The organism is Streptococcus hongkongensis (genome assembly GCF_053206145.1).
The window spans coordinates 57,672-115,342 of sequence record NZ_JBRUGD010000007.1; the positions used below are offsets into that span (position 1 = coordinate 57,672).

The 57,671-nt window shown below is 37.0% G+C and carries 55 protein-coding genes and 1 pseudogene (1 of these 56 only partly in view); 14 read left to right on the forward strand and 42 right to left on the reverse strand.

The window, feature by feature from the left end:
- The first annotated feature begins 81 nt into the window (after nucleotides 1-81).
- The 3 genes from ACVRZD_RS05575 to gshAB all read left to right on the forward strand — a co-directional run bounded on the left by ACVRZD_RS05575 (nucleotide 82) and on the right by gshAB (nucleotide 4,608).
- Nucleotides 82-939 carry a hypothetical protein gene (locus tag ACVRZD_RS05575; protein ID WP_447450347.1) on the forward strand — a complete coding sequence of 286 codons (858 nt, stop codon included), beginning with the start codon at nucleotides 82-84 and terminating at the stop codon, nucleotides 937-939.
- Nucleotides 940-951: 12 nt separating this feature from the next.
- Nucleotides 952-2,229 (forward strand): toxic anion resistance protein, encoded by a 1,278-nt coding sequence (locus tag ACVRZD_RS05580; RefSeq protein WP_037626360.1) that lies wholly within the window; start codon nucleotides 952-954, stop codon nucleotides 2,227-2,229.
- Between the two features lie 120 nt (nucleotides 2,230-2,349).
- The gene (gshAB, locus tag ACVRZD_RS05585) at nucleotides 2,350-4,608 is read left to right on the forward strand and encodes a bifunctional glutamate--cysteine ligase GshA/glutathione synthetase GshB (protein ID WP_447450348.1); all 2,259 of its coding nucleotides are present in this window, start codon (nucleotides 2,350-2,352) and stop codon (nucleotides 4,606-4,608) included.
- 84 nt (nucleotides 4,609-4,692) lie between these two features.
- Here gshAB and ACVRZD_RS05590 read toward each other — a convergent pair whose 3' ends face one another.
- On the reverse strand, nucleotides 4,693-6,123 hold the full coding sequence (locus ACVRZD_RS05590) for an LPXTG cell wall anchor domain-containing protein (protein WP_037626358.1): 1,431 nt from the start codon (nucleotides 6,121-6,123) through the stop codon (nucleotides 4,693-4,695).
- A 381-nt stretch (nucleotides 6,124-6,504) separates the two neighbouring features.
- On the opposite strand from ACVRZD_RS05590, the gene ACVRZD_RS05595 reads away from it, so the two are divergent.
- Genes ACVRZD_RS05595 through ACVRZD_RS05610 form a run of 4 tightly spaced genes read left to right on the forward strand, consistent with a single transcriptional unit; the run spans nucleotide 6,505 to nucleotide 10,539 of the window.
- Entirely contained in the window at nucleotides 6,505-8,016 is a 1,512-nt protein-coding gene (locus ACVRZD_RS05595; protein ID WP_037626355.1) for an AcpB/EbpR/MafR family transcriptional regulator, read from the forward strand.
- A 27-nt stretch (nucleotides 8,017-8,043) separates the two neighbouring features.
- Complete coding sequence (gene hslO / locus ACVRZD_RS05600; RefSeq protein WP_037626354.1) at nucleotides 8,044-8,916, forward strand: Hsp33 family molecular chaperone HslO; 873 nt, start codon at nucleotides 8,044-8,046, stop codon at nucleotides 8,914-8,916.
- Nucleotides 8,903-9,880: a tRNA dihydrouridine synthase DusB gene (gene dusB / locus ACVRZD_RS05605; protein ID WP_037626352.1), complete on the forward strand. Its 978-nt coding sequence runs from the start codon at nucleotides 8,903-8,905 to the stop codon at nucleotides 9,878-9,880. The genes hslO and dusB overlap by 14 nt, the downstream gene beginning before the upstream one ends.
- A gap of 17 nt (nucleotides 9,881-9,897) precedes the next feature.
- Nucleotides 9,898-10,539 (forward strand): deoxynucleoside kinase, encoded by a 642-nt coding sequence (locus ACVRZD_RS05610; RefSeq protein WP_037626350.1) that lies wholly within the window; start codon nucleotides 9,898-9,900, stop codon nucleotides 10,537-10,539.
- Nucleotides 10,540-10,635: 96 nt separating this feature from the next.
- Here ACVRZD_RS05610 and ACVRZD_RS05615 read toward each other — a convergent pair whose 3' ends face one another.
- The 8 genes from ACVRZD_RS05615 to ACVRZD_RS05650 all read right to left on the reverse strand — a co-directional run bounded on the left by ACVRZD_RS05615 (nucleotide 10,636) and on the right by ACVRZD_RS05650 (nucleotide 16,541).
- Nucleotides 10,636-11,439: an ABC transporter ATP-binding protein gene (locus ACVRZD_RS05615; protein WP_037626348.1), complete on the reverse strand. Its 804-nt coding sequence runs from the start codon at nucleotides 11,437-11,439 to the stop codon at nucleotides 10,636-10,638.
- An 8-nt stretch (nucleotides 11,440-11,447) separates the two neighbouring features.
- Nucleotides 11,448-12,332, reverse strand: coding sequence for an ABC transporter permease (locus tag ACVRZD_RS05620; RefSeq protein WP_037626347.1), 885 nt, complete (start codon nucleotides 12,330-12,332; stop codon nucleotides 11,448-11,450).
- 31 nt (nucleotides 12,333-12,363) lie between these two features.
- Nucleotides 12,364-13,353, reverse strand: a complete 990-nt coding sequence (locus ACVRZD_RS05625; protein ID WP_080730853.1) for an ABC transporter substrate-binding protein — start codon at nucleotides 13,351-13,353, stop codon at nucleotides 12,364-12,366.
- Nucleotides 13,354-13,364: 11 nt separating this feature from the next.
- Entirely contained in the window at nucleotides 13,365-14,336 is a 972-nt protein-coding gene (locus ACVRZD_RS05630; protein ID WP_037626344.1) for an ABC transporter substrate-binding protein, read from the reverse strand.
- Between the two features lie 469 nt (nucleotides 14,337-14,805).
- On the reverse strand, nucleotides 14,806-15,204 hold the full coding sequence (locus tag ACVRZD_RS05635; protein WP_037626342.1) for a single-stranded DNA-binding protein: 399 nt from the start codon (nucleotides 15,202-15,204) through the stop codon (nucleotides 14,806-14,808).
- A gap of 96 nt (nucleotides 15,205-15,300) precedes the next feature.
- On the reverse strand, nucleotides 15,301-15,927 hold the full coding sequence (ytpR, locus tag ACVRZD_RS05640; RefSeq protein WP_037626340.1) for a YtpR family tRNA-binding protein: 627 nt from the start codon (nucleotides 15,925-15,927) through the stop codon (nucleotides 15,301-15,303).
- A gap of 15 nt (nucleotides 15,928-15,942) precedes the next feature.
- Nucleotides 15,943-16,260 (reverse strand): thioredoxin family protein, encoded by a 318-nt coding sequence (locus ACVRZD_RS05645; protein WP_037626339.1) that lies wholly within the window; start codon nucleotides 16,258-16,260, stop codon nucleotides 15,943-15,945.
- On the reverse strand, nucleotides 16,257-16,541 hold the full coding sequence (locus ACVRZD_RS05650) for a DUF4651 domain-containing protein (protein ID WP_037626337.1): 285 nt from the start codon (nucleotides 16,539-16,541) through the stop codon (nucleotides 16,257-16,259). The genes ACVRZD_RS05645 and ACVRZD_RS05650 overlap by 4 nt, the downstream gene beginning before the upstream one ends.
- Before the next feature lie 363 nt (nucleotides 16,542-16,904).
- Between ACVRZD_RS05650 and pepA the strand changes: the two genes are divergently transcribed.
- A complete protein-coding gene (pepA, locus tag ACVRZD_RS05655) occupies nucleotides 16,905-17,972 on the forward strand; it encodes a glutamyl aminopeptidase (protein WP_037626394.1) in 1,068 nt (355 codons plus the stop codon).
- A gap of 10 nt (nucleotides 17,973-17,982) precedes the next feature.
- Nucleotides 17,983-18,753: a pyrroline-5-carboxylate reductase gene (gene proC / locus ACVRZD_RS05660; protein ID WP_037626335.1), complete on the forward strand. Its 771-nt coding sequence runs from the start codon at nucleotides 17,983-17,985 to the stop codon at nucleotides 18,751-18,753.
- Between the two features lie 17 nt (nucleotides 18,754-18,770).
- Here proC and ACVRZD_RS05665 read toward each other — a convergent pair whose 3' ends face one another.
- From ACVRZD_RS05665 to pbp1b, 16 genes are all read right to left on the reverse strand, one after another.
- Complete coding sequence (locus ACVRZD_RS05665; RefSeq protein ID WP_447450349.1) at nucleotides 18,771-19,415, reverse strand: CPBP family intramembrane glutamic endopeptidase; 645 nt, start codon at nucleotides 19,413-19,415, stop codon at nucleotides 18,771-18,773.
- A gap of 12 nt (nucleotides 19,416-19,427) precedes the next feature.
- Complete coding sequence (locus ACVRZD_RS05670) at nucleotides 19,428-19,880, reverse strand: hypothetical protein (RefSeq protein WP_037626334.1); 453 nt, start codon at nucleotides 19,878-19,880, stop codon at nucleotides 19,428-19,430.
- Between the two features lies 1 nt (nucleotide 19,881).
- The gene (locus ACVRZD_RS05675) at nucleotides 19,882-20,085 is read right to left on the reverse strand and encodes a helix-turn-helix transcriptional regulator (protein WP_037626333.1); all 204 of its coding nucleotides are present in this window, start codon (nucleotides 20,083-20,085) and stop codon (nucleotides 19,882-19,884) included.
- A gap of 143 nt (nucleotides 20,086-20,228) precedes the next feature.
- Nucleotides 20,229-21,422 (reverse strand): acetate kinase, encoded by a 1,194-nt coding sequence (locus tag ACVRZD_RS05680; RefSeq protein WP_447450350.1) that lies wholly within the window; start codon nucleotides 21,420-21,422, stop codon nucleotides 20,229-20,231.
- A 55-nt stretch (nucleotides 21,423-21,477) separates the two neighbouring features.
- Complete coding sequence (locus ACVRZD_RS05685; protein WP_447450351.1) at nucleotides 21,478-22,434, reverse strand: class I SAM-dependent methyltransferase; 957 nt, start codon at nucleotides 22,432-22,434, stop codon at nucleotides 21,478-21,480.
- 232 nt (nucleotides 22,435-22,666) lie between these two features.
- On the reverse strand, nucleotides 22,667-23,017 hold the full coding sequence (comGG, locus tag ACVRZD_RS05690) for a competence type IV pilus minor pilin ComGG (protein ID WP_080730852.1): 351 nt from the start codon (nucleotides 23,015-23,017) through the stop codon (nucleotides 22,667-22,669).
- Nucleotides 23,001-23,453, reverse strand: coding sequence for a competence type IV pilus minor pilin ComGF (comGF, locus tag ACVRZD_RS05695; protein WP_052128136.1), 453 nt, complete (start codon nucleotides 23,451-23,453; stop codon nucleotides 23,001-23,003). The genes comGG and comGF overlap by 17 nt, the downstream gene beginning before the upstream one ends.
- A complete protein-coding gene (gene comGE, locus ACVRZD_RS05700; RefSeq protein WP_037626330.1) occupies nucleotides 23,410-23,709 on the reverse strand; it encodes a competence type IV pilus minor pilin ComGE in 300 nt (99 codons plus the stop codon). The genes comGF and comGE overlap by 44 nt, the downstream gene beginning before the upstream one ends.
- Complete coding sequence (comGD, locus tag ACVRZD_RS05705) at nucleotides 23,681-24,103, reverse strand: competence type IV pilus minor pilin ComGD (protein ID WP_230588955.1); 423 nt, start codon at nucleotides 24,101-24,103, stop codon at nucleotides 23,681-23,683. Before comGD ends, comGE begins: the two co-directional genes overlap by 29 nt.
- A complete protein-coding gene (comGC, locus tag ACVRZD_RS05710) occupies nucleotides 24,078-24,404 on the reverse strand; it encodes a competence type IV pilus major pilin ComGC (protein WP_037626326.1) in 327 nt (108 codons plus the stop codon). The genes comGD and comGC overlap by 26 nt, the downstream gene beginning before the upstream one ends.
- On the reverse strand, nucleotides 24,401-25,456 hold the full coding sequence (gene comGB, locus ACVRZD_RS05715; RefSeq protein ID WP_447450352.1) for a competence type IV pilus assembly protein ComGB: 1,056 nt from the start codon (nucleotides 25,454-25,456) through the stop codon (nucleotides 24,401-24,403). Before comGB ends, comGC begins: the two co-directional genes overlap by 4 nt.
- Entirely contained in the window at nucleotides 25,368-26,309 is a 942-nt protein-coding gene (comGA, locus tag ACVRZD_RS05720) for a competence type IV pilus ATPase ComGA (RefSeq protein WP_037626323.1), read from the reverse strand. Before comGA ends, comGB begins: the two co-directional genes overlap by 89 nt.
- Nucleotides 26,310-26,363: 54 nt before the next feature.
- Nucleotides 26,364-26,738, reverse strand: coding sequence for a DUF1033 family protein (locus ACVRZD_RS05725; RefSeq protein ID WP_037626322.1), 375 nt, complete (start codon nucleotides 26,736-26,738; stop codon nucleotides 26,364-26,366).
- A 101-nt stretch (nucleotides 26,739-26,839) separates the two neighbouring features.
- Nucleotides 26,840-30,472 carry a DNA-directed RNA polymerase subunit beta' gene (gene rpoC, locus ACVRZD_RS05730; protein ID WP_447450356.1) on the reverse strand — a complete coding sequence of 1,211 codons (3,633 nt, stop codon included), beginning with the start codon at nucleotides 30,470-30,472 and terminating at the stop codon, nucleotides 26,840-26,842.
- Nucleotides 30,473-30,561: 89 nt separating this feature from the next.
- Nucleotides 30,562-34,125, reverse strand: coding sequence for a DNA-directed RNA polymerase subunit beta (gene rpoB, locus ACVRZD_RS05735; RefSeq protein ID WP_037626320.1), 3,564 nt, complete (start codon nucleotides 34,123-34,125; stop codon nucleotides 30,562-30,564).
- A gap of 263 nt (nucleotides 34,126-34,388) precedes the next feature.
- Nucleotides 34,389-36,698, reverse strand: a complete 2,310-nt coding sequence (gene pbp1b / locus ACVRZD_RS05740) for a penicillin-binding protein PBP1B (protein WP_447450353.1) — start codon at nucleotides 36,696-36,698, stop codon at nucleotides 34,389-34,391.
- 93 nt (nucleotides 36,699-36,791) lie between these two features.
- Here pbp1b and tyrS point away from each other — a divergent pair, with 93 nt between their 5' ends.
- Both tyrS and ACVRZD_RS05750 read left to right on the forward strand, forming a co-directional pair.
- A complete protein-coding gene (gene tyrS, locus ACVRZD_RS05745; protein WP_447450354.1) occupies nucleotides 36,792-38,048 on the forward strand; it encodes a tyrosine--tRNA ligase in 1,257 nt (418 codons plus the stop codon).
- Between the two features lie 315 nt (nucleotides 38,049-38,363).
- Entirely contained in the window at nucleotides 38,364-39,422 is a 1,059-nt protein-coding gene (locus tag ACVRZD_RS05750; protein ID WP_037626318.1) for a DNA/RNA non-specific endonuclease, read from the forward strand.
- 75 nt (nucleotides 39,423-39,497) lie between these two features.
- On the opposite strand, the gene ACVRZD_RS05755 is transcribed toward ACVRZD_RS05750, so the two are convergent.
- From ACVRZD_RS05755 to ispE, 4 genes are all read right to left on the reverse strand, one after another.
- Nucleotides 39,498-40,313, reverse strand: a complete 816-nt coding sequence (locus ACVRZD_RS05755) for an iron chelate uptake ABC transporter family permease subunit (RefSeq protein WP_037626316.1) — start codon at nucleotides 40,311-40,313, stop codon at nucleotides 39,498-39,500.
- Nucleotides 40,314-40,316: 3 nt separating this feature from the next.
- A complete protein-coding gene (locus tag ACVRZD_RS05760; protein ID WP_037626314.1) occupies nucleotides 40,317-41,015 on the reverse strand; it encodes a metal ABC transporter ATP-binding protein in 699 nt (232 codons plus the stop codon).
- A 3-nt stretch (nucleotides 41,016-41,018) separates the two neighbouring features.
- On the reverse strand, nucleotides 41,019-41,462 hold the full coding sequence (locus tag ACVRZD_RS05765) for a zinc-dependent MarR family transcriptional regulator (RefSeq protein ID WP_037626312.1): 444 nt from the start codon (nucleotides 41,460-41,462) through the stop codon (nucleotides 41,019-41,021).
- 66 nt (nucleotides 41,463-41,528) lie between these two features.
- A complete protein-coding gene (ispE, locus tag ACVRZD_RS05770; RefSeq protein ID WP_037626310.1) occupies nucleotides 41,529-42,383 on the reverse strand; it encodes a 4-(cytidine 5'-diphospho)-2-C-methyl-D-erythritol kinase in 855 nt (284 codons plus the stop codon).
- A gap of 227 nt (nucleotides 42,384-42,610) precedes the next feature.
- Between ispE and ACVRZD_RS05775 the strand changes: the two genes are divergently transcribed.
- The gene (locus tag ACVRZD_RS05775) at nucleotides 42,611-43,591 is read left to right on the forward strand and encodes a polyprenyl synthetase family protein (protein WP_447450355.1); all 981 of its coding nucleotides are present in this window, start codon (nucleotides 42,611-42,613) and stop codon (nucleotides 43,589-43,591) included.
- A gap of 27 nt (nucleotides 43,592-43,618) precedes the next feature.
- On the opposite strand, the gene cydC is transcribed toward ACVRZD_RS05775, so the two are convergent.
- The 8 genes and pseudogenes from cydC to ACVRZD_RS05815 form a co-directional block, all read right to left on the reverse strand.
- Nucleotides 43,619-45,364 (reverse strand): thiol reductant ABC exporter subunit CydC, encoded by a 1,746-nt coding sequence (gene cydC, locus ACVRZD_RS05780; RefSeq protein WP_037626308.1) that lies wholly within the window; start codon nucleotides 45,362-45,364, stop codon nucleotides 43,619-43,621.
- Nucleotides 45,357-47,075, reverse strand: coding sequence for a thiol reductant ABC exporter subunit CydD (gene cydD, locus ACVRZD_RS05785; protein ID WP_037626307.1), 1,719 nt, complete (start codon nucleotides 47,073-47,075; stop codon nucleotides 45,357-45,359). The genes cydC and cydD overlap by 8 nt, the downstream gene beginning before the upstream one ends.
- Nucleotides 47,068-48,093 carry a cytochrome d ubiquinol oxidase subunit II gene (gene cydB / locus ACVRZD_RS05790; protein ID WP_037626306.1) on the reverse strand — a complete coding sequence of 342 codons (1,026 nt, stop codon included), beginning with the start codon at nucleotides 48,091-48,093 and terminating at the stop codon, nucleotides 47,068-47,070. The genes cydD and cydB overlap by 8 nt, the downstream gene beginning before the upstream one ends.
- On the reverse strand, nucleotides 48,093-49,520 hold the full coding sequence (locus ACVRZD_RS05795; protein WP_037626305.1) for a cytochrome ubiquinol oxidase subunit I: 1,428 nt from the start codon (nucleotides 49,518-49,520) through the stop codon (nucleotides 48,093-48,095). The genes cydB and ACVRZD_RS05795 overlap by 1 nt, the downstream gene beginning before the upstream one ends.
- 80 nt (nucleotides 49,521-49,600) lie before the next feature.
- Entirely contained in the window at nucleotides 49,601-50,815 is a 1,215-nt protein-coding gene (locus ACVRZD_RS05800) for an NAD(P)/FAD-dependent oxidoreductase (protein WP_037626304.1), read from the reverse strand.
- Between the two features lie 13 nt (nucleotides 50,816-50,828).
- The gene (locus ACVRZD_RS05805) at nucleotides 50,829-51,728 is read right to left on the reverse strand and encodes a prenyltransferase (RefSeq protein WP_037626303.1); all 900 of its coding nucleotides are present in this window, start codon (nucleotides 51,726-51,728) and stop codon (nucleotides 50,829-50,831) included.
- A 212-nt stretch (nucleotides 51,729-51,940) separates the two neighbouring features.
- Nucleotides 51,941-52,240: pseudogene (locus ACVRZD_RS05810) on the reverse strand (nucleotidyltransferase family protein); the annotation flags it as partial.
- A 24-nt stretch (nucleotides 52,241-52,264) separates the two neighbouring features.
- A complete protein-coding gene (locus tag ACVRZD_RS05815; protein WP_037626302.1) occupies nucleotides 52,265-53,524 on the reverse strand; it encodes a S41 family peptidase in 1,260 nt (419 codons plus the stop codon).
- Nucleotides 53,525-53,716: 192 nt separating this feature from the next.
- On the opposite strand from ACVRZD_RS05815, the gene ACVRZD_RS05820 reads away from it, so the two are divergent.
- Together ACVRZD_RS05820 and ACVRZD_RS05825 are read left to right on the forward strand one after the other, a co-directional pair.
- On the forward strand, nucleotides 53,717-54,226 hold the full coding sequence (locus ACVRZD_RS05820; RefSeq protein WP_080730855.1) for an RNA polymerase sigma factor: 510 nt from the start codon (nucleotides 53,717-53,719) through the stop codon (nucleotides 54,224-54,226).
- A complete protein-coding gene (locus ACVRZD_RS05825) occupies nucleotides 54,204-55,151 on the forward strand; it encodes a sigma factor regulator N-terminal domain-containing protein (protein WP_037626300.1) in 948 nt (315 codons plus the stop codon). The genes ACVRZD_RS05820 and ACVRZD_RS05825 overlap by 23 nt, the downstream gene beginning before the upstream one ends.
- A gap of 51 nt (nucleotides 55,152-55,202) precedes the next feature.
- Here the strand turns inward: ACVRZD_RS05825 and ACVRZD_RS05830 are convergent, their stop codons facing one another.
- The 5 genes from ACVRZD_RS05830 to ACVRZD_RS05850 all read right to left on the reverse strand — a co-directional run.
- Entirely contained in the window at nucleotides 55,203-55,658 is a 456-nt protein-coding gene (locus ACVRZD_RS05830) for an ASCH domain-containing protein (RefSeq protein WP_037626297.1), read from the reverse strand.
- Nucleotides 55,659-55,667: 9 nt separating this feature from the next.
- A complete protein-coding gene (locus tag ACVRZD_RS05835) occupies nucleotides 55,668-56,444 on the reverse strand; it encodes a class I SAM-dependent methyltransferase (RefSeq protein WP_037626294.1) in 777 nt (258 codons plus the stop codon).
- A 163-nt stretch (nucleotides 56,445-56,607) separates the two neighbouring features.
- The gene (locus tag ACVRZD_RS05840) at nucleotides 56,608-56,847 is read right to left on the reverse strand and encodes a hypothetical protein (protein ID WP_155274953.1); all 240 of its coding nucleotides are present in this window, start codon (nucleotides 56,845-56,847) and stop codon (nucleotides 56,608-56,610) included.
- Nucleotides 56,848-56,871: 24 nt separating this feature from the next.
- Entirely contained in the window at nucleotides 56,872-56,982 is a 111-nt protein-coding gene (locus tag ACVRZD_RS05845) for a helix-turn-helix transcriptional regulator (protein ID WP_155274952.1), read from the reverse strand.
- Between the two features lie 108 nt (nucleotides 56,983-57,090).
- On the reverse strand, nucleotides 57,091-57,671 hold the 3' portion of the coding sequence (locus ACVRZD_RS05850; protein ID WP_037626292.1) for a class I SAM-dependent methyltransferase. Its footprint extends 142 nt past the window's final position; the window shows 581 of its 723 coding nt (coding positions 143-723); its start codon lies beyond the right edge, outside the window; its stop codon occupies nucleotides 57,091-57,093.

The following is a 57,671-nucleotide window of genomic DNA, read 5'->3' on the forward strand; positions in this document are numbered from 1 at the left end:
GAAAATCACCTTTTAAGGTAAAATATGGTTAATGACATGAATTTTAAGAAAAACATACGTATGAACAAAGGTAAGCCACTTATGACAAAAAAATTTGATAATGTAATACAATATATCCCTAAATTCCCTAGATGGGTTTGGTTGATTTCTTATATTTTATTGGTTGGTATGCTAAGTGAAATAATTCCAGCCATTCCCCTTTTTGTCACCGCTATTGGACTAGGGATCAGCTTTAGACATATTACTAAGACGCAAAAACGCATAGAGGGGCAGCGGTTGGCAAAACGCATACAGGACCTCAAAAATACCATTCATTTAGCTGATAAACAAACACTCCTCTTAAATGATTACTTAGCTATTAATGACTATAGTCATTACAAACTGACAGCTAATCAACTTCTAGCACGTATCGACTATATTAAAGAGGAATCATTGCAGTTAAAACCTCAAATTACTAAAGAAGTGTATCATCGGATAAATCAAAAAGCTGATGCTGTTAAAGTTGATATCGTTTTACAGTTGGAAAAATTAGAGCAAATTAGTGGTCCTAGTCCGGAAAATCCTGATCTGCATTTACGAATCCTTCAACAAGCTCCTGAATTACAAGAACTCTATCAATCTATTCAAACGGATCATCAAACGATTCTTAAGAAAATCAAATGTGCTAGTAATGTTGCCGAACTTGAAGCTATTCACGATAGTAACATGCGTAAATTCTATGATATTTTAGATGGTTATCTAAAAATTAAAGCATCACCAAAAGATTACTATAAAGCTGAACAACGTTTAGAGAACGCGTTAGAGGCCATCAAAACGTTTGATTTAGACTTAGATGAAACCTTAAGACAACTTAATGAGAGCGATCTAAGTGATTTTGATATTAGCCTACGTATGATGCAAACCAACAAACACACCGAAGAAAAAGAAACAATAGCATAGAGGGGAAGAGATATGCCAGAATTTAATTTTGATATTGATCAGATTGCAAATAATGTAATAACTAAAAATGATAAAACAACCGATATTATTAGCCAAGAAGCTAATGATGTGAGCAAGCCTATTTCTTTCTTTGAAAAACTAAGTCCTGAGCAGCAAACAAGCATTCAAAGTAAGGTTCCAGCTATAGTCGACAGTTTTATGTCAGATCAAAATGCACTCTTAGACTTTGGACAGGCTGCCGTTGAGAGCGTCAATAACACTGTCAATCATATTCTTTCAGAACAAAAGAAAATTGAAATTCCACAAGTCGACGACCTCTTAAAAAATACCAACCGTGAACTGAATGGTTTTATTGCTAAATATAAAGACATTGGTCCAGCTGAGCTCGACAAGAAACCCAATTTACTTCAAAAGTTGTTTAAACAGAGCAAGGACACCTTACAAGAATTCTATTTTGATGCTCAAAATATTGAGCAAAAAATGGATGGCATGGCTGCAGCAGTGGTCAAACAAGAGGACACATTAGCTAGAAATATTGTTTCTGCCGAGCTATTGATTGAAGATAATACAACATCAATTGAAAATTTAGTAGGTGTCATTGCCTTTGTCGAAGCTAGCCAAAACGAAGCGACTAAACGCGCTAGCAGTATCCAAACAGAACTTGCAAAACTAAATGCCCAAACACCAGAATATCAACATGCTAGTGATCTTTTAGCACGAACAACGGAGGTCATCAATACCCTTGAACAACAACATACAGAGTACCTCAGTCGTTTGTATGTTGCATGGGCAACTACTCCTCAAATGAGAAATTTGGTAAAAGTGTCTTCTGACATGCGTCAAAAGCTTGGCATGCTACGTCGCAACACTATCCCTACGATGAAGTTGTCAATTGCTCAACTAGGCATTTTACAACAATCACTCAAATCAGGAGTGACTGCGGATGCCATTGTCAACGCCAACAATGCAGCCCTTCAAATGTTAGCTGAAACCAGTAAAGAAGTGATTCCTGCATTAGAACGTTCTGCTCAAAATCCAACTATGTCCATCAAATCTGTCACAAGCTTGGCAGAAAGCCTAGTTACTCAGAATAATGGCATTATTGCTGCTATTGAACACGGTCGTCAAAAACGTACTCAATTAGAACATGCTATTATCAAGTCAGCAGAAACGATTAATGACTCGGTAAAATTACGTGACGAAAAAATTGTGCAAGCCCTCCTTAACCAAGGGCGGCATACACAAGAAGAGATTGATCAGCCAACAGATTCAGATAATAAACAGCCTTAAAACAGTCTCAGAAAGGGCTTGCCTCGGCAGGCCACTTTTTGTGACAACCGTATCAATTTTTTGAAATTCAGTCTTGAAACAGGTAAACTGGAATAAAAGACTATGAAGGAGACCAAGTATTTGGTACTAAATCACTTATTACAAACTGCGCCACAACAGTCCAATGTAATGGAAGCCACTTTTGGCTTAGAGCGTGAAGGGTTACGTATCCAAGAAACTGGGGAAATTGCAAAAACCAATCATCCCAAAGTCCTTGGTTCAAGAAACTTTCACCCCTATATACAAACTGACTTTAGTGAATCACAGCTAGAATTGATTACCCCGATTTCGCAAACAACTAAACAAGCACTGAGGCGACTCCTTGCTATTACTGATGTTGCTCAATCTTCGATGAATTCACATGAATATATTTGGCCCTTATCAATGCCACCATATATTACTGAAGATGATATCCAAATTGCAAAACTGGATAACCAAGAGGAAGTCCAATATCGCCAGCAATTGGCAAAAAATTATGGCAAAAAACTACAATCAATTTCTGGGATTCACTATAACTTTGAGCTAGGACATGACTTAACCAAACTTTTGTTTCAAATAAGCGACAGTGACAATTTAACTAACTTTAAAAATCAGCTCTATATGAAAATTGCAAGACAATTTTTACGTTACCAATGGTTCGTCACTTACCTTTTCGGAGCTAGTCCACTTGCCGAAAAAGACTTTTATAAACAATCACCACAAGATACCGTCCGAGCTCTTCGCGCTAGCCACCAGTTCGGCTATAGTAACGATGACTCTGTTACCATTTCTTTTTCTTCTATTGAGAACTACATTCAAGATATGGAAGCAGCCATTAATTCTGGTGCCCTCTCACTTGAAAAAGAATTCTACTCGTCTGTACGATTACGCGGCAGCAAACAGTCTCGTGATTACCTGGAAAAGGGCATCACCTATATTGAGTTTCGCAGCTTTGATATCAACCCCTTCCACAAACTTGGTATCACACAAGAAACTCTGGATAGCTTTCACCTCTTCATTCTCAGCCTCATCTGGATGGATGATATGACTGATTTTGATGGAGAAATTGCTAGCGCACGTCAACTCAACGAAGATGTTGCCCTTGCTTCAGCCCTTGAGCCCTTACCCAAAGAAGCTGACGCACAAGCAATTCTAAAAGCTATGACGGAACTCATCCAACACTTCCAATTAGACAATTACTACGCGGACTTAGTAGAACAGATGACTCAGGCTGTAGCTGATCCTGCACAAACCATTGGAGGCCGATTAGCCAATTACAGTCAAGAGGGGTCTTTACAAGCTTTTGGATTAAAACAAGCCAAAGGCTTTGCCGATGAATTAAAAGAAGCCCCCTACGCCTTAAAAGGCTATGAAAGCATGGAATTATCAACACAAATGCTCATGTTTGATGTTATCCAAAAAGGAATTCATCTTGAAATTTTGGACGAGAATGACCAATTTTTAAAACTATGGCATGAGAATCATGTTGAGTATGTTAAAAATGGTAATATGACATCTAAAGATAATTATATCGTTCCTTTAGCTATGGCTAATAAGACAGTAACCAAGAAAATTCTTGACAAGGCAGGTTACCCAACACCTAAAGGTAGCGAATTTGCGACAAAAGATGACGCCATTCGTTATTATCAATTTATTTCTGATAAAGCAATTGTCGTCAAGCCAAAATCAACTAATTTTGGACTAGGCATCTCCATCTTCCAAAAGCCAGCTAGCCTAACAGATTATAAAAAAGCCTTAGATATTGCCTTTTCTGAAGATACTGACGTTCTGGTGGAAGAATTCATTTCCGGCACAGAATACCGCTTTTTCATTCTAGATGGTAAATGCGAGGCTGTTCTTCTTCGCCTGCCCGCCAATGTGGTTGGAGATGGCAAACACACGATTAAAGAATTAATTGCTATCAAAAATCAAAATCCACTTCGAGGCAAAGATCATCGGTCACCCTTAGAAAAAATCCAATTGGGAGATATTGAAAAATTGATGCTAGCTCAAGAAGGCTTAGCTGAGGACAGCATCCTAGAAGCCGGCCAAAAAATTGAGCTTCGACGCAACTCAAATATTTCAACCGGTGGAGACTCTGTCGATTTAACGAATCAGATGGATACATCCTATAAAAAGTTAGCTGCTCAAATGGCAGAAGCAATTGGTGCTTGGGTCTGTGGTGTCGATTTAATTATTCCAGATATCAGCAAAAAGGCGAGCCTAGAAGAACCAAACTGTTCTTGTATTGAATTAAATTTCAATCCATCAATGTACATGCACACCTATTGCCATGAAGGACCTGGTCAAATGATTACTCCCAAAATCTTAGCAAAGCTCTTCCCAGAAATAGCTGATTGATACTAAAAAAGTGTTGCACAAATCATGTGCAACACTTTTTCTATTAAGTAAGACTGAATGTCTCGGGGGAAATCATCACCCTACTTAATCTTCTTTACGTTTATGAGCGAAAGTCAAGCCAGTGACTCCTGCAATAATGGCCATTGCAGCAGCTGTAAAGAATGGATTTGTCATCTCATCGCCAGTAGATGGCAAGTTATTCTTAGCTTCTTGTTTAGGAGCTTCAGTTCTTATTTGTTCTTTTTTAGCAACATCAGATTGTGCTACTTTTGGTGCTTGCGGTGCTTTTGGTGCTTCTTGCGCTGACGGTACATTTGTCATGTTGTTGTTAGCTTGAGGAGCTTGTGGTACCTCTTTTTCAGCACGTTTAGCTTCCAGTTCGCCAATAGTTCTTTCTAATTCAGATTGTTTAGCCTTGCTTGCCTCTAACTCTTTTTCAACTGTTGATAATTGATTTTGAAGGTTAGTAAGATCTGATTTTTGTTTTTCTAATTGTGCTGTTAAGTCAGCAATCTTAGCATCTTTTTCAGCCTGATTATTATTTACTTCTGGTTTAGATTGTTCCTTACCTTTATTTTCAGCATCCTGCAATTGCTTTTGAAGTACTTGGCGTTCTAATTCAGCTTGGTTGAGGGCTTCTAGAAGTGCATTATTTTTTGTTTGTAGGTCTTGGACAGTTGCTTGTAATTTTTCATTTAAAGCTTTCAAGCTTTCTAAATTCGATTGATCAGCTTTAGCAGTGTTGATTTCACGCATTAGTTTATCAATTATTTGGTTTGCTTCTAGTTTTGAGCTCTCTAATTGTGCTTTTAGTTGGTTTGCTTTGGCTTCTGCTGCTTTTAACTGTTCAAGTAATGCCGAATCTATTTGTGGGACATCTTCCTTCTCATTTGGTTGTGACTCAGCTAACTTCAATGCTTCCTTAAGTTTCATCAACTCTTCTTGTTGAGCAATTATTTTGTTTAATTCAGCAGTTATTTTTTCTTGTAAAGCAGCTTTCTCAGCCTCTAGAGCTTGTTTTTCAGCCTCTAAAGCCTGATTAGCTTCTTTTTCTTTTCTCAAAGCCTCAGCAAGGCGTTTATCGGCTTCTTCTGTAACAACTTTCGTTAGAGACGTTAATTTACTACGGCTATCTTGAGGGATTGCTAATTTAAATTTATCTTCGTAACTTTTTAGAAGATTAAATCTAGGGTTATTGTAGTAAATACTCTTTTCATTTGTGCCTTCTTTAAGTGCCGCTAAGGTTTCTGGTTTTATCCCTGAAAGAATTTCAGCTAGTTCTTTATTAAGTTGCTCAGCTGTCATTCTTGGATGATTTTTATCATGGATTGAATAGACTAATGATTTAGCATACAGGGCATTAAGCTTCGCTAAGTCATCTTTATGAGGCGCTGTCTCTAAAGCAGATACACTTGTTACTGTTCCTGCTAGGGTTGAGAAGGTTGTTCCAGCTAGTACTGCTGTTGTAATTGCCTTTCTAAGCGTGTGTTTACGGGCTTTCATTGGTTTAGCCATTTGTTTCTTTCTCCTTTTAAACTTCGTAGAGTTTCCTTTTGTAACAAAGATTCTCTGTCTAATTGCCAGGATACTTTGTCACTCTTATAAATAAATTATATATGAGTTTAAGGTGAGAATAAAGCTCATTTTTTTAATGTGTTTTAAAATTTTTGAAACCTGTGATAAAAGCTATAAAAATATAGGTTTTTTTCCACTTTAAAATTTTCGATATTTTCAAACTATTAGAAATTTTATATAGGCTGCAGATATTATTAACTTTTTATTATAAATATATTGACATATTTCTCATTTTAGTATATCTTGTACAAGCAAGCTTTTATGGAATCGTTTTACCACTTATCCATAAGGGGGTTGTACTAATTTCAATAAGGAGCTATTATGCCATTTCATAAGGATATCTTTACCAATCAGCAAGTGCGTGAATTGAAATTGATCACCCTCTTGCAAGAACATAACTCTCTATTAGACTACAGAAAGGTTTGTCATTATTTAAATTGCTCCTTTCTGACACTCCAAACTGAGATTTCAACTCTTAAAACATTTCCCGAAATTGAAGATATGGCTTACCAACCTTCTCATTTAGCTATCACTTATAAGGAACAGTACGGAACTCAGAAATTATACCAAACTTTTTTAAACGATTCCCCCTCTTTGAAGTTATTAAATTTACTCTTTTTTGCTCAACAAGAAACCCTAGAAGAACTAGCTGATAAATTATTTATTAGCCTCTCAACTTTAAAACGATTATTAAAAAAAACAAATAGCTATCTGTCTACCCGTTATCACTTTTCAGTAGATGTCAAAAAACTCATTTTTGTTGGAGACGAAAAAGCCATCCGACTTTTCTTCCTCAAATATTTCTCAGAAATTGATAGTATGGATGATTGGCCTTTTGACCCTTACATCCCAAAAAATATTCTTGAGGATCTTGTTTCTTTTGTAGCAGACACGCTAAACTGGACCTTGGATTTTACACACTACCGACATTTATTGATTTATTCAGCGGTCAATTTATTGCGCTCCCTTAAGGGGAACTATCAATCTGCTCAGCTTTCTAATCTCAGCCAATACTTAGACGAGCAGCTTTCTGAAACAGAACAAGGAAAAGCCTTGCGTCAGCGATTCTTCAAGACTTTCCAAAACCCCTTAACTAGGCAAATGATTGCTGAACTTTTTTCAACCTTCCTATCCGAGGAATTGCTAAGCTCTCCAAGTCAAGTTTCTAATCTCGAGAACCATTTTTCTCACTTTAAAACTTGGCGTCAGACTTTGTTGCACTTAGAAGAAGAAGTTGGATTTCCTATCACTAATAAAGATGAGATCATAATGCACTGTCATAATGCACTAAAATTAGGTAACGAGGATGCCTATCTTAATTTCTTAGTTTATGACTATCGTAAAAATTTTATCAACCACTTCAACCAAGATTATCCACATTTTTTAGCTGAAGTTCAAAAACAAGTTAGCCTTATGATTAGTGACTGTTCCCAAGAAGTTAGTGACTATACAATTAATCATTTAACCTACTTATTTTTAATGACCTGGGATAATTTATTTCTATATTTAAGTCAACATATTGAGAAACAAAAGCTATTAGTTGTCGAGCGTGGTAAAGGTAATGTCGGCCTATTTCTACAGGCCTATTTAGGACAATTTTTTGATATTACTATTTTTAGAGATTACAAGCTAACCAACTTAAAGGAAAAATATGCTTGTGATTTAATCATCACAGATACCCTCTTAAATGATATTGATGGGGTGACGATTCTCTATTTCAACAAATTAACTCCTTCAGATGTTTTAGCTCGCCTAAATGACCATTTACGAAAACAGTTAAAACATCAATTCCAAGAAAAATATGAAAGAAGACAGCTAAGTCAACTGCCATAAGATTTTCTTTATGCTATAATATTAGCTATGGATAAACTTATTAAATCAATAGCAAAATCTGGCTCTTTTAGAGCCTTTGTTCTTGATAGTACACAAACTGTCAGAACTGCTCAAGAAAAACATCAAACCTTATCATCATCAACTGTTGCTTTGGGGCGTACATTAATCGCTAACCAAATCTTAGCTGCCAATCAAAAAGGAGACAGCAAAATCACAGTGAAAGTGATTGGAGATTCTTCTTTTGGACACATTATCACAGTTGCTGATACGAAGGGACACGTTAAAGGATACATTCAAAACCGAGGCGTTGACATCAAAAAGACTTCCACCGGTGAAGTCCTTGTTGGTCCTTTTATGGGAAATGGTCATTTTGTATCAATCATTGATTACGGAACTGGCAACCCCTATACATCAACCACTCCCTTAATTTCTGGTGAAATCGGTGAAGACTTTGCTTATTACTTAACTGAGTCTGAACAAACACCATCAGCTGTTGGACTAAATGTGCTCTTAGATGACAATGACAAAGTCAAAGTAGCTGGCGGCTTTATGTTACAAGTTTTGCCTGGAGCTTCTGAGGAAGAAATCTCCCGTTTCGAGAAACGGTTGCAACAAATGCCTGCAATTTCATCTCTCTTAGCATCTGATGACCATATTGAAGCTCTTCTATCAGCCATTTATGGAGAGGATGATTTCAAACTCCTTTCTGAAGAACCGCTCAGTTTCACTTGTGATTGTTCAAAAGAGCGTTTCGAGTCTGCACTAATGACCTTGCCTACCAGTGATTTAAAAGCCATGATTGACGAAAATCATGGTGCCGAGATTGTCTGCCAATTTTGTCAGACAATCTATCGATTTGATGAAAGAGATTTGGAAGGAATCATCAATGACAAAGCTTAACTCTTCCTTTATGATTGGGTCTGTTGAAATCCCTCATCGAACGGTACTTGCCCCTATGGCTGGAGTGACCAATTCTGCCTTTCGTACCATCGCCAAAGAATTTGGTGCTGGATTAGTAGTAATGGAAATGATTTCTGAGAAGGGTCTCCTCTATAACAACGAAAAAACACTTCACATGCTCCATATAGATGAAAATGAGCACCCGATGTCCATTCAACTCTTCGGAGGGGACGCAGAAGGGCTCAAACGAGCTGCCGATTTTATCCAAACGCATACTAAAGCAGATATCGTTGATATTAATATGGGGTGTCCTGTTAATAAAGTCGTTAAAAATGAGGCTGGCGCCAAATGGCTCCGCGACCCAGAAAAAATCTACCAGATTATCAAAGAAGTCACTTCTGTACTTGACATGCCTTTGACCGTCAAAATGCGCACAGGCTGGAACGACAGCTCGCTAGCCGTTGAGAATGCATTAGCAGCTGAATCTGCAGGTGTGGCTGCATTAGCCATGCACGGTCGGACCCGAAAGCAAATGTATACGGGCACTTGTGATCATGAAACCTTAGCACACGTTTCAAAAGCCATCACGACAATTCCATTTATTGGCAACGGAGATGTTCGCAATGTCCAAGATGCCAAATTTATGATCGAAGAAATTGGTGTTGATGCGGTGATGATTGGGCGCGCAGCAATGAGCAACCCTTATTTATTCACTCAAATCAATCATTTTTTTGAAACTGGTCAAGAATTACCAGATCTTCCATTTGCCAAAAAGCTAGACATTGCAGAAGATCACTTAACACGGTTAATTTCACTCAAAGGTGAAATGATTGCTGTTCGTGAATTTAGAGGCTTAGCACCACATTACCTTCGTGGAACTGCCGGAGCTGCTAAGATTCGCGGTGCTGTTTCACGTGCTGAAACAATGGCACAAGTACAAGACATTTTTGCAACTGTCCGTTAAGATAAAAAAGGAGTATCATGTTGATTGTATTAGCTGGAACTATTGGTGCAGGAAAAAGTTCTCTTGCAGCTGCACTTGGTGAACATCTTGGAACTGAAGTCTTTTATGAGGCTGTTGATAACAACCCAGTTCTTGATTTATATTATGAAGACCCTAAAAAATATGCTTTCTTGCTTCAAATTTTCTTTTTGAATAAACGGTTTAAATCGATTAAAGAAGCTTATCAAGCAGATAACAACATACTTGACAGATCCATCTTTGAAGATGAACTGTTTTTAACACTGAATTATAAAAATGGTAACGTCACTGAGACTGAGCTAGATATCTATAAAGAATTACTTGGCAATATGCTTGAAGAGCTTGAAGGTATGCCTAAAAAACGTCCCGACCTTTTAGTCTATATTGATGTTTCATTTGAAAAAATGTTAGAACGTATTGAAAAGCGGGGACGAAGTTTTGAACAAGTGGATGACAATCCTGGACTTGAAGATTATTACCAACAGGTACATGGTGAATATCCCGACTGGTATGATAATTACGACATCTCTCCAAAAATGAAAATTAATGGTGATGTCCTTGATTTCGTCCAAAACGAAGACGATCTCAAGCGTGTTTTAGCAATGGTTGATGAAAAATTAAAAGAACTCGATTTACTTTAATCTACAACAAAAAAATGACTGAGAGGACAATCTCAGTCATTTTTTGTTAATACGGATGCTATCTTTCCTGTCACTAAAACGTCTTATTCTTTCTCTTTAACTTAAGATAAGGGCATCATCACTCAAGTCTTGACCACTTTTTGATTGGAACAAGTCCAATAATTGAGGAACTGTTAAGTTGCGTTTTTCTTCTCCCGACACATCGACTACTATTTTGCCTTGATGGAGCATAACTAGACGATTTCCATAGGTAATAGCGTTTTCCATATTGTGTGTAATCATTAATGCTGTTAATTGATGTGTCTGGACAATTTTATCTGTCAAGTTCATAACCATATCACTGGTTTTAGGATCAAGGGCAGCTGTATGTTCATCTAAAAGTAATAGTTTTGGTTTTTCTAATGATGCCATGAGAAGTGTCAAGGCTTGTCTTTGTCCACCTGAAAGGAATTGTGTGTCTACTTTCATTCGATTCTCTAAAGACAAATCTAATTCTTTTAAAGCTACTTTGAAAATCTGACGTTCACTTTCTTTGACTCCCCAAGTTAAGCCACGTTTTTTTCCTCGTCGGTAAGCTATAGCCATATTCTCTTCTATGCTTAAGCGTGATGCTGTACCCATCTTGGGATCTTGGAAAACTCTACTGATAACTTTTGCGCGACGGGAAGCTGGTTGGTTCTTGATTGATTGACCTTCTAATAGTATATCTCCTTGATCAAGACTAAGTGTTCCTGCCAAGCTATTCATTAACGTTGATTTACCTGCTCCATTTCCCCCAATAATAGAAATAAAGTCTCCTTGCTCAACTTTCAAAGATAGACCTCGCAAGACATGGTTTTCATTAACGGTGCCTGCTTCAAAAACTTTGTGAATCGAATCGATTGTTAATAATGCTGTCATGTGAACTCCTAACTTAATTTGGGTTGACGAATACGTAATTTCTTCTGAACTTCTGGAACATAAAGAACACTTGCTAATAGAATAGCTGAGAAGAGTTTAACCAAGTCTGCATCCATACCAGGAATAGATAAGATGGCCAGGATAATCAGACGGTAGATAATTGAACCTAGCACAATTGACGTTAGGCGCCAGCCTATACTCAAATTCCGAATCACTACTTCTGCAATAATTATTGAGGCTAGCCCTATAACAATGGTACCTACCCCAGAATTGAGATCTGCGTAGCCATTGTTCTGACAAAGAAGAGCCCCACAAAGAGCAATTAAACCGTTTGAAATCATGTAACCTAAAATCTTCATGTTATCGGTTTTGATGCCGTTGGATTCACTCATTGGAATGTTATCTCCGGTTGATCGAAGAGCCAATCCTAATTGAGTTTTCATCAGCAAAGTCAAAACAGCAATGACTAATAAGACAAAGATCCCACCAAGAATCATAACTGAGGCTATTTTAGTAAAGCCTATATCGTAAACTTGACTGACTAAGGTCTTTTGTCCTAATAGAGCTACATTAGCACGACCTAGCACTTTCAGATTAATTGAGTAAAGACCTGTTAATGTGATGATCCCTGTCAAAAGAGCTGGAATTTTTAGCTTGGTATGAATTAATCCGGAAATAAGACCGGCTAAGAAGCCGGCAACCAACGCCAAGAGGGTGGAAAATAGAGGGCTAAGTCCAGAAACAATTCCTGTAGCACAAACCGCTGCACCTAAGGGAAAAGACCCCTCTGCTGTTAAATCCGCAATGTCTAAAATTCTAAATGTGATGTATACGCCGATTGCCATCACCGACCATAAGAGCCCTTGTGACAGGCTTGATAATACTAATGCCATGTTTCCTCCTTAAGTAGATAGCACTACTTGTTTACTTTTTAACTGATAAGTGACCGAGATCCAAGCCTAATTTCTTAGCTTGCTCCTTATTGATATGCAAGTCAAGTGTCTTTGGAGACTCAACTGGAATATTAGCCACCTTTTTACCTTCGATAATTTTAATAGCTTGCTTTGCGACTTGCTTACCCAACTGACGATAGTTTGTCCCATAGGTCAGTAAACCACCCACATCGACCATATCTGTTGAGCCACCAATAACTGGAACCTTGTGTTCTACTGATAGTTGTCCAATCATAGACATAGTTGAAGCAACCGTATTATCTGTCGGAACAAAAAGCGCATCGACTTGTGTCATCAGACTATTCGTCGCATCTTGCACATCATTTGTTGAAGAAATAGCTTTCTTAACAACCTGATATCCAGCTTTCTTTAGCTCTTTCTCAGCCTCTATTACCTGAACTTCTGAATTACGTTCACTACTTGTATAAAGTATGCCGACTTTTTTTGCCTTGGGAAGGGCTTGACCTAACAAATCAACTTGCTTATCAATTGGTGCTTGGTCACTTGCTCCGGTCAACAGGCCTCCGGGTTTTTTGATTGAAGAAACCAATTTAGCAGATACAGGATCAGTTACAGCTGTAAAGACAACCGGTGTGTTAGTAGAGGCTGTTGCCATTGCTTGCGCTGCTGGTGTTGCAATAGCTAAGACCAAATCATTTTTTTTGACCAACTGTTCTGATATGGTCTGTAAATTAGATTGGTCCCCTTGCGCATTCTGATAATCAAAGGTTACATTCTTACCCTCTGTGTAGCCCTTCTTTTTCAACTCCTCCTTAAAACCTTCTCGAGCTTGGTCTAAAGAAACATGTTCCATGTACTGAAGAATACCGATTTTAATTTCTTTTTGTGACATTCTCATATTGTCTGTTGATGATTTCCGACAAGCAACCAAGAAAATACTTGCTAGAGCGATGATGAGTAATTTGTTTAATTTTGTAATCCTTTGATAGTTAACTTCCATGTCAGTGTCCTCTATTTGTTTTCTACTAATTGTTTTTCAAGTTCATAAGGATTGATACCCAGTGATTTAGCCATATCCTTATTGATAGCTAATTCAGGTTTTTCAGGTTTAGCAACGGCAATTGTTGAAGCTTTTTTTCCTTTCAGAATGGCTACTGCTTTTTCTCCGGCTTGACGGCCAATTGCTTCATAATCAACGCCTGAAGTAAAGAGTACAGCGTCAAGGTATGCTTTGTCACTGCCGATTGCTGGAATTTTATTTTCTTTTAAAATTTGACCAATTGTCATGGCTGTTGAAGCTACTGTATTATCTGTCGGTAGGTAAACAGCATCTACTTGGCCAACTAAACTGGTCATGACTTGTTGAACATCATTACTTGTCGTAACTGTCTTTTCAATTGCCGTAATACCTTTTTTCTTCAATGCTTTTTTAGCCTCTTTGGCTTGCATCTGTGAATTGACTTCACTGGAATTATAAAAGATACCCACTTTTTTAGCAGTAGGAACAGCCTTGAGCAATAAGTTAATTTGTTGAGGTACATTACCTGCATCAATTGAGCCAGTCATATTTTTACCAGGTTTAGCCATTGCGTCAACTAAGCCTGCTCCGACAGGGTCCGTTACAGCAGTAAATACGGCTGGCGTATCTGGATCACTTGTCAACAAGGCCTGTGCTGCTGGTGTTGCAATAGCAAAATTCACATCATTCTTACCTGTCAATTGGTCAACCATGGTTTGGAGGTTAGCTTGCTCACCTTGGGCATTCTTACTGGTAATTTGTAAATTCTTGCCTTCTTTGTAACCACCATCTTTTAATGCTTCTAGGAAGCCTTTTTTTGAAGCATCTAAGGCAGGATGCTTAGCATACTGAATAATCCCGACTTTTACTTGACTCTTGTTTTCTGTCGCTTCTTTACGACAAGCTGATAAGGTAATCAATAGGCTTAATAAACCGACTGTAAAAAATACTTGTTTAAATTTCATATAACTCCTCTTTCATTTGTGTACAAAAATAAGACCATTTAGATTAATCTAAATGGTCTTACACAAATACAAGAGTGCTAAAAAATACACTGCTCTATGGTGGTGCCCACTTAGATATGATTTATCTATGTGGACATACAACTCAAATAGCCCTAGCCTCATAGATACAAACTAACGTTTCACGTGTTTGTATCCATGTTTCCCATGACTACAAACACTATCTAAAGAAGCTAAAGTAATAACGCTTATTGATGTTATGAGTTGTGCTAATGCTTACCATAGGGCACCTCCTGTTTTCTTTCGTTTAATTTTTCTAAATTATAATTCATTTTTTTAGGACTGTCAACACCTAAAATTGAAAATTGTCATTTTTAGGTGAAATATTCTGACAATTAAATCGCTGCCTAAGCCCATCATGACAAGGCTAAACAGACTTATAAGACAGGATCAAAAATCATATTAAAATTTTTTAGAAAGGCAGGTCATCTTCCTCATCAAGCACTAGGTCTGCCAGGTCATTTGTCATATTGTTTTCACGCATGGCACGTTGCGCTCTGCTTTCCAATAATTGAAAACTATGACAAAGAACCTCTGTCATATAATGAGATTTGCCATCTTTCTCATAGCGCCTTGTCCGTAATTCACCTTCAAGTGAAATAAGACTACCTTTACTACCATATGAAGCTAAGGATTCAGCTAGTTTTCCCCATAAGACTAAATTGACAAAGTCCACTTGTCTTTCACCTTGGGCATTTTTATAGCGACGATTAACAGCAACTGAAACACGACAAACTGACTTATCCTTTGGAGTCTTAATTAGTTGTGGATCAGCAACTAAACGACCAATCATGATTACTCTATTGTACATTTTTGTACCTCCTTAATTAATAATTCGTAAACTATTTTTTATATTGTATTTTTAGTTAAACAAAAAGACTCTAGTATTATCTAGAGTCTGCACTTATTATGCTTGCCAATGTTTTTCAGTATCAAATGCCTCACCTACTACTGCACTGTCAGCTAATTCGATTATGCCTCGTTTTTGAGGAGCATTTGGTAGTGCTAATTCACGAGGAGAACACATCATGCCATAACTATCTTGTCCTCGCAGTTTGCCAGGGAAAATAAGGCTGCCGCTCGGCATCATTGCGCCTGGTAAGGCAACGATTGTTTTCAAATCAAGTGCTGCATTAGGCGCCCCCGCTACGATTTGTACTGTTTTATCTGCTCCGATAGCCACTTGGCAAATGTTGAGGTGATCACTGTCAGGATGTGCAACCATTTCTGTGATTTGTCCTACTACAAATACTGGAAAAGCTGTTCCAGTTAATTTTTCTTCAAAGCCTTCTTTTGCTAATTCTTGGTTTAATAAATCTAGGTCTTCTTGGCTAGGAAAGACTTGACCATTTCCTTCAATAGTTAGCAATTGTGATACATCAAAGATATTCCATGCAAGTGTTTTTCCAGTTTCATCAGCTGTAATTCTGGCAATATGGCCCCTACGTTCTACTGAACGTTTGATATCTTTGGTATCTTCTAAGATGACCATTAAGACATCGCCAACTTGTTCTTTATTATAAGCAAATATCATTTTTCTTCCTTTTCCTTACTTGTTACTTGTGATAAACTGATTAATTTCAGCTTTTGTTTTTCTTAATTTGTTAACCAGACGCGCTTTTTCTTTTCCATTTTCAATGATTAGAAAACTTGGAATACCAAAAATATTCCACTGTTGGGCAAGATCCATAAAGTCATCACGATCTAAGCGAACAAAGGTTAAATCCTGGTGTTCTGCTTCAATTTCTGACATGACTGGGTAGATAAATTGGCAATCAGGACACCAATCAGCTGTGAAGAAAAGTACTAATTTTTCTTCCTTTTCAATCCATTCAGCGATTTCTTCATAGGTTTTAGGGATAATCATTTTTCTTCCTCCTGAAAGACAATTCCTCCACGACTATAGGTGAATTGGTAAGCCCTGCCATCAGACATAACCAGTCCACCATTTATAGCCCCAAAGCTTGAGGAATAATCATTGATATAGAGAGCATCAATTTCGCCTAAATCAGAAAAATACTGGCGAATCTCATTTGTGATTTTTTGTCTTCTGTTTTCTTGGTATTTTTCTTTGAGTACTAAGGCTGTCACTGCAACTGCTGATAGACCCACTAATCCAATAATACCTTTTGGTTTTCTATTAATCATATCCTATATTTTATCATAAAATACAAGAATTGGGATAGGTCTAAGTCCAGAATGATAAATGAAAAATTTCTTTATATTAGTTTTTTATTAAAGCATTGACATTTAATTGCTATTTAGGTAAATTGGACATAAAAAGGAGTTCTAATGTGCCAATCATGTAGTCAACTTATTTTCAGTCCCAAAGAAACTAGTATCACTATTATCTGTGCAGCAGCCTTTCTTATTTTCTCTCTCATACTTCTGATTTATTTTATATCATTGAACTCCACCGTTAATCCATATTTATAGGGCGTTTCTTCATTAAAAATGGTAAAATAGAGAGTGATAATAAGGAACCCCTTAATCAAAAAAGGAAGTGTAATGATGACAGAATTATTTTCAAAAATAAAAGAAGTAACCGAACTTGATGGCATTGCCGGCTATGAGCATAGTGTCCGTGATTTTTTGCGTCAAAAAATCACACCTTTAGTTGATCGTGTCGAAACAGATGGTCTGGGTGGCATTTTCGGTATCAAAGAAAGTAAAGCAAGCGATGCACCTCGTATTTTAGTGGCTGCTCACATGGATGAAGTCGGCTTTATGGTTAGCCAAATTAATGCTAACGGGACATTCAATGTTGTTGAAGTTGGTGGATGGAATCCCTTAGTTGTCAGTTCACAGCGCTTCACCCTCTATACTCGCCAAGGACAAGCCATCCCAGTTATTTCTGGATCTATTCCTCCTCACTTTTTACGTGGTGGAAATGGCTCTGCAGGTCTCCCATCTATCAGTGATATCACTTTCGACGGTGGATTTGCTAACAAGGAAGAGGCTGAAAGCTTTGGAATCACGCCAGGTGATATCATCGTACCTCAGTCTGAAACCATTCTAACGGCAAACAAAAAGAATGTCATTTCAAAAGCATGGGATAACCGTTATGGTGTCTTGATGGTCTCTGAATTACTAGAAAGTCTTAAAGGGCAAGAATTAGGAAACACTCTAATTGCAGGTGCCAATGTTCAAGAAGAAGTTGGTTTACGTGGTGCTCACGTTTCTACTACCAAATTCGACCCTGAACTTTTCTTTGCCGTTGACTGTTCTCCTGCTGGAGATATCTCAGGTAACCAAGGAGCAATCGGAGAGGGAACTCTAGTTCGTTTCTATGACCCAGGTCATATCATGCTCAAAAATATGCGTGATTTCCTTTTAACAACAGCTGAAGAAGCTGGTGTTAAATACCAATACTACTGTGCCAAAGGCGGCACTGATGCTGGTGCTGCCCACCTTAAAAATGGTGGTGTCCCATCAACAACAATTGGTGTTTGTGCCCGTTATATCCACTCACATCAAACGCTTTATGCTATGGATGACTTCCTAGAAGCACAAGCGTATTTACAAGCAATTGTTAAAAAACTTGACCGCTCAACTGTTGATTTAATCAAGAAATACTAGAAGGTAGCCTATGAAAATTGGATTTATCGGGGTTGGAAAAATGGCTAGCGCTATTATCCAAGGCTTGAAAAAGACCGAGCATGAAATCATTATTTCTGGTTCTTCCTTAGACCGCTCAAAAGAATTAGCCAAAAAGCTTAATCTAAATTATGCCGACTCACATCAAGATTTAATTGATCAAGTTGATTTAGTCATCTTAGGCATTAAACCTCAGATGTTTGAATCAGTTCTGAAGCCATTGAATTTTAAGCAAGCCGTTTTATCAATGGCTGCTGGGTTAAATTTAAAACGAATTGGTCAACTTGTTGGTTCTGATTTACCTGTGATTCGGATTATGCCCAATATGAATGCACAAATTTTGCAATCGACAACTGCTCTAACAACTAACAATTTGGTCTCTGAGGAGTTAATGAAAACTGCTAAAGAGATCACAGATAGCTTTGGTTCTACTTTTGTCATTGATGAAAAGGATTTTGATACCTTTACAGCATTAGCCGGCTCAAGTCCTGCTTTCATTTATCTCTTCATCGAAGCCATGGCAAAAGCCGGGGTCAAACATGGCTTGTCCAAAGATAAAGCATTAGCAATCGTGGCTGAAACTGTTCAGGCTAGTGCCCAACAGTTACTAGTCGGCACTGATAGCCCTAATGACTTAATTGACAAGATTTGTAGCCCCGGCGGAACAACAATTGCTGGTTTAATGGAACTTGAAGAAAAAGGACTGACTCCAACTGTTAGCTCTGCAATTGACAAAACAATCGACAAAGCAAAAACCTTGTAATAAAATTACAAGGTTTTTTATCTTATATGAGGGAGTAAAAGCATGAGTAATACAGCTAATCCATTGTTGATAAAGTGGATGATCATGCAGTAGCTTAAATTTTTTGTTTTATGATAGACGAAGCCTAAAACGAGTCCCATGCCGGCATAGATAACCCAACTGCCGATGTCCGATGGCATGTGTAGACCTCCAAACAAAAGGCTACTAATAACTAAACCGAGATAAGATTTTGCACCAAATACTTTGCCAAAAATAATCCCACGAAACACAGTTTCTTCAATAATAGGTGCTACTATGGCAGCTAGTATAAAAAGTAACATAGGGTGAAAGCCAGCTTGCTCCAAAGCCATTTGATTTGCAGTATTGGCATTGGCACCATGTTCTAAAAAGAGGATAATTCCCCCAATGAATTTGATAATAGTAAGTGCAGCAAAACCAAGACCAATCCAGAGAATTGCAGAATCACTCGTTAAAGAGGCCTTGTCGGCTAGAAGTTTTTTCTTTTTAGCAAACCAATAAGTCAAGGCTGTAATAACCAATAATAGCATTGAAATCAAGATTACTTGCCAAAAAGGTTGTTCTTTTTTTACTAAGAGTATCGGTAATTGCTCAACAACTACAATGCCAAAAGCAATTAAAAACCATTTAAATTTTGAAAGCATATATTTGTTCTCCTACATCATTTTGCTTAATAGTAATTTTGTTCCCAGGAAACTAATTAATATAACATACAAATCAATACTTAAAAAGATAATCATTGACCACTCAATTGACCAAAATACAAATAAAAATAATCCTATTATAACGATAACGATTTGTAAACTCAGGGCAAAAGAGCTCGCAACTAAAAGAATTTGCTGATTTCTTTCATCATATGCACTCAGATAAGCTTCTTTTAATTTCTTTTCATTACTTAACAAATAGTAATTTCTACCAATCAGAATAAACAAGGCTAATGCTACACCAATTAAAAATCCTTTACCAAATGAAGGAAGATGCAGTTTCCAATTGATAATTAATGTCAGTGATGCAATAAAAAATAAAAATACTGACCATATTTGTATTGATTTTTTATATTCTTCAAAGCTTTTTTTACCTGTTAAGCTCTTCATTAGTAATTTAATCATTTTACACATCCTCACCTTCATAGTCAAAAATATCTTCAATCTTGACATCAAAATATCTAGCAAGTTTAAAAGCTAATTCCAAAGAAGCATTATACCGACCTTTTTCTAGTGAAATAATTGTTTGCCGAGTTACGCCAACATTTTCAGCCAATTCTGATTGACTTATCTTCCCTTGCTTTCGGAGTTCTTGAAGTTTATTTTTCATATTTTCTCCTTTTTTGTCAACTTAACTTTACATTTTAAGTATAGTTCACTTTACATTTTTTGTCAAGAAAAAATAGTACCTCAATTGTTAGAATTGTTTCTAACCATTGAGGTACTATTCATTTATATTAATTATTGCTAATTTTATTTTTGGCGTAGGCGTTCAACATCGCGTGCAATACACAACTCTTCATCTGTTGAAATAACAAGAACTTTAACTTTTGATTCAGGCGTAGAAATTTCTCCGCGGTAACCAAAGACATTTTTCTCAGGATCAAGTTCCATTCCGAACCAAGATAATCCAGAAATAACATCCTCACGTACCAATGGTCCATTTTCACCCATACCTGCTGTAAAGACCAATACGTCTGCACCATTTAATACAGCAAAATACTGACCAATGTATTTCTTAATGCGGTCAACAAACATATTGTAAGCTAAAACTGCATTTGGATCATTTGCTTGAACACCATCTTCAATGTCGCGCATATCACTTGAGATACCAGATACACCGCTTAAACCAGATTTTTTATTTAGCATATTGACTGCGTCAGCTGCATCTTTCAATTCTGGATCACGTTCAATAAGATAAGGAATAATCGCTGGATCAATGTCGCCAGAACGTGTCCCCATCATAGGACCAGCAAGTGGTGTGAAGCCCATTGAAGTATCAATAGATTCTCCGTGATAGTTAGCTGTTATAGAAACACCATTTCCAATATGAGCTGTAATAATTTTTAGCTCTTCAACAGGACGATTGACCATTTTTGCCGCTTCACGCGCAACATACTTATGACTTGTTCCATGTGCCCCATATTTACGTACTTTATGCTCAGTATAGTATTTTTGAGGAATTGGATATAAGTAAGTGTGTGGTTGCATAGTCATATGATAAGCATTATCAAAGACACAAACACTTGTAATATCTGGTAAAATTTCGCGGAAAGCACGAATACCAGCTGCTGCACCTGGATTATGTAATGGTGCTAATGCTGATAATTCTTCAACTTGTTCAACTACTTTTTCATCAACTAATACTGAATCTGTGAAATATTCACCACCAGCCACAATACGGTGACCAACTCCTGTGATTTCATCATAAGATGCAATAATCCCTAAATGAATTAAGTCATTCAATAGAATTTTAACCGCTGTTGAATGATCTGGGATATCTGTAATATCTTCTTGTTTTTGACCATTAAACTTAACAGTTGAAATTGAATTTTCTAATCCAATACGTTCAATAATTCCTTGCGCAAGAACTGTTTCTTCAGGCATTTGATATAGTTGCCATTTAAGACTTGAACTACCAGCATTAATTGCAATTGTTTTTGACATTTTTTACCTCACTTGTAATCGTTTTCTGTAATGCTCTACTATTATATCAAAAATTCTATGAAATAACATTAGCAAGTTTCCATTTTTTGAACTTACTCATAAAATCTTGAATTGTTTCTGTGGATTGAATATTAGTAATCGGATAAACAAAAGTTTCTACTAATTGCTTCTTGGTTTTTCCAATAACAAATAGTGATTTGGCATTGTTGGGATTACCAAACATTGTATCTGGTAAGGTAATAACTGCCATAACTTGAGCATAATTTTTCAACCACTCTTTTAAGAGATCACTCTGTGGACTGTTTAAAATATTTGTTGGAGCTAGAAAAATAGCATAACCACCATATTTTAAGTATTTTAAAGATTGTTCCATCAGCAAATGATGGGCATAGGTATGCTCGTCTTTACTGGCAACCTTATAGCGACTTGCGATATCATCATTTGGATAATACCCAACAGGCAAATCACTAATAATAATATCACTCTCTTTGAGAATATGCGGTCTAACAGCATCCTCTTGTAAAAACTTGGCAGAAGATCCCATTATTTCTGAGATACTAGCAGACAAGTCTATCAATAAATCATCAAGCTCGACACCGAGGTAATCAATTTTTTTACTACTATTATTCAAAACTGTCTGTGCTAAATTACCCGTTCCACTACCTATCTCTAACAAGTCTAGTGCTTGCTTATCTACCAACGTCTCCATAATATAGAGCATGATAAAACCAAGACTATCTGGGGTGAACTGATGGTTGGCTTGTAATTTTTCAGTTTGCGAAGCTTTGATAAAGACAAACTGAAAAGCACGACGCCATTCTTCCTTTGATAAATGCAATTCCTTTAAGGCTTTAATGTTCTTTTCAACCTGAGGACTTGCACCTTCTGCACCTAAATAAAAAGAATTTTGTTCAATCATTGCATCGTAGATATGTGTCTTTAAGTCAGTTTCAATCAACTGACTATTTTCCAAAATAAGCTCAAAGGCTTTTTCAATCTTTTCAAAATCCATAAATCTATCATAACAAATTTAAGCTTAATTGAAAAGAATGACCACTTTATTCAAATCTATTTTCATTAATTCGCCATTTATTTTCAATTATTTTTCATCTTATGTCGTAACGATTGCAATTTTCCTGTTATCTACTCCTCTAAGTAAGTATCCGTCTAGTCTAATCCTTCTTCTTATTTGGGTATTTGAGTTTTCTTTTATTTTTTGACTTTTTCCTTTGTAAATTTTGATTTTAGTCTACTTTTTTCAAATTAGCATTAGTAATGTTGGATTCATCTGTATCAAAGTTAAATTGGTAATGATACCCCCCTTCAACCGTTACATCCATATGTATGTGACCCTCCTCTTCAACATAGCGAATTCGACCTGTACTAAACTTCAATTGTCCCGACTTTTTTTCGAGTTTGGTTAATCTAACCATTTCTGCCATTACATAAGCTTTGGCAACAGCAATATGAGCTTGATGTTCTGCATAAAACTGTTTTGTTTGATTAATATAAATTTGTACAATCATCATAAAAATTGAAGCCATTAAAAGTGAATACAAGAGTACACCTGCTTTAACTTTACTTTGCAAATACATAAACAAAATCCCTTTCCATGCCATTTTCCCATAGAAAATGAATTGTTAATTCCTTGTCTTGACAGAACATTTCGGCCTTTCTAACATGAAAAAGCATGGGATTGTAGCCTTTACCATTAGCCGCAGATTTTCTAAAATCGTGTTTTTCAGTAACTCTAAAGGATACTTTTTTCTGATCCTTCTGAATCATTAATTTATTTCCACTAATATCTACAAATTGTGCCCTCTCTAATTCAGCTCTAAACTGATGTGCAAATAAAAGCCAACTATCTTGATTGTTTTGTCTTAAAAAATTAATATTAGCAAACGTTGACTTGGTCAATCCTTGATAAACTAATAATGAACCTGAAACCACTAAGAGTGCAATCATCGCTTCTAACAAGGTGAAGGCTTTAATCATTAACTTTGCTAATCCGCAATACTTCTTTTTGACCATTGGTGATTACTACTTCCTTTTCTGTAGAATGAACAAAAATATCTGTACCATTAATAGCCAATTTATTTTTTCTTGATTGAATAGCCATTATTGCACTATTTAAAACTTCTTCTTCAGCTTTATACTGTTGATGTAGTTGTTGATATTGCCTTATTGAGCCCAAAATGACGATAACAATATAAACTAATATCCCTAATGCAACAAGACTTTCAAAAAGGATATAGGCTTTAATCTTTTGATTTTTTATAGGTACCACTTCCTAGATTTAAAGTATAGGTAATTATTTCATCAGAACTGATAAAATTTATTTTTGCCAATGAATGATTACCTCCATATTGATTTAATTTCACCTTGTTCACAAATCCTAGTTTAATTGTTTTGGGTAACTCCATTTGTTCACTTTGATATGTGATTGATCGCTCTGCAAATTCCATTTCACCAGCCGAACGCTTTAAAATTGTGATTTTTTGACAATGACGATAAAAATTCTCAAACTCGATAAAAAAAAGGTGATGTCTTGCCTTTATAAAAATAATATCAACACTCGTAGTTAACATAAGAATTGAAAAACTGGCAATCGTTAAACAAATCAATGTTTCAATATACGTAAAAGCAGCTATATTTTTACTTAACTTTTTTTGACTTTTCATTGTGTTTACTGTAATAATCATCATAAGCCTTGATTTGTTCTGCAGTTAGATTACCACTTGATTTCAAGTCAGTTAAACTCGCTTCTTTTCCATCGTGATTTAGTGCATACAATTCAGCCTGATTTTCGACAATTTTGACAAGTGCTTCGCCACCAATATCTAATACTTTTTCTTTTTGTTTATTAAGATTCGGAATAAATAATAGCATTAGAACTGAGATGATTAAAATGACCATCAACATCTCTAAAAGAGTAAATGCAGCTACTGTTTTGTTTTTTACTGATAAGATTGTGTTTTTCATATGTGACCTCCCATATTTTGATAAATTGGCAATAACATAGCTGCGTAAATCATGACGATGACTAATGCAACTATTAAGAAAATTATCGGTTGAATAATTTGTGTTGCTTGAATTAAGAGTCTGAAGTAATTCTCCATTGTGTTTTTGGCATAGATTTCCAACTCTTTTCCTAATTTTGATTTTATTTGACCATACGAAATAATTAAACTAAGTTCATCTTTAAAAAATGGATAGTCTAATACTTTTTGATCAAAGGCAATGCCTTCAATTAATGACTGCTTCATTTCTTGACCAAGTTCTCTAACTAACTGTGATTTTTCAGCTATCATGATATTTAATATCGTTGACAGCTCTAAGCCCTGACCAATTAAATTCCCCCATTCTCTTGCGAAATAAGCTGTCATATAGAGTTGAAAAACTTGACCTAATACTGGTAACCTGCTAATAAAACTTATTAATTTGAGCGGTGAACTACGTTTTTTTATAAAAAGCATTAGTAACCCTGTAAAGAGAATAGATAAGAAACTGCATACTAATAATTGAGGGAAATAGGTTAAGAGTTGAGTAATGGCATTACCTTCTTTAAGTGAAGGCAATAAATATTGGCGCAGCCCTAACATTATGATGACCAGAAACACAAGTAAAACTATTGGATAGGTTATGACTTCAAGCGTTTTCTTTTTTATATGATTTACCTGTAAAAGATAGGCTTCAATATTTTCAAGACTGGTTTGACTATTTCCATGTAACTCCGCAAAGCTTAGTTGAGTTACCACATTATCAGAATATCCCAACTCAAGCATTATATTTGCTAAACTACTACCATTTATCATATGACTTTCCATTATAGTTACATGGGTCTCTGTTAATAATTTACTCTTTTTTAAAAAAGAGACCATTTCAACCAGATTAAAGCCACTTGCTTGGAGATTATGTAGCAATTGAATGAGTTGATACTGTTTTTTAGAAGATAATTTTCTCTTTTTCGCCTTCTTCCCTAGAGAGACATCCTTTTGTAACCAGTTGATTAATCTCTTGATTCCAATCTTCATGTGTGTGTTGGATAAAATTTTTATGAGCAAAATCAATTAAGCCTTTCTTTCCCATTATTCGTTGATAAACAATTAATTTTAGGGTGTTTTCTAATTCATTGTGACTGATTCCCAATTCCAGTAACCTAGCATAGACACCAGGTATGCTTTTAGCATGAACTGTTGAAAAGACCATAGCTCCTGTTAGGCTAGCTCTTATTGCAGCTTTAGCTGTTTCTTTGTCACGAATTTCTCCAATGACTAATATATCCGGACGATGTCTTAATGATAGCTTGATGAGGTTGTCATAGGTCATTCCAATACTCTCATTCACTTGCAATTGCAAAAATATGTTATTTTTAATTTCTACAGGGTCTTCGATTGTTATGACTTGACTATTTTTAGCTCGCTCTGCGATTAGTTGATACATTAAACTAGTTTTCCCAGATCCTACCGGTCCAGAAAAAAGGAATAATCCCCTTCCAATCAGATATTGTTTAAGCTTCTTATCTTTATCAGACCAATAGCTATTATTATTGTCAAAAGGATAGATAATCCTGATTACCATACTTTCAAAGCCGCGATAATCTCCAACAGTGGAAAATCGAAGTGAAATCATGGAGTTTTCACCAATGCTATAATCACATGATCCTAATTGACATCGTCTCTTTTCACCCACATTCATGCCAGCGAGAAATTTAAAATGACTAATTAATTGTTGTAATTGCCCTGATTGAAAATTTTCAGAATAATAACGCTCTTCGTTTAACCGAAAATAGACAATGTAATTGTCGCCTTCTGGTAAGATATAAATATCCTGGACATTCAAAGTCACTGCTTCTCTTACTAACTGTTTCCCCAATCCTTGAATCATTATTAACCTCCTTACACATTTATTCGAAAAAAAAAACTAACTTATTGGACTAAGTTAGTTTTTTTTTATTCTTAATTTGCAAATAGATGACACTGGTGGGTTATCATTACGTTGTTCAAAAGAAGCAATGTTTTTTTCAAGAGGAATAATGTCATTATCTTTTAAGAGTAAGAGTGAGTGATATTGTTGTAAATCATCTGTACAATCTTCACACCATTTCTTTTCATTGTCATTCCAAAAGGTAGCCAATAAATTTTTTTGACTGTGTAAGTTTGGATACTGTTCTTTCAAGATTTCCCATTCATTCTGGTAATCTTTCAAGGCATACTCCCACTTATCAAACTCTTTTTTATAAATAATATCATTTTGCCATCCGTCAACAAACCACCAGGGTTCCCAGTTGCCATACATCTTTATTACTTGATACATAAATACATTACCTTCTCTTTAGAATATTATAGCTAAATAGTAATTTTTTTTAAAAGTTTATGCTCACAAGTAAAATAAAAAGAGTCAATTGACTCTTTTTATTAGTTTTCAGTTTGCACTGTTTCTTCGATAGTAGGTTCTTCAATAATTTCAACTTCATTGATTGCCTGCGGTTCAATGTTACGGTAACGAGCCATACCAGTACCAGCTGGGATAATTTTACCAATGATAACATTTTCTTTAAGACCAAGAAGGTGATCTTTTTTACCACGGATAGCAGCATCTGTAAGAACACGAGTGGTTTCTTGGAATGATGCAGCAGACAAGAATGAATTTGTCTCAAGTGAAGCTTTTGTAATCCCCATAAGAACTGGACGAGAAGTTGCTGGAATACCACCAGAGATAACAAAGTCTTTATTAGCAGTTGTGAAATCTGCGATATCCATAAGTGTTCCTGGTAATAAGTCAGTATCTCCTGGATCCATGACGCGTACTTTACGAAGCATTTGACGAACCATTACCTCAACGTGCTTATCCCCGATTTCAACCCCTTGGCTACGATAAACTTTTTGTACCTCAGCCAAAAGATAAGTTTCAACAGAAAGAGTATCGCGGACTTCAAGTAAACGTTTTGGTTGAATAGAACCTTCAGTTAAAGATGCACCACGATTAATTTCATCACCAATTTCAACTTTCATACGAGCTGTAAACGGAACAACGTATTCATCTTTACCAGTCTTACCTTCAACAAATACTTTTTTAGTACGTGTAGAAGCATCTTCTTCAATATCAACCACTTTACCCTTAACTTCTGTGATAACAGCTTCCCCTTTAGGGTTACGTGCTTCAAAGATTTCTTGGATACGAGGAAGACCTTGAGTAATATCGGTATTTGACGCAACACCACCCGTATGGAAGGTACGCATTGTAAGCTGTGTACCTGGTTCACCAATAGATTGTGCAGCAATCGTACCAACTGCTTCACCAACTTCTACAGCATCACCTGTTGCAAGGTTGATACCATAACAGTGACGACATACACCATGACGAGTTGCACAGGTAAATACAGAACGAATTGTAACTTCTTCAACACCCGCTTCGACAATCTTGCGAGCCATATCTTCAGAAATCAATTGATCTGCACCAATTAATAATTCACCTGTTTCTGGATGTTTAACAGACTTACGTGTGTAACGACCTTGAAGACGTTCTTCAAGAGTCTCTGTAACTTCTTTACCATCTGTAATAGCTTTGATAAGAAGTCCACGGTCAGTTCCACAATCATCTTCACGGATGATAACATCTTGAGCCACGTCAACCAAACGACGAGTAAGATATCCTGAATCGGCTGTTTTGAGGGCTGTATCGGTCATACCTTTACGAGCTCCGTGAGTTGAGAAGAACATTTCCAAAACGGTCAACCCTTCACGGAAGTTTGAAAGAATAGGAAGTTCCATGATACGACCATTCGGAGCAGCCATCAACCCACGCATACCGGCAAGCTGTGAGAAGTTAGAGATATTACCACGGGCACCTGAGTCCATCATCATAACGATTGGATTCTTAGGATCTTGTGTTTCAATTAAGCGTTTCTCAAGAGCTTCTTTAGCTTCACGCCAAGTTGTTGTAACAGCAACATAACGGTCATCATCAGTCATCAAACCACGACGAAATGCTTTATTGATTTCCTCAACACGATGGTGAGCTGCTTCAAGAATTTCAACTTTATTATCAATAACAGGAATATCAGCAATACCAACTGTCAAACCAGCAAGAGTTGAGTGGTAGTAACCTAAGTCTTTAAGACGGTCAAGGAATGCTGATGTTTCTGTCGTACGGAAACGTTTGAAGGTTTCAGCAATGATATTTCCAAGATTTTTCTTCTTGAACGGTACATTAAGTTCTAATGAATCAATCAATTCTTGGATTTCTTTACCTGGTTCAAGGAAATATTTATCTGGCGTACCCTCAGTTAAATTGGCATTATTTGGTTCATTTAAGTAAGGAAGATCTTCAGGCATGATTGCATTGAATAAGATTTTACCAACAGTTGTTACTAAAATTTTATTTCTTTGACTATCTTTCCAAGGTTTATTTGGCATACTTTCAACGGCAACACCAACGCGACTGTGTAAATGCGCATAGCCGTTTTGATAAGCCATAACAGCTTCATCCTTATCCTTGAAGATCATGCCTTCGCCTTCACGACCTGGATCTTCCATAGTTAGATAATAGTTACCCAAAACCATGTCCTGTGATGGTGTAACGACTGGCTTACCGTCTTTAGGGTTGAGAATATGCTCCGCTGCAAGCATCAATAAACGTGCCTCAGCTTGCGCTTCTTCTGAAAGTGGTACGTGGATGGCCATTTGGTCTCCATCGAAATCGGCATTGTAGGCTTCACAAACAAGTGGGTGAAGACGAAGTGCTTTACCATCAATCAGTACAGGTTCAAATGCTTGAATACCTAGTCTGTGAAGAGTCGGTGCGCGGTTAAGGAGAACTGGGTGTTCTTTGATAACTTCTTCAAGAATATCCCAAATGCGTTCATCACCACGTTCAACCATACGTTTAGCAGCTTTTACGTTACCAGCAAATTCACGAGCAACAATTTCACGCATAACAAATGGTTTGAAAAGTTCGATGGCCATTTCGCGTGGCACACCACATTGGTACATTTTAAGAGTTGGACCAACTGCGATAACGGAACGACCTGAGAAGTCAACACGTTTACCAAGCAAGTTTTGACGGAAACGACCTTGTTTACCTTTAAGCATGTGGCTTAATGATTTCAATGGACGACTTCCTGGTCCAGTAATTGGACGACCACGACGGCCGTTATCAATCAAAGCATCAACGGCTTCTTGCAACATCCGTTTTTCATTTTGAACGATAATACCAGGTGCATTTAATTCTAATAAACGAGCAAGACGGTTGTTACGGTTGATAACACGACGGTACAAGTCATTCAAGTCAGAAGCAGCAAAACGGCCACCATCCAATTGAACCATTGGACGTAAATCTGGTGGGATAACCGGGAGGATATTTAATACCATCCACTCAGGTTTGTTTCCAGATTTATTAAAGGCATCAAGAACATCTAAGCGACGAACTGCCTTAATACGTTTTTGCCCTGTTGCTGATTTTAGCTCTTCTTTAAGCTCAGCAATTTCCGTAGGTAAATCAACGCGTTTCAAGAGATCTTGAATGGCTTCTGCACCCATCTTAGCAATAAATGAACCGTGTCCATATTCTTGAATTTTTTCACGGTATTCACGTTCTGTTAAGAGTGATTTTGGCTCAAGAGGTGTGTCCATAGGATCAATAACAACATAAGCTGCGAAGTAAATAACTTCTTCCAAGGCACGTGGACTCATATCTAAGGTTAATCCCATACGTGATGGAATTCCTTTGAAATACCAAATATGAGATACTGGTGCTTTCAACTCAATATGTCCCATACGTTCACGACGAACTTTGGCACGAGTTACTTCTACACCACAACGGTCACAAACGATTCCTTTATAACGGATACGCTTATATTTACCACACGCACACTCCCAGTCTTTTGTTGGTCCAAAGATGACTTCGTCAAACAGACCTTCACGTTCTGGTTTTAACGTACGGTAGTTGATTGTTTCAGGTTTCTTAACTTCCCCGTAAGACCATGAGCGGACTTTACTTGGTGAAGCTAATGTGATTTGCATACTTTTAAAACGATTTACGTCAACCACTAGTTTTACCTTTCTTCGTTTTATCATTTTACTAGTTTCTAGAGCAAATCTGCTCTAGACTAGTAAATTCATTTCAATGTTAATATTCTTTAATCTTCAGTTGTTTCAGATACTTCTGGTGTTTCTTGAACCTGTTTTTCACGTGCTTTTTCAAGATCATCAACGTGCATGACATCATCATCTTCACCTTCGTCAAGATCACGTAATTCAACTTCTCTATCATCTTCATCAAGGACACGCATATCAAGTCCAAGTGATTGCAACTCTTTTACAAGTACGCGGAATGATTCTGGAACACCTGGTTTTGGAATTGGCTTACCTTTAGTGATCGCTTCATAAGCTTTCAAACGACCAGTCACATCATCTGATTTATACGTCAAGATTTCTTGAAGAACATTTGAAGCACCATAAGCTTCAAGGGCCCAAACTTCCATCTCACCAAAACGTTGTCCACCAAATTGTGCTTTACCACCGAGAGGTTGTTGCGTAACAAGTGAGTAAGGACCTACTGAACGAGCATGAAGTTTATCATCAACCATGTGGTGAAGTTTAATCATGTACATGACACCAACTGATACACGGTTATCAAATGGTTCTCCTGTACGACCGTCATAAAGAACTGTTTTAGCATCTGAGTCCATACCAGCTTCTTTAACTGTTTCCCAAAGGTCTTCAGCTGAAGCACCGTCAAAGACTGGTGTTGCAATGTGAATACCTAAGTTACGTGCCGCCATACCAAGGTGAAGTTCCATAACTTGTCCAATATTCATACGTGATGGTACCCCAAGAGGGTTCAACATGATATCAACTGGTGTTCCATCTGGTAAATATGGCATGTCTTCTACAGGAACGATACGAGAAACAACCCCTTTGTTTCCATGACGACCGGCCATTTTATCCCCAACTTTGATTTTACGTTTTTGGGCAATGTAAACACGAACTAACATATTTACACCTGATTGCAATTCATCTCCGTTTGCACGTGTAAAGATTTTAACGTCACGAACGATACCATCTCCACCGTGAGGAACACGAAGTGATGTATCACGAACTTCACGAGATTTATCTCCAAAGATTGCATGCAATAGACGTTCTTCAGCAGACAAGTCTTTTTCACCTTTTGGTGTCACTTTACCTACAAGAATATCGCCTTCTTTAACTTCAGCACCAATACGGATAATACCCATTTCGTCAAGATCTCTAAGAGCTTCTTCACCAACGTTTGGTACTTCTCGTGTAATTTCTTCAGGGCCGAGCTTTGTGTCTCTGGTTTCTGATTCAAATTCTTCTAAGTGAACTGATGTATAAACATCTTCTTTAACAAGACGTTCACTCATGATAACAGCATCCTCGAAGTTATAACCTTCCCAAGTCATATAGGCAACAACTGGGTTTTGTCCAAGGGCCATTTCACCATTTTCCATTGAAGGTCCATCAGCAATGAAGTCCCCTTTTTCAATGATGTCGCCAACTTTAACAAGTGTGCGTTGGTTATAAGCTGTACCTGAGTTTGAACGACGGAATTTCGTCACATGATAGATATCAAGTGAACCGTCTTCACGACGAACTTCTACTTTTTCAGCATCTGAGAAGACTACTTTACCATTATGTTGAGCAATAACAGCAGCTCCTGAATCATGTGCAGCTTGATATTCCATACCAGTACCAACAAACGGTGATTTGGGATCAATCAATGGCACAGCCTGACGTTGCATGTTAGCTCCCATTAGGGCACGGTTTGAGTCATCGTTTTCTAAGAAAGGAATACATGCTGTCGCAACGGCAACTACCTGCTTAGGAGAAACATCAACGAAATCAACAATACTTGCAGCAAATTCTTGGTTATTACCTTGATGACGACCCATTACGATTTCTTCCGCAAACGTGCCATCTTCATTCAATTTAGAATTAGCCTGTGCAACTGTGAATTCGTCTTCTTCATCAGCAGTTAACCAAACGATTTCATTTGTAACAATACCAGTAGAACGATCAACCTTACGATAAGGTGTTTGAATAAAGCCATATTTATTCAAGTGACCAAATGATGACAAGTTATTAATCAAACCGATATTTGGTCCTTCAGGTGTTTCAATCGGACACATGCGACCATAGTGAGTATAATGCACGTCACGTACTTCATACCCTGCACGGTCACGGGTCAATCCACCAGGTCCTAAGGCTGATAAACGACGTTTATGAGAAAGCTCAGACAATGGGTTATGTTGGTCCATGAACTGTGACAACTGTGAAGAACCAAAGAATTCTTTAACAGCAGCAGTTACTGGACGAATATTAATAATTTGTTGTGGTGTTAAAACGTCGTTGTCTTGAACAGACATACGTTCACGGACGTTACGTTCCATACGTGCAAGACCAATACGGAATTGGTTAGCAAGCAATTCACCAACGGCACGAATACGACGGTTACCAAGGTGGTCGATATCGTCGACTTTACCAATACCTTCAGAAAGGTTTAAGAAGTATGACATTTCTGCAAGGATATCAGCAGGTGTAAGTGCACGAACTTTATCATCTGGTGTCGCATTACCAACTAAGGTTACGACACGATCAGGATCAATTGGTGAAACCACTTTGAATTTTTGAAGAATAACAGGTTCAGTCACAACTGCATAATCGTTTGGTGTATAGGCAAATTTGTTTAAATCACCATCAATATGCTCTTCAATTGATTCAATCACTTCACGTGTCATTACTGTACCAGACTCAACAAGAATTTCACCTGTTTCAGCATCAATTAAGTTTTCAGCAATTGTTTGGTTCAATAAACGTGTTTTGATATTTAATTTTTTATTGACTTTGTAACGTCCAACGGCTGCTAAATCATAACGACGTGCATCGAAGAAACGAGCAATCAATAAACTACGTGAGCTATCAGCAGTTTTTGGTTCACCTGGTCTTAAGCGCTCATAAATTTCTTTAAGGGCTTCGTCAGTACGTGAATCACTAGGATTTTTATGTATATCTTTTTCAATCGTATTGCGAACTAAATCACTTTCCCCAAAGATATCAACAATTTCATCGTCTCCTGAAAATCCTAAAGCACGGACTAATGTTGTGAATGGAATTTTACGCGTACGATCAATACGGGTATAAGCGATGTCTTTGGCATCTGTTTCCAATTCTAACCAAGCACCACGGTTAGGAATTACGGTTGAGCCATAGCCAACTTTACCATTCTTATCCACTTTATCATTAAAGTAAACACCTGGTGAACGGACTAATTGAGATACGATAATACGCTCACCACCATTGATGATGAAAGTTCCCATTTCAGTCATAATTGGAAAATCGCCAAAGAAGACTTCTTGAGTTTTAATTTCACCTGTTTCTTTATTAACTAAACGGAAAGTAACAAAGATTGGTGCAGAATAACTAGCATCATGGATACGAGCTTCTTCTAAAGTGTACTTTGGTTCTTTAAATTCGTAACCCACAAATTCAAGTTCCATTGTGTCAGTAAAATTTGAAATTGGTAATACATCTTCAAAAACTTCCTTTAATCCTGTATCTAGGAAATCTTGGAATGAGTCGGTTTGAATTTCAATCAAGTTTGGTAAATCAAGAACTTCTTTGATTCTTGAAAAGCTACGACGTGTACGGTGTTTTCCGTATCGAACTTCATGTCCTGCCAAGTTTTTAGCTCCTTTTTCTTTTTAACATTTGCAATAAAGCAAATTGGTCTAATTTTATAATTTGTCCCAAATGTGAATTTTTAGAATCTTTAAATATAGATGACAATTCATTATATTAAGCAAAAATAGGCACAAAAAGAGCAGCTAAATCTGACTGAATCAGTTTGATTTAACTGCTGTACTTCCTAGTTGGACAATATTTCAACTAGATTGGACGACAAATAGTTATTGATATTATACACTATTTATCACAAAATTTCAAGTTACTTTTTCTGATCATCAAAACCTGCCCAAGCTTTTTGATAATCCGCATCTGTTCCTCCAATAGCAAATTTATAGGTCATTGATCCTGCTCCATTTTTAGCCCATAAACTTGTAACCGTTGGACCACCAACTGTAATACGACGCCCATTTACTGTGACTGTTCCAGGCTGTAATCCCGTATTCTTTAGAACATTTGAACGAATAACACCTTTATCTAGAGCAAATTTACCAGAATTAAAGAGACTAGGCTCTGCTTGATTAATGGCATTCACTAAGTTAGCCATATAATTGGAATTATTATTATAGCCAGCCATAGGTGTCAATGAACTATTATTATCATGTCCTGCCCAGCCACCCAAAGTCACTTTTGGAGTCGCAAGCATCAACCACACATCTGAGTAATTTTCTGTTGTTCCTGTTTTACCAATCCAATCTGCACTTCCTAAGCTTGGATTAATAGCAGTTAAACGTGATTTAAAAGTAGTTGTTGCACCTGAGTTTATCGGCCCTCGTAAAAGACTCTGCAGAATCGTTGCTGTTGGTGCTGAAAAAACACGTTGACCTTTTGACTCATGTTGATAGACAACTCTACCATCACTAGCAGTTATTTTTTCAACCATATACTGCCTATGGTATTCACCATTATTTGCAATCATTTGATAAGCATTAGTTTGGGTTCCTACTGAGACATCAATTCCTCCACCTAAAGGTAAGCTCTCAATAGAATAATCATTAATCTGGTAACCCATTTTTGTCATATAGGATTCAACATCAACTCCTTTTTCCCTAAGCATTTTTTCTGTCCAAAAAGCAGGGATATTCCAAGAAGTATTCAAGGCGTCTTGCAAAGTCATCATTGCCGTACCTTCACTGTCGACGTGCATGATTTTTTGACCACTTGAATAGGTTGTTGGGTAATTTGAAAGGATACTCTCACTTCCCATCAATCCTTGGTCTATAGCAGGACCGTATGCAATGATTGGTTTAATACTTGAACCAGGTGAACGAGCAGTAGTAAAAGCATGATTATTTTGATTTACATTGTAATCGCGTCCACCAATGAAGCCAAGAATTGCTCCATTTGAATTATTAGTTAGGACATTCCCAACTTGAACCACACCTGATCCATCATCAAGCAATCCACCGAATTGAGCAACAGCATTTTGCATGGCATTATATATATTTTTATTAATTGTCGTTTGAACAGAATAGCCACCCTGTTGCAGCTCTTTCAATGCCCTGTCTTCATAGGAAGCCCTAGTCTCATCATTTTTCAAATCTCTTGATGAAATCTGATCACGCTTAACAAGATAGGTAAACATTGCCTTTTTAGCATCCTCTAAAACTGCATAGTAGAGATAATCATGTTTATTGATTTTTATTGCTTCAGGTTGTTTAAAATCCTTACTAATTTGATAGTTTTTATAAGATTCATACTCTTTTTTAGAAAGAAAACCTGTTCGATACATACTATAAAGAACATTATGCTGACGTTTAATGCCAAAAGACATGTCTTCTTCTGACTTCAATTGTCCTGTTGCTAAATAAGGAGAGTAGACAATCGGACTTTGAGGAAGACCTGCTAAAAAGGCTGCTTGAGGGATTGTCAAATCCTTAGCAGAAACCCCAAAAATCCCTTGAGCAGCTTCCTCAATCCCAGCAATATTTTGGCCCTTATTATTACGACCAAAAGGTGAGACATTCAAGTATGTAGATAAGATATCATCTTTGCTTACATACCTCTCTAAAGCCAAGGCATATATAATTTCTTTTGATTTACGTTTGAAAGTTGGATCATCTCCCAAAACTTGTTGTTTAACTAATTGTTGGGTTAACGTTGACCCACCACTAGATTCTCCTAAACCAAGAATTGAACCTAGTGTAGCCCGAAAAACAGCCTTCGGCACTACACCTTTATGTTCCTTGAAATTTTCATCCTCTGTTGAAATAATGGCGTTTTTTATATTTGGAGAAATGGCATCATTTGCAACTGGTGTCCGCAGCAAGTCTGTATCAATCGTAGAAATAAGACTATCATCAGAGTATTTCAATTGCGAAATCATGGTAGTCGTTTTAACCTGCTTCACCAAACTATCCTTACTAGGTAATTTAACGGAGTCTATTTGGCTAGCCAAATAACCAAAGGCCATACCTATTCCGAGCATACCAAAAAGCAAGATGACAATATATATGAAATTAGTCAACAACTTAATTGTTCGCAAGGCAACAAAACCAACATCTTTAACTTCTAGATTTTGACTTGTGGCTATTTTTTTCTTCTTATTCTGCTTCACTATAAAACACCTCAATCTTTATTATACCAAACTTTGATAAAGCTTGCATAGCACTAGCTTTTTTTGATATAATGATTTCCGAAACTAAAAGGAAAATGGAGAAAGCCTATGAATATTTTTGAAGAACTCAAAGCTCGTGGCTTGGTCTTTCAAACGACCGACGAAGAAGCCCTTGTCAAAGCATTAACAGAAGGGCAAGTATCCTATTATACAGGCTATGATCCAACAGCTGATAGTTTACACCTTGGTCACTTGGTTGCTATTTTAACCTCGCGCCGTCTACAAATTGCTGGTCATAAACCCTATGCTCTCGTTGGGGGGGCAACTGGTCTAATTGGTGATCCGTCATTTAAAGATGCTGAACGTAGCCTTCAAACCAAAGAGACTGTTTTGGAATGGAGTGACAAAATTAAAGGACAGTTATCAAACTTCCTTGATTTTGAAAACGGTTCTAACAAAGCTGAACTTGTGAACAACTATGACTGGTTCTCTCAAATTAGCTTCATCGACTTCCTCCGAGATGTTGGTAAGTACTTTACCGTCAACTACATGATGAGTAAAGATTCTGTTAAAAAACGGATTGAAACCGGTATTTCATACACGGAGTTTGCTTACCAAATCATGCAAGGATTTGACTTCTATGAGCTAAATAATAAACATAATGTCACTCTCCAAATTGGCGGTTCTGACCAATGGGGTAACATGACCGCAGGAACTGAGTTGCTTCGCAGAAAAGCTGACAAATCCTGTCATGTGATGACCGTTCCATTAATCACAGATGCAACTGGTAAAAAGTTTGGCAAGTCTGAAGGTAATGCGGTATGGCTAGACGCAGATAAAACATCTCCATATGAAATGTATCAATTTTGGTTAAATGTAATGGACGATGATGCGGTTCGCTTCTTGAAAATATTCACGTTCTTAAGCTTAGATGAAATTGATGCCATCGAAAAAGAATTTGATGCTGCGCGACACGAACGCTTAGCTCAAAAAACATTGGCACGTGAAGTTGTTACCTTAGTACATGGTAAAGCTGCCTATGATCAAGCCGTTAAAATCACGGAACAACTGTTTGCTGGAAATATCAAAGAATTATCTGCCAATGAACTTAAACAAGGTCTAAGCAATGTACCGAACTACCACGTGACCGCAGAAGATAACTTAGCTATTGTTGAGATGTTAGTTACAGCCGGTATCTCTTCATCAAAACGTCAAGCGCGTGAAGATGTGAACAATGGCGCTATCTACTTAAATGGTGAACGTATCCAAGACTTAGATTACCAATTACAAGAAGAAGATAAAATTGATGGCCAACTAACCGTTATCCGTCGTGGTAAGAAAAAATACGCCGTATTAACTTATTAATAAACGCAACCACTTCTTCATTTTATAGTTATTTAGTCATGAGAAGAAAGAAGCCCTCTTATACTATACTAATTAAGCTTAAGAAGGTTACAGGAATTTCCATATTTGGAAATCTACTATTATACCTAAAGGAAGGATTTATTCTCTGATACCAATAGAGAATAAATCCTTCTTTTTGTGATGGAATAAAGTTAAATTCTGCTAAGTTTTTAATATTTTAAATAGTTACTTGGACTATTTCTCAAGTTTACCACTTGAGGGTATAGATAACGTGCACTGCTCAAGCCACGTAAAAATGAGCTAGAAAGAAAAAACATGAGAAATAAACTGTTTGCAAAAGTTGCACTTCTTGTTCTCGCTACTTCTCTGTTCAGTTATCAAGTGCCGCCTGTCTCAGGGGATACACAAAAGACAACTGTAGCATCAGCCAAGATTAAGGTAACCAACTTAGGTCTCCTACCTTTTAAAAAGAAAAGGCAGTTGATATTACAACCCCTAGATCAGCTAAAAAGAGCTAATGGGGCACATATTCAGCTAAAAGACAGTGATGGACCTAAGCGCAAAAGGAATACACGATTAAAAACTAATCCCGTCGGTTGGCATAATTATAAATTTTACTTTGAAAATGGTGAGCAGAAAGCTTGGCTAATGAACCGCGGACACTTAATAGGCTATCAGTTCTCTGGTTTAAATGAAGAGGCAAAAAATCTAGCCCCTCTAACAAGTTGGCTTAATTCAGGAAGTTATAAAGGAATGAATGCTTCTAACGAGGATAGCCTTCTCTTTTATGAGAAAAGACTCGATTCTTGGCTTTCCAATCATCCCCATTACTACCTTGATTATAAAGTGACTCCCATATATAAGGACCACGAATTAATCCCTAGACAGATTGAACTACAATATGTTGGAATTGATAATAATGGAAAACTGATTGCAATTATACTTGGTGGTAAGTCAATACAAGATACTAACGGCATCAGTAAAGTTACCTTAGATAATATTTCTCCAAATGCAAGCATCGATTACGCTACTGGACGTGCGCAAAATACCGTTTTATCAGCTACCAAACAAAAGGCTCAGAAAAAAGCAGACGAAAAAAGACGTATCGCAGAAGAAAAACGACAAGCTGAAGAGAAAGCAAAAGTTGAAGCTGCTGCTCAAAAAGCTGCACAGCAAGCAGAACAACAAAGACAAGCCGCTATCGCACAGGCTCAAGCTCAACAAGCGGCATTAGCACAAGAGCAAGCACAGCAAGCTCAACAAGCTCAACAAGCTAGCACTGGTTACACCAGAGACTACAGAGGCAGATGGCACCGACCAAATGGCCAATACGCCTCAAAAGCTGAAATTGCAGCTGCAGGTCTTCCTTGGTAAAATAAGAAAAACCCTCCTGATGAATTTTAGTGAAAAATAATTCATCAGGAGGGTTTTATTTAAGTAATTTCTTTTTTAATTAAATTGTTTTTTTATCAGTCCAACAATATTAACAATCAAGAAAATTGTGATAAAGATTATTGTGATGGTTGCACTAGCTGGTGTTTCCCAGTAGTAAGATAGGAATATTCCGGCAGTCATGCCGACAAATCCAATACCAATCCCTAAGAAGATTACAGAAGTGAAATTTTTCCCAATTCGCATGGCAATACTTGCTGGTAAGACCATGATAGTTGAAACTAGCAAGGCTCCTGCCGCCGGAATTGTTAAAGCGATAGCTATCCCGGTAACGATATTAAAGAGTACTGACATTAACCTAACAGGTAGTCCATCAACATAGGCAGTATCCTCATCAAAAGTTAAAATATACATAGGTCTAATAAAGAGTAAGGTCAAAACTAATATAAGCACAGCAATAATAAAGAGAGCAATGACTTGTTGCATACTGATTGTCACAATAGATCCAAAGAGATACTGTTCCAAACTGACATTTGAATTACTTGAAGATTTACTCATGATGATGAGCGAAACCGCTAGTCCCATAGACATCAAAATCGCTGTCGAAATTTCCATATAGTGCTTATAGACCACACGAAGGTACTCCAAGACAACAGCTGCAATAGCAACGACAATAATTGTTGTCCATGTGGGATTGACCCCAATCACAACACCAAGTGCAACCCCAGCTAAGGAAACGTGACTTAAGGTATCACTCATCAAACTTTGACGTCGTAAAATGAGAAAGATTCCCAAAATAGGAGCAAAAATACTGATAGCCACAACAGCCATGACAGCGCGTTGCATAAAATCATACGATAAAATATCTAACACGACTTAAACCTCCTTGTTCTCTTGGTCATGTACATTAAAACAGCGCCAAGGAAGTTCTTGATTACGTATCAAATGGATATTGCGATCTGCATAATCCTTAACCTCTTCTGGATCATGGGTAATCATTAAAACTGCTTTCCCGTGCTTATGGGCACTATGATTCATTAACTGATAGAATGTTTCCGTCGTACCGCTATCCATACCAGTAGTTGGCTCATCCAGAACAAAGATGTCCGGGTCTGAAGCAAACATCCGAGCAATAACAACCCGTTGCTTTTGGCCACCAGATAGGCTACCAATACGCTTATTCCGATTTTCCCACATGCCAACTGATTCCAAACTAGCTTTAATATGTTCTTCATCATGCTTGGTAAGACGTCTAAACCAGCCGTTTCGAGGGTAACGCCCTGACTTAACAAATTCATATACAGTCGACGGAAAACCAGCATTAAAACTGGCAACTTGCTGTGGTAGGTAGGCAATTCGAAGTTTTTTTCCTTCTTTGTTCGTTTTCGAAAAAGTTACAGTACCAACTTTTGGCGTCAAAATACCTAAAGTTGCTTTAATCAAAGTTGATTTTGCAGCACCATTTTCTCCGGTTAAGGTAACAAACTCTCCACTGTCCAAATGATAAGTGATCCCCTCTAAGACGGGATCACTTTCGTAATGGAAGGAGAGATTTTCAACTGTTAAATATCTCAAATTTTACCTTTCTAATTCCTTGGCAAAAACTGTCAAGAACTTTTCAACGACTACTGCTTCTTCTGTTGAGAAGTTTTCAAGCAGTCTCTTATAGACATCGAGTGTTTGGTCATGATGATGTGTATGTTCATGAGCAATTGGCATTGCCAACTCCGTTAGTTCAAAGTAAGTCACACGCGCATCTACCGCATCTTTAGACGAAGCCAGCATGCCTTGCTTGATTAAACTTTTAATAGCTTTTGTAACTGCAGCTTGACTAATGTTTAATTTTTTAGCTAATTCTGTATTGGTCAATTTATCTTGCGATAAGAGCATCAAAATATGTTCTTGCGTGTTTGTTAACTTCACATCACTTTGGCATGATCCAAATAATAATTCATGTTGATTTTCAGCCTTCATCAAAATTTGATTAACCAAGCTATCAATTTTCTTTTCTAACTTCCCCATAACACACCTCACCTTTATTAACCAGTTAATTATAGCAAAAAGCACTCAAAGAAGCAAGGTAGGAAACTACTGTAATGTCCTAACTTTATAGACTTCCTTACAAAATCCTTTTAGACTATTAACGACACGATTAGCTTGTTTTTCCGTTTTACATAGAGCAAATACAGTTGGCCCACTCCCTGTCATTAAAGCAATATCAGCTCCTGAAAGCATCATCTTATCTTTTATTTTTTGAATAAATGGTTTCCTTGCAATACTAATATCTTCTAATGAATTGCCCATATTTGCAATCAAAGCAGGGTAATCATCATCCTTTAATGCCTTTACAATTGATGAAATATCAACACGCGAAATATCTTGACAGTCAACTTCTGGAAATACTGTTCGTGTTGAAATACCAAATTCAGGTTTGACCAGGACAACCCAAGACGATAAGGTTCCTTCTATGCAATCGACTTTTTCACCCATTCCACCTACTAATGCACAACCACCTGCAATGCAATAGGGAACATCACTGCCAATTTGTTTGCCAATAGTAATCATGTCCTGCTTACTCAAGTTTAATTGCCAAAGTTTGCTTAGGCCTCTAATAGTAGCAGCCGCATCACTTGAACCACCACCCATGCCTGCACAAATCGGAATCTTTTTATCCAAATCAATACAAACACCTTTGGTAATGCCATATGTATCTTTAAGCAATTGCGCTGCTTTAAAGACGTCATTTTTCCCATTGACAGGCATTTTTGTTGAATTTGATGTGACTACAATAACTTCGTCATCCCTATCAGATAATGTAATGTAATCACACAGATCAACACTGACCATTACCATTGACAAGTCATGATAGCCATCATCACGTTTCCCTAGTACATCTAGACCTAAATTGATTTTTGCAGGAGCTCTCTCAATAATCGATACCATAAGACCCCTCACTTATTCTTTGATATATCTTAAAATATACACAATATTAGTAAAAAACTCAAGAATTCTTTTCCAATTTAAAGGCCACTGCCATAATCACCTATCGCAAAACAAGTCACTAACAACATTCTCAAGCCTCCAAATGGCTTCTTGTGAATATTATTCTAGCAATCACTTTGTATTTAAGGTAGAATAGAGAAGTAAAAGTATACAAGGAGAACCCTAGAATGTCACGTTATTGGAGCAAGTTTCCAGAAATCCAAAAAGAAATAGATGCTGTTGTAGAGTTAATCAGTGAACGCTCTGACGTCCAAAACTCTGAAATAAAAAAGGCTATTATAGACTTAAGCACAGCCGGAGGAAAATACCTGAGACCAGCCTTTTTCTTTTTTTTCGCACAATTTGGAAATGCGAAGGATGAAAACCGTGACCAATTACGCCAAATCGCCGCATCCTTAGAAATCCTCCATATGGCGACACTAATCCACGATGATGTCATTGATGACTCCCCACTAAGACGTGGTCAAACAACTATTCAAACACAATTTGGCAAAGATGTTGCCGTCTATACTGGAGACTTTCTTTTCACCATTTTCTTTGAACTCATTCTCGAGAGCATGCAAGATTCACCCTATATGACCATCAATGCGAAAGCCATGAAAAACATCCTCATTGGTGAATTGGAGCAAATGGAACTTTACTTCAGCCAGGAACAAAGTGTTGATGATTACCTCAAAGCTATTTCTGGGAAAACGGCAGAGCTTTTCAAATTAGCTAGTCAAGAAGGTGCCTATTTTGCCGGTGCCAGTCAAGAAGTTGTTAGCCTTGCTGGTAGAATTGGCCATCAGATCGGAATGACATTCCAAATTTTAGATGATATTTTAGACTATACAGCAGATCCTAAAACCTTCAATAAACCAGTATTAGAAGATTTATGCAACGGTGTTTATAGTCTACCACTTCTATTAGCCATGAAAAAAGATCCGGCAGCTTTCAAACCCTTACTAGATAAGCAAAAAGAAATGACTCTCGAAGATCGCCTAAAAGTAAAAGAATTAGTTCTGGCAAATGATGGTGTGAAAGAAGCTAAAGAATTAGCAAATAGTTACACTCAAAAAGCTTTAGCAGACATTGAACAGTTACCAAAAATCAAAGCTCAAAAACAACTCTTAAAAGTCACAAAAGAACTCTTAAAACGAAATATTTAAAAAGCAAAGGACCAGGTCCTTTGCTTTTTATCTGCCATCATCAATGGCTTTTAATTTTTGATAGCGAAGATTGGTTTCAAGTAAGTCACTTGGTGAACCTGAAATTTCAATCTGACCATCTTCAATGAAAATAACACGGTCTGCTTTCTCGATTCCCTTCAAGTGATGGGTGATCCAAATCAAGGTTTTTCCTTCTAGTGCTTCCATGATTGTTTCAAGCAAGGCCTTTTCAGTGATTGGATCCAAACCAACTGTCGGTTCATCAAGAAGAACGATTGGAGTATCTTGCAAGAGAATACGAGCCAAGGCTATTCTGTGTCTTTCACCACCTGAAAAACGAAGACCGGCTTCATCAACCATGGTATGGATACCATTTGGCAAGGCTGAAACCATTGCTTTTAAACCAACTTTTGCTAGCACATCCCAAACATCTTCTTCACTAGCCTCATGATTACCCAAACGGATATTGTTCAAGAGGGAAGTATTAAAGAGATAGGGTGCTTGTTGAATAACACCAATGTAATCTGAGACTTTCTCACCTAAGCTAGCAACTGGTATTCCAGATAAGGTAATTGTTCCTGAACTAGCTTGCAAGTCTCCACGTAATAAACTTGCTAAAGTACTCTTTCCTGAACCACTCTTTCCAAGAATGGCTAACCGTTGTCCTGCCTTTATCTCTAAATTAATATTGGCTAAGACTAGTTTGTTAGAATCAGCATAATTGAAATTCAAGCCAGCTATCTTCAGATCAAAAGGGGCCGTCGGTAAGTCATTACTCATCTCAACTGCAGAGATTTGTGGTAAATCATTTAAGCGATTTACGGAATCGGCATAACTAGTAGATTCCTGACTAGCAGATGATAAACCTGCAAAAGCATCAATCAGCGGGAATACAGACAATACAAAAGCCGCAATCCAGTTAGCTGCTCCACCATGTTTACCTGGAAATTGATAAGATGCCCAAACCAAAGTGACAACAGCTAAAATCGCAAAGGCCAGTTGGAAAATAAAATTGCGTTTATTGTTAAATCGATTCATCTCAGCTTGAACAGTAGCCAGTTCTGCTTCAGATGTAGCATGTAAGGCTACATACTCTTGGCCACGTTGACTAAAAATCCAATCTGAAATCCCTAAAACATTATCAGTTAAGTCCGTATACAATTGGTTTTTCAATTGTTTTTCCCGTTCCTGTCTGACACCATTTACAAGGACAGACCAGAGAGGAAAAAGAAAGACCAAAACTCCTAAGTAAATTAGAACAAAGAGGGCAAACAAAGCATTAAAATAGCCTAACCCGACAATCAAAAAGACATAAAGCACCCATGCAATGATCGTTGGAAAAATAGTCCGTAGATACAAATTCTGAATATGATTAATATCTTCAGCTAAGAGCCCCATGATATCTCCGAGTCGATAATTCTTTCTGAGAAAAATTGCATCTTCTTCTAGAGTTTCATATAATTTCAAGCGAAGCTTTGACGTCATCTTCAGAACCCAGTTATGACTGGTTAGTCGCTCAATATAACGAAAAATCGGACGACCAATTCCAAAGGCACGTGTCAAAACAATTGGAATATAAACAAGAAGGATGTTACTTGGTAAGGAAGCTGATTTACTGATAAGGTAGCCTGAATTAAACATCAAGGCACTGGCCGCAAAGAAAGTGAGGAAACCGAGAAACAGAGCTAGCATCAATGATTTTTTATAACGTTTGAAAAACGGTTTGACCCATGTATCTCTTGCCAAGGCTTGAATAATAGGTATTTTAGTCATCAAAACCTCCCATAGCATGTTGCAATTTATATAAGTGACCTTTTTTAGCCATCAACTCTGGGTAAGGCCCCATTTCAACAATCTTACCTTGATCCATAACCAAAATATGATCCATATGCTGTAACCAGTGAAGACGATGAGTGGCAAAGAAAACTAAACGATTGGCCATCAAAGGAATCATTTTTTCTTTTAACTCTAACTCTGTTTCAATATCCAAATGGGCACTTGGCTCATCTAAAAGCATAATGCCTCTATCCTTATCTAGAAAAGCACGCGCTAAAGCAATCCGCTGCGCTTGTCCACCACTTAAAGGCCTTGCGCCATTACCAATTTTAGTTTCCAAACCTTGAGGCAACTCAGTAACCAACTCTTCCAAACCAACCACGGAAATCGCTTGATTGATGTCCTCTTGACTAGCATTTGGCGTGTAAAAAGTCAAATTATCACGAAGTGACATCTCAAACACATAAGGATTTTGGGGAATATACAGCATCTGCTTCTTCCAATCATCCTGATCCATATTGGCAAGCTTTTGACCATCTAAATCAAACTGCCCTTGGCTTGGCGCTAAAAATCCACTGAGTAAATTAATCAAACTTGACTTGCCAGAGCCACTCATACCAATGATTCCAATTTTTTGGAAGCCAGATAAATGTAATTGAGGAATCCTCATAAAGTCCTTGTTATCATATGCTAAGGTAATATCATCTAAAACCAGTTGACTTGTTTCAGACCATTTAGCAAGTGGGACCTGTTCTTTTTTAAAACTTTCTTTAGTTAAGATTGTTTGAATCGCTTGAAAAGCATTTTTACCATCCAAGGTCGCATGATAATCACTTGAAAAATCTCGAACAGGTGTAAAATATTCTGGTGATAATATCAAAACAGTTAAGGCTGGAAAGAGAAAAATCTCTTGATTAATCAGACGCAAGCCTAGAAAAACAGCAACAATTGCAATGGATAAAGTCGTGAAGAAATCCAATGCAAAGGTTGATAAAATACCAATTCGTAAAGCCGACATAGTTGATTTTCGAAATGTTTCACTAGTCGAATAAATACTTTTGGCATAGCGTTTGCTTAGTCCAAAGAATTTTAATGTGTCAATTCCTCGTAATGAATCTAAAAAGTGATTCGAAAGTATCTGATATGATGCATATTGGCGATCAGCTTTTGCCTTGGCTGCTAATCCCAAAATAATCATAAAAATAATAATCAAGGGAAATACCAAGGTTAAAATGATTCCTGAATCAATATCAAGGTAATAGATAAAAGCTAAAATGATAATGGGAATCACAGTCATATTCATCATCTTGTTAAGCACAAGATGCAAATAGTTTTCAACTAAGGAAACACCATCTAAAGCCATGGTAATCATATTTCCAGACCCTTGCTCTTGAACAACACTTGGTCCTAATTCAAAAACTTTTTCAAGTAATTGCGTTCTAATTTCCTTAGCATGTTTTGCTGAAAACTTGTCCAAACTGTCATCTTTAACATAATTAATGACATGACGACCCAAATAAGACATTAAAAATAAGATAATTGACAAAAGTTGTGCTTTTAAAGGATGTCCTTGCCAAAGGCCTGTAATTACACTACTTAAAAAATAGGCTTGTCCTATAATAAAGATTGCTTGAAGGAAATCCAATCCCGCAAGCAATCCTAATAGTTTATGAATACCAGACAAGCGCATTACCGCTTTATCAAGCATTATTTTCCCCCGTTACAATAACTGGCAATGTAATACGTTTTCTAAAGATATAATATGCCCAAGCAGTGTATGCAAGTACAAATGGTACTAATCCAATAGCTACAAAGGACATCACTTTCAATGTATAAGGTGATGATGAAGCATTTTGAATTAATAAATCATATTTCGAACTGATTGAACTAATCATAACACGCGGGAACAACCCTTGGAATAGTAAGGCAACAACAGCTACCAATGTCAATCCACTAGCAATGAAGGCTTGCATTTCAGCTTTTTTGAAACTTGAAACGTGAGCAAAAACTGTTAAAGCAACAATCAACAAGACCAAGAGAACGGTCGCTACCGTATGATGACTAAAGAAGTCTGTTTGGAAGAACAATAGGATAGCAAAGGCTGCTAAACCAAGGTAAAGTACATAGTAAAGCAACTGAGCAAAGTTATTAGCTCGATCTCTAACTGGACCTTCAGTCTTCAAAGCAATGTAGTTAAGACCATGTAAGTATGATAGCAAGAGCATCGCTACCCCACCAACAAGAGAGAAGATATTGAAGTAATCTCCAAATTGAGCTGTCATATTAGCCTTAGCATCTAAAGGCATTCCTTGCACAAGACTAATAAACATGACGCCAAAGAAAAATGGAACAATGGCAGAGCCAATAGATAAGGTCCAATTCCAAATTTGTTTTTGAGATTTTGGCACATTGTGTCTGAATTCAAAGGAAACACCACGAATAATCAAACCAAATAAAATAGTTAACAAGATTAAGTAATAACCACTAAATAGTGATGCATACCAATAGGGGAATGAGGCAAACATGGCACCACCACCAGTTAACAACCAAACTTCATTACCATCCCAAACTGGGCCAATAGTTGACACGATCTGGTCTTTTTCTTCCTCATTATGAGCAAGTGTTTGAACTGCCATTCCTACCCCAAAGTCAAAACCTTCTAAAAAGAAGAAACCTGAGAAGAGTACCCCAATAAGGAAGAACCAAAAAATTTGTAAACCGCTCATTAGTATGCTCCTTTCTCAAATGGATCAACAAGTGTATGTGACATTGTTAATAACTGCTCTTCTTCAAACTCTGGACCTTTTTTCAATTCACGGATAACAAGGTAAACCATCATAGCACCTAATCCACTGAATAGTAAGAAGTAAACAGTATTTGAAACAAATAGTGACGCCACAGAAACATTTGGTGATACACTATCTTTGATTTTAAATAAGCCATAGACTGTCCAAGGGTAACGACCTTGTTCTGTTATAATCCAACCAAAAGTATTTGATAAGAATGGTGCAACCGTAGTAAGTGCAACAATCCAAAGCATCCATTTTTGTTTAAACAGGATTGGATTTTTCTTACGTGTTAGGAATAGTCCAAGAACAGATACTCCTAGCATCAATGTTCCAAATGCTGCCATTGTACGGAAACCGTAAAATAAGAGGTTTACCATAGGATAATAATTATCTTTACCATATTTAGCCACTAATTCTTTATTAGCTGTATCCATACCCTTAACTGAACCAGAAGGTTTACCATAGGAAAGGATACTTAGCATATATGGGATTTTAATACCGAAAACTTGTTCTTTTTTTGCTTCGTTAGCCCATGCAACAACTGTCCACGCAGCAGGATCACCAGAATCTTCGTAATCACCTTCCATAGCTGCAAATTTCATTGGTTGGTCGTTTAACAAAGCTTTCATTTGAAAGTCACCTGCACCCATAACAGAAATTGATCCGATTAAGGTAACAAGTAAACCTAGACGTAATGATTTTTGATAAATTTTTTGAGTCGATTCTGATAAACTGTCTTTCTTCAACAATCTGAAAGCAGCCATACCAGCAATTACAGTACCACCCATAGTGATTGCACCTGTAATAACATGAGAAAATTCATAGATAAACTGGTGATTCTTCACAAGTGCAAAGAAATCAGTCATCTGCGCACGTCCATTAACAACTTCATAGCCAACTGGATGTTGCATGAAGGAGTTAGCAATCAGAATCCACATCGCTGACATCAATGAACCAAAAACAACTAGCCAGATAAAAGCAGCATGCATTTTCTTACTGATTTTTTTATTGTCCCAAGTAAACATCCATAAACCTAAGAAGGTTGATTCCATAAAGAATGCAAGTAAGGCTTCAATAGCTAAAGGTGCTCCAAAGATATCCCCAACGAAACGAGAATAGTCTGACCAGTTCATCCCAAATTGGAATTCCTGGATAATACCTGTAACAACTCCGACCGCAAAACTCAAGAGCATAATATTGCCCCAGAATTTTGTCATCTTTTTGTATTCCTCATTTTTGGTGACAACATAGCAGGTCTCCATAATTGCGACAACAAAACACGTTCCAATTGTAAAGGGAACAAAGAAGAAGTGAAAAATTGTTGTCATGGCAAATTGAAAACGTGCAAGTGTTTCAATAGTCATAAAAAATCCTCCGATTTGTATAAATACCTTCCTTAATTAAAACAAGAAGGAAGACTAGTAATAAAACAATAGTTAGTATCTTAATGGTATAAATCGAAACGTCCCTTAGCCAAGAGCTCTTTCAATCCACCCATATCAACAAGTGACTTGTTCATAATTGCTTTTTTAATAAATGAAGCAGGATATCCTTTAACTTTTATTGATTTACCAACCACACCAAAAGCATGGGTATTACCAACTGAAGCAACTGTTCCTTTTGAGTCATAAGAAAAATCTTTTGTTGCTTCACCTTTTAATTGGCGAACAATATTAGCTGCTGTAAATGCACCCATTTGCGTTGCAATTTGAGCAGTTGTTGGATACGGACGATTATTTGATGGGTCAATTAATGCTGAGACATCTCCAATGATATACACATTGTCATATTTTGGATCACGCAAGTCAGCATTGATCACAACACGTCCTCGACGTTCTGCAAATCCAGACTCACCCATAACTTTGCTACCACTTACACCTGTTGTCCAGATGATTGTTTCTGCCGCAATAGATAAACGTTCCGCATTTTCTTCAGGGCTAGTCACATAAATAACTTCACCTGGTTTAATTTCTTTAATCATTGAACCAAGCATTAAGTTAACACCTAGTTTTTTAATTAATTCGAGGCCATGATTAGCTAGTTCATCATCAAACATTGGAAGAATACGTGTTGCTGCCTCGACACAAATAATTTCAATTTGATCAGCAGTCACGCCAGCAATTTCAGCATAACGTTTTTTCTCATCAACAAGCGCACCTGCTAATTCAATACCTGTAAAACCAGCACCACAAACAAGGAGACGCAAGTAATTTTTATCTTGAGTTTCACGGTATTTTTCCATCATTTTAATGATATGACGGTGAATATTATCAGCTGTATTAATATCAACCATTTGAAGCGCATTTTCTTCAGCACCAGCAATTCCAAAAGTTTCTGAACGAAAACCTAAAGCTACAACAACATAATCATAATGTAATGTACCAGACTTTTCCAATTCAACTGTATTTGCCTCTGGATAAACCTTAACAACACTGTCTTGAATGAAAGTTACTTTCTTCTCATCAATAACTTCTTTAATTGGAAAACTAATCTTTTCTTTTGGTTGTGAACCAGCAGCGACTTCATGTAACTCTGTAGCTTCATAATGATAATCATTACGATCAACTAAGGTAATATGGAAATCACCAGCTTGCTTTTGTAGGTTACGTACAGCTTTTAACCCTGCATAACCGGCACCTAATACTAAAACTTCTTGCATAAAAATGCTCCCTCTAAAAAATAATTCCTAATAAGTAAGTGATGACTTGAGTCGCAGAACCCAAGGCCAAAATTCTTACTGCACAAATAAATGTCTCTTGTTTAACTTGTTTTTGCCAGAGTAACTTGCTTTGTTTGTAGATAAAAGGTATCAGTAACAAAGTTAATAAAACCGTAATTGGCGCAAGTCCTAGTAAAACTTCTCCAACAATTGCTATTAACGCTAAGCCATTAGCCAAACTAAAAAGTAATAAGCCGCCATTTATACCAATATAGTGAACCAAGGTATAACGGTGATTACTTTCATCTTCTTCCTTATCACACAAATTATTGGCTAACATTAAATTAGCTATCCATAATGTATTGGGTAAGGCAATGAAGAAAATCATTCCCAAGGTTTTCATATCCCAAGTAAATGTTTCATAAGTGTTTAAATAAACACAAATCAAACTAATCATAAACCCCATTGTAAAGCCTGAGAAAAATTCACCCAAAGGTAAACTAGACAGCGGCCTAGGTCCAAATGAATAGAAAACACCTACTGAAAAACAAAAAATGCCTAACAGCAATAGTGGCCATCCAACAATATAAATCAACAGAAGACCTATTCCTGCTGCTATTGCAAGGAATAGGGCCATCAATTTTTCAATAGTGCGGATTGATAAGTTTTCGCGACCAATGATATTCGTATCCTTCTGATAAGCTAAATTATGTGCATTTTTATAATCATTGTAGTTATCCCACATGTCAACAAACATATTGAAAACAAACATAGCTATAAAAAATAAGATAATCAGCAGTGGATGTACGGAATCATAGTAATAATAGCTAAAGAGAAGACCAATTAGAAATGGTAAAACACTGGCTGTTTTTGCCTTTATTTCAACCAATTCCAAAAATATTGGAAGCGTCATCGACTATCCCACCCTCTAAATATACTTTAACATTACTATTATAAAGTAAAAAGTATATTTACACCAATAATTTAACCATAAAATTCACAATATGCTAAATTTTTTAGAATGATACAAAATATGGCATCTTACCCAGTCACTTATTTCTAATAATTATAATATCTACAACCTGAGCACATCCCCTATACAACTATAAACAATAGGGTTAATCACTAATCACCAAGCGAGGCCATTGAATCAACCATCCGGCCAGGATGTTCCTGATAAAAGGGCGTCGGAGAAATCCTAAAATTCAATAAGACCTCTTCTCCAAAAGGTAAAAAGAGTTCTAATTCTCCCTCATCATCTAGCCTTGCGGCAATAGCTGTGCACCGTTCAGGGAATTTGGAAATGGCATCACGCGCATCCAGATAAGGTTCAGCATCCAGAGTATGCACGTGCATATAAACCTCGTTTTTAACTTCCCAGTTGTAGGTGGGATAATTAGCCTTGATTTCTTTCTCTACAGCTAATGTCTGCTCATATTAATAACTGCCTTAGCTTTTTTCTACCATTTCCATGACAACCTTCAAATCCACATCTTCGTCCAGATGTTCTTTGGTCCATGGGATAAGGATATCTGGGACAACCCCTTTGTCTGTCATCCCTTTGCCAGCATCTAGGGATTGACTGCGTGATGTTGGATAGGTTAAGGTATAGTCACCAAAATCAACTGAACAACAATTGGAGTAGTCTAAAATACCTAGTGTTGGCCGGCCAAGAACGGTTACCTTAGGCATTAGTTTCATGATTTCAACAAAGGATTCACCTGACGAGCCACAATAGACATCTGTCAAAATGTAAATCTGCTGTGGGCTCTCCTTTTTACCTTTAACTTCAGGTAAGAACTCGGACAAGTCGCCTGGGTATTCCACATAGCCTTTATCAGCATTTGCTTCCAATTCTTGTATAAACTCAGCAATCATCTGACGGGACTCGGCACTGATATCAGGATTTTCTAACTGCTCTTGAAAGTCACTCAGACGCGCTTGCACATTAAACGGTGTATACAAAATCTCCATATGATAATCGTCAAAACTATCAATGTCCTTGAAGCCCTGCTCTGGGGGCAAAGTGTATTCAAACAGCGGAAAATAAAGAGAATCAGCGCCACCCTGGTTAGTCCGAACATCTATGATCAGATTTTGTGTCTCGCTCAAAGCCTCCTGACAGCTAGCATATAATTCAGAGATCTCCTTTTCCATAAAGAAATTATCCAGTCGCATATAAAAGGTGTCCTGATTTAACCACTTGCTTTCAAAAGCTTCTTTAGGCACAATGGCTGTGCTGGAATTGAAAGTTGTTTCTAAGATTTTGCCTTGACGTTTAACAGACAAGGTCTTAGCTACGCGGACAAAATAGCCCCAGTCCAGAGCCTGACGTTCCTCAGTAGAACTAACGAAGAATTCTTGGTGCCCCTGATAAAAATCAGCAATGGTTATGTCGTCAATGACAACAATTTCATCACCTTTTGATAAATTAGAGCCTGCTTCAGCAGCCAAGACATACAAGTGATTTCCAGTTTTGCGTAGTCGCAATAATGGCCAATGGCTTTGCTTTTTATTGAAGCTGACATGACTAATCACACCAAAAGAAGCTAAGTAAGAACGAACTAAATAATAAAAGTCTTCCTCGGGCATAGCCTCACTGATGTTACCTCTAAACTGCTCAGGATCAGTCCCTTTGATATCCTTCATGGTGGAAGAATCCTCAGCCATAATCCGAACAACTTCATTAAATAGATCTATTTTTTTCATGGTTATCCTCGCTTTGTCTATACCTCATTATACAATAATTACACTAATAGTAGCCGAACAATTAAAAATTTGATCATTATCTAAAGGCAAATTAGCAATAATTTGTAACTATTTAAAAAAACTGTAACCAAACCTGGTTTCCATTCGTTATACTAGTGAAGAATAGAATAGATCATTTTGAAAGGAGGAAGGATAATCATTTTAGATAAGTATGAACAAGAGTTGCTTGCTATTTCACATCAAATTATTGCCTATCTGATTAAATCTGGTGTCAAACCCAGTCAAGCTCAGGATGTTGTACAGGATGTATTTGTACAAATCTTAGAATTAAATCTTTCACTTCCTCTAGAAAAGATGCGTGCTTGGATGTACCGCACAGCTATTCGACGGTATATTGATAGTTATCGACGTGATAAACACTATTACGATATCTTACAAAAAGAATTTTTTACAAAAGATACTCTGAACACTTATGATAGTGACAACTATGATGACCTTTATGAAGCCATTTGCCGATTAAAAAAGAAGCAACAATATCTTTTAGACTTATACTATTTTCAAAATTTTTCAATAAAAGAAATCTCACACATAACGGGCCAGTCACAAAGTGCGATAAAAATTCAATTGATGCGTTCAAGGAAAGTTTTGAAAAAAATTTTAGAAAAGAAAGGAATTTATGATGACCCCCAAAAATTACAATGATCCTCTTGCAAAATTAGCTATAAAAAGAAAACGACTAACCCTTTTAAAAACAGTTCTATTTAGCCTATTAGCATGCTTACTCCTGATTCTTATCTGTTTCAAAGGATTAAGTTCCCTAACTGCTAAAAACGGTCAAAAAGTATATCATCATTTTCAACAACTTTCAGAAATAGCCTACCCTAATATTTCTTATGATAGCCTTTATTACTACCCAAGCGGACAATTCACCGGCAAAGTTCATGCAGACCGATTTAAGGATATTGATGGGATTCCCATTTCTTATTCTCCTTTCGAAGCTAATTATAGTTTATCGGGAACTTTTGAATCAAGTGCTGAAGAATCCTCAGCCAACAGCTACTTATTTGATCGTGGCACACGCCAAAAAGTTCCTCAATTTTTCAATACCAATGTCAAGTTTGAGAATGGAGAAGTAAAATCAAGTCCTTCGCATGATCTTCCTTATGTTACTAACATGCCAAACCAACTAATTGAAATGGCGATTACTTTTGATAAACCTTATACCTATAAAGAACTAAAAACTATGTTACCAAAGAATCTGAAGAAAAACTGGTTATGGATTGGTAGTAAAACAACACTTGATACCTCCACTTGGGCGACTTCGTATCAATTTGGAACGAACCCTGAAGTATTAGATAATCCGCAACATTTCCTGAAAAATCTGAAATTAGTTTCCAAGGAAGGATCAAAAGTAATCATTAATAACGTTGATGTTTATTCAGATTTAGATAATTATGTGAAAGAATTTCAAAATACACAAAATGGCGAGCAACTAACCTTTTCCGGAATTATCTTAACCGGAAAATCTGAAAACTTCAAAGAATTAGAAGGCAAAAAATGGATTTATGCCTCAAGTATCGGAGCTAACATTGACAATAAAGCTTACTACAAATTAGAAGTAAACTAAAAAAAGCCACATGGCTTTTTTTAGTTGTGATGTTTTCAAAAATAAAAGGTTTTAGAAAGATGATTTATAAACCACTTCAAATTCTTCACAGACGACGTCTATTTGATTGGTGAATGCAATGTTATATGCTTTAAACTCGTTTTTAAAAAATGCTTCATGTCCTTTTCTCCAAGAGTCAAGTGTTCTGTCATTTTCGCCTTCTTTATAGGCATGATTGGCACTAACTTGGTCAAATGGTACGACATATACCTTTGTTGTTTTAGTGATACAAAGTGGCTCATTTTGTGCATTTAAGATAATGTTATATTCTCCCACTTTAGGCAATTCTTCCTTAGCAATATCATATAAGTCAAAAGCACTTGCAGTTGCTGTTTTTTTGCCTTCCAGAACTAAATTACCTAATAAGTCAGCATCAAAGCCAAATTGCCAAGCTTCATAGTTGTCAGTATCTATATTATTTTCAGACTTAAACTTTTTCCAATATTTTTCAATGCTACTATTTTGCATATGACTCTCCTATAATTTAATAGATAGATTGGCTAGATAATCTGAGCCAAACTGACTTAAACGATTTCGACTATCTTTAGATTCGTAAAAGTCAATCATAGCAAAGCCATTTTTCAATTGACCTCGTATTTGTTCTTCCAAAGTATGACTAAACTCATAGCCAAACTCTGGGTCAATTGTTAGTTCACCAGCTTCTTCTAACTGTCTTGAATTAAATGGAATCTTGTACTTCAATACTAATTCTTTTTCCGGTTGGTCCCAAACCTCATCGCCATCATACATATAAATCCAGGGATTCATATAGCCTATCATTAGTAAGCCACCTTTTCTAAGTACACGGTAAGCTTCATGGTACATCATATCTAAGTCTTCAATATAGACATTTGAAACTGGACAGAAAACAATATCAAAACTATCATCCTCAAACGGAAATGGTTTTGTCATATCAGCTTGAATAGTATTGATTTGAAAACCTTCTCGATTTGCTACTTCTCTATCTTTTGCTAATTGTGATTCTGAAAAATCCATGATAGTTGTTTGATAGCCATGCATGGCAAATACTGGTCCTTGCTGTCCGCCCCCACAGGCCAAACCAAGTAGATTATTCCCTGGGCACCTGTCAAACCAAGCTTGTGGTACTACTTTGCCAACTGTCAGAGCCACTTCTAGTGGTTGATCTTTTAAGCGCTGCAATTCGTCATGACTATAAGGAATGGTATAAGGATTTCCCTGTCGACTAGAAACGCGATCCCAACGCTCTTGATTTTCTTTTAAATATGCTTTCACCTGAATCTCCTTGGGAGGTTAAACTAAAAGCAAACCTCCGATGTTAGTTGTTCTCATACTATTGCCTCCTTTCGTCAAATTACTATTATTATAGCATCTTTGCCTAGTGTAAGCTATTCCTCTATAATCAAAAAGCCCTAGAAATAGTTTTCAAGGCTCCTTCTTATTTTAATAATTTTCCTAAATGATCAATCAAGGCAAACAGCAAACCACTCAATGGAAATAACAACCACCAATGGGATTTAAAAAGTGATAGCCATTCACTAACATGATCATTTTTCTCTCCTGAAGCCTCTTCAGTAGTTATGTGATTTAATCCCCAGTCATCCTCAAAATTACGTCCAAAAAGCAGAAACTCTGTGGTAACTCCAAAAACCTCAGCAATTTGCTCTATCTTGGCCAAATCAGGTGTTGTTTCCCCACGCTCTCATTTGGAGATGGCTTGTCTCGTAATAAATAGCTTCTCAGCAAGTTCATCTTGTGACATGCCTTGCTCTTTTCTTAGTTTAACTAATTGTGTCGAAAATTTAGGTTTCATACAATTCCCTACCATCGCTTTTTTAATTATCATACCATTCAATGAACGTTATTTAAAGAACTTTATTGTTGCATCAAGCAACTCATAATTGCGAAACTAATCTGACCCTTATTCCCCTTTATCATTGACCAACCAGACATGCTGCAAGAAACTGATATCTTTATATGGCTGCAAGTCACAGACCGCAAGTTCAAGCTTTGTCATCTGCTCCAACCAATCCTGACCCGACTTCAAGTCGTTGGCCTGCAAACTGTAAAAAGTGCGCATCCCCTGATACTTTTCAAGACGCATCCCCGACAACTCCAACAAATCCTCAATGCTGTATGTCCACCCTTGCGCAAAAGAGACGCTCTCAAACTCTTCTCCTTTGAGTAATTGCAGAGCTTTTGAAACATCATTTTCTAGAACTACCGTTTGCATCAGTTTGCCAACCTGGTTATGCTTGACGATCGATAATAGCCCTTGTGGCTTTAAAACACGTTTGAACTGATAGAAATAGTCTTGTCTCTCTTTTGGTTCAATGTATTCCATGACATTGTGGCAAATAAGGACATCAAAAGAATTGTTTACCAAAGTCTTCAAAGCATCTAGACTACCTAATATTTTTTGATAATCTGCTTCTTTATCAGGTTCTAACATATCTTGATTTGGTTCAATAGCAAGGACTTGATTCTTTTGTGATAAAAAAT

Bases quoted from the DNA above. Each gene is read 5' to 3' on its own strand.
- comGF (WP_052128136.1), bottom strand. From the start codon at position 23,453: ATGGTCAAAAAGAAGTATTGCGGATTAGCAAAGTTAATGATTAAAGCC.
- ACVRZD_RS05815 (WP_037626302.1), bottom strand. From the start codon at position 53,524: ATGAAAAAAATAGATCTATTTAATGAAGTTGTTCGGATTATGGCTGAG.
- ytpR (WP_037626340.1), bottom strand. From the start codon at position 15,927: ATGATATTTGCTTATAATAAAGAACAAGTTGGCGATGTCTTAATGGTC.
- comGC (WP_037626326.1), bottom strand. From the start codon at position 24,404: ATGAAAAACACAATCTTATCAGTAAAAAACAAAACAGTAGCTGCATTT.
- comGD (WP_230588955.1), bottom strand. From the start codon at position 24,103: ATGAAAAGTCAAAAAAAGTTAAGTAAAAATATAGCTGCTTTTACGTAT.
- ACVRZD_RS05615 (WP_037626348.1), bottom strand. From the start codon at position 11,439: ATGACAGCATTATTAACAATCGATTCGATTCACAAAGTTTTTGAAGCA.
- cydC (WP_037626308.1), bottom strand. From the start codon at position 45,364: ATGACTAAAATACCTATTATTCAAGCCTTGGCAAGAGATACATGGGTC.
- comGB (WP_447450352.1), bottom strand. From the start codon at position 25,456: ATGAAGATTGGAATCAAGAGATTAATCAACTGGTTACAAAAGGATGTC.
- ACVRZD_RS05725 (WP_037626322.1), bottom strand. From the start codon at position 26,738: ATGTATCAAGTAATAAAGATGTATGGCAACTGGGAACCCTGGTGGTTT.
- ACVRZD_RS05750 (WP_037626318.1), top strand. From the start codon at position 38,364: ATGAGAAATAAACTGTTTGCAAAAGTTGCACTTCTTGTTCTCGCTACT.
- ACVRZD_RS05825 (WP_037626300.1), top strand. From the start codon at position 54,204: ATGACCCCCAAAAATTACAATGATCCTCTTGCAAAATTAGCTATAAAA.
- ACVRZD_RS05765 (WP_037626312.1), bottom strand. From the start codon at position 41,462: ATGGGGAAGTTAGAAAAGAAAATTGATAGCTTGGTTAATCAAATTTTG.
- ACVRZD_RS05845 (WP_155274952.1), bottom strand. From the start codon at position 56,982: ATGAAACCTAAATTTTCGACACAATTAGTTAAACTAAGAAAAGAGCAA.
- ACVRZD_RS05650 (WP_037626337.1), bottom strand. From the start codon at position 16,541: ATGATTAATAGAAAACCAAAAGGTATTATTGGATTAGTGGGTCTATCA.
- tyrS (WP_447450354.1), top strand. From the start codon at position 36,792: ATGAATATTTTTGAAGAACTCAAAGCTCGTGGCTTGGTCTTTCAAACG.
- ACVRZD_RS05580 (WP_037626360.1), top strand. From the start codon at position 952: ATGCCAGAATTTAATTTTGATATTGATCAGATTGCAAATAATGTAATA.
- proC (WP_037626335.1), top strand. From the start codon at position 17,983: ATGAAAATTGGATTTATCGGGGTTGGAAAAATGGCTAGCGCTATTATC.
- comGG (WP_080730852.1), bottom strand. From the start codon at position 23,017: ATGTATTTGCAAAGTAAAGTTAAAGCAGGTGTACTCTTGTATTCACTT.
- ACVRZD_RS05635 (WP_037626342.1), bottom strand. From the start codon at position 15,204: ATGTACAATAGAGTAATCATGATTGGTCGTTTAGTTGCTGATCCACAA.
- ACVRZD_RS05800 (WP_037626304.1), bottom strand. From the start codon at position 50,815: ATGCAAGAAGTTTTAGTATTAGGTGCCGGTTATGCAGGGTTAAAAGCT.
- ACVRZD_RS05645 (WP_037626339.1), bottom strand. From the start codon at position 16,260: ATGATTATCCCTAAAACCTATGAAGAAATCGCTGAATGGATTGAAAAG.
- ACVRZD_RS05670 (WP_037626334.1), bottom strand. From the start codon at position 19,880: ATGATTAAATTACTAATGAAGAGCTTAACAGGTAAAAAAAGCTTTGAA.
- ACVRZD_RS05595 (WP_037626355.1), top strand. From the start codon at position 6,505: ATGCCATTTCATAAGGATATCTTTACCAATCAGCAAGTGCGTGAATTG.
- ACVRZD_RS05675 (WP_037626333.1), bottom strand. From the start codon at position 20,085: ATGAAAAATAAACTTCAAGAACTCCGAAAGCAAGGGAAGATAAGTCAA.
- ACVRZD_RS05610 (WP_037626350.1), top strand. From the start codon at position 9,898: ATGTTGATTGTATTAGCTGGAACTATTGGTGCAGGAAAAAGTTCTCTT.
- hslO (WP_037626354.1), top strand. From the start codon at position 8,044: ATGGATAAACTTATTAAATCAATAGCAAAATCTGGCTCTTTTAGAGCC.
- ACVRZD_RS05775 (WP_447450355.1), top strand. From the start codon at position 42,611: ATGTCACGTTATTGGAGCAAGTTTCCAGAAATCCAAAAAGAAATAGAT.
- ACVRZD_RS05680 (WP_447450350.1), bottom strand. From the start codon at position 21,422: ATGTCAAAAACAATTGCAATTAATGCTGGTAGTTCAAGTCTTAAATGG.
- ACVRZD_RS05625 (WP_080730853.1), bottom strand. From the start codon at position 13,353: ATGGAAGTTAACTATCAAAGGATTACAAAATTAAACAAATTACTCATC.
- ACVRZD_RS05830 (WP_037626297.1), bottom strand. From the start codon at position 55,658: ATGCAAAATAGTAGCATTGAAAAATATTGGAAAAAGTTTAAGTCTGAA.
- ispE (WP_037626310.1), bottom strand. From the start codon at position 42,383: ATGGTATCGATTATTGAGAGAGCTCCTGCAAAAATCAATTTAGGTCTA.
- ACVRZD_RS05630 (WP_037626344.1), bottom strand. From the start codon at position 14,336: ATGAAATTTAAACAAGTATTTTTTACAGTCGGTTTATTAAGCCTATTG.
- ACVRZD_RS05590 (WP_037626358.1), bottom strand. From the start codon at position 6,123: ATGGCTAAACCAATGAAAGCCCGTAAACACACGCTTAGAAAGGCAATT.
- ACVRZD_RS05805 (WP_037626303.1), bottom strand. From the start codon at position 51,728: ATGACGCTTCCAATATTTTTGGAATTGGTTGAAATAAAGGCAAAAACA.
- cydD (WP_037626307.1), bottom strand. From the start codon at position 47,075: ATGCTTGATAAAGCGGTAATGCGCTTGTCTGGTATTCATAAACTATTA.
- ACVRZD_RS05665 (WP_447450349.1), bottom strand. From the start codon at position 19,415: ATGCTTTCAAAATTTAAATGGTTTTTAATTGCTTTTGGCATTGTAGTT.
- ACVRZD_RS05575 (WP_447450347.1), top strand. From the start codon at position 82: ATGACAAAAAAATTTGATAATGTAATACAATATATCCCTAAATTCCCT.
- pepA (WP_037626394.1), top strand. From the start codon at position 16,905: ATGACAGAATTATTTTCAAAAATAAAAGAAGTAACCGAACTTGATGGC.
- ACVRZD_RS05620 (WP_037626347.1), bottom strand. From the start codon at position 12,332: ATGGCATTAGTATTATCAAGCCTGTCACAAGGGCTCTTATGGTCGGTG.
- ACVRZD_RS05795 (WP_037626305.1), bottom strand. From the start codon at position 49,520: ATGACTATTGAAACACTTGCACGTTTTCAATTTGCCATGACAACAATT.
- cydB (WP_037626306.1), bottom strand. From the start codon at position 48,093: ATGAGCGGTTTACAAATTTTTTGGTTCTTCCTTATTGGGGTACTCTTC.
- ACVRZD_RS05685 (WP_447450351.1), bottom strand. From the start codon at position 22,434: ATGGATTTTGAAAAGATTGAAAAAGCCTTTGAGCTTATTTTGGAAAAT.
- dusB (WP_037626352.1), top strand. From the start codon at position 8,903: ATGACAAAGCTTAACTCTTCCTTTATGATTGGGTCTGTTGAAATCCCT.
- comGA (WP_037626323.1), bottom strand. From the start codon at position 26,309: ATGATTCAAGGATTGGGGAAACAGTTAGTAAGAGAAGCAGTGACTTTG.